The sequence below is a fragment of the Treponema sp. Marseille-Q4130 genome, from assembly GCF_014334325.1.
Taxonomy (GTDB): Bacteria; Spirochaetota; Spirochaetia; order Treponematales; family Treponemataceae; genus Treponema_D.
Genome location: NZ_JACSET010000014.1, coordinates 1 through 57,472 on the forward strand (window position 1 = coordinate 1; position 57,472 = coordinate 57,472).

Annotated in this window: 53 protein-coding genes and 3 pseudogenes (1 of these 56 cut by a window edge); 35 read left to right on the plus strand and 21 right to left on the minus strand. The window is 50.2% G+C overall.

The genetic code is table 11. The annotated features are described in order from the left end of the window. On the plus strand, nt 1-197 hold a 197-nt coding region (locus H9I36_RS11825), incomplete at its 5' end, for a transposase (RefSeq protein WP_187385553.1). Nucleotides 198-429: 232 nt separating this feature from the next. On the opposite strand, the gene H9I36_RS11830 is transcribed toward H9I36_RS11825, so the two are convergent. The 3 genes from H9I36_RS11830 to H9I36_RS11840 all read right to left on the minus strand — a co-directional run bounded on the left by H9I36_RS11830 (nt 430) and on the right by H9I36_RS11840 (nt 3,762). After that, on the minus strand, nt 430-1,287 hold the full coding sequence (locus H9I36_RS11830) for a 5'-nucleotidase, lipoprotein e(P4) family (RefSeq protein ID WP_187385554.1): 858 nt from the start codon (nt 1,285-1,287) through the stop codon (nt 430-432). A gap of 158 nt (nt 1,288-1,445) precedes the next feature. Next, nucleotides 1,446-3,017: a bifunctional metallophosphatase/5'-nucleotidase gene (locus tag H9I36_RS11835; protein ID WP_187385555.1), complete on the minus strand. Its 1,572-nt coding sequence runs from the start codon at nt 3,015-3,017 to the stop codon at nt 1,446-1,448. A gap of 58 nt (nt 3,018-3,075) precedes the next feature. Next, nucleotides 3,076-3,762: a hypothetical protein gene (locus H9I36_RS11840; protein ID WP_187385556.1), complete on the minus strand. Its 687-nt coding sequence runs from the start codon at nt 3,760-3,762 to the stop codon at nt 3,076-3,078. A gap of 96 nt (nt 3,763-3,858) precedes the next feature. Here H9I36_RS11840 and H9I36_RS11845 point away from each other — a divergent pair, with 96 nt between their 5' ends. The 3 genes from H9I36_RS11845 (at nt 3,859) to H9I36_RS11855 (ending at nt 6,025) form a co-directional block, all read left to right on the plus strand. Then, nucleotides 3,859-4,290 (plus strand): helix-turn-helix domain-containing protein, encoded by a 432-nt coding sequence (locus H9I36_RS11845; RefSeq protein ID WP_187385557.1) that lies wholly within the window; start codon nt 3,859-3,861, stop codon nt 4,288-4,290. Between the two features lie 264 nt (nt 4,291-4,554). Beyond that, on the plus strand, nt 4,555-5,400 hold the full coding sequence (locus tag H9I36_RS11850; protein WP_187385558.1) for an HAD-IIA family hydrolase: 846 nt from the start codon (nt 4,555-4,557) through the stop codon (nt 5,398-5,400). A gap of 49 nt (nt 5,401-5,449) precedes the next feature. Next, entirely contained in the window at nt 5,450-6,025 is a 576-nt protein-coding gene (locus H9I36_RS11855) for a YesL family protein (protein WP_187385559.1), read from the plus strand. Here the strand turns inward: H9I36_RS11855 and H9I36_RS11860 are convergent. Then, a complete protein-coding gene (locus H9I36_RS11860) occupies nt 5,994-7,040 on the minus strand; it encodes a LacI family DNA-binding transcriptional regulator (protein WP_187385560.1) in 1,047 nt (348 codons plus the stop codon). The genes H9I36_RS11855 and H9I36_RS11860 overlap by 32 nt on opposite strands. A gap of 146 nt (nt 7,041-7,186) precedes the next feature. On the opposite strand from H9I36_RS11860, the gene H9I36_RS11865 reads away from it, so the two are divergent. The 5 genes from H9I36_RS11865 (at nt 7,187) to H9I36_RS11885 (ending at nt 12,274) form a co-directional block, all read left to right on the plus strand. After that, on the plus strand, nt 7,187-8,494 hold the full coding sequence (locus H9I36_RS11865) for an ABC transporter substrate-binding protein (RefSeq protein ID WP_187385561.1): 1,308 nt from the start codon (nt 7,187-7,189) through the stop codon (nt 8,492-8,494). A 57-nt stretch (nt 8,495-8,551) separates the two neighbouring features. Further along, nucleotides 8,552-9,457, plus strand: coding sequence for a carbohydrate ABC transporter permease (locus tag H9I36_RS11870; RefSeq protein ID WP_187385562.1), 906 nt, complete (start codon nt 8,552-8,554; stop codon nt 9,455-9,457). A 14-nt stretch (nt 9,458-9,471) separates the two neighbouring features. Further along, nucleotides 9,472-10,344 (plus strand): carbohydrate ABC transporter permease, encoded by an 873-nt coding sequence (locus tag H9I36_RS11875; protein ID WP_187385563.1) that lies wholly within the window; start codon nt 9,472-9,474, stop codon nt 10,342-10,344. Nucleotides 10,345-10,382: 38 nt separating this feature from the next. Then, nucleotides 10,383-11,141 (plus strand): glycerophosphodiester phosphodiesterase, encoded by a 759-nt coding sequence (locus H9I36_RS11880; RefSeq protein WP_187385564.1) that lies wholly within the window; start codon nt 10,383-10,385, stop codon nt 11,139-11,141. Between the two features lie 128 nt (nt 11,142-11,269). Next, the gene (locus H9I36_RS11885; RefSeq protein ID WP_187385565.1) at nt 11,270-12,274 is read left to right on the plus strand and encodes a ComEC/Rec2 family competence protein; all 1,005 of its coding nucleotides are present in this window, start codon (nt 11,270-11,272) and stop codon (nt 12,272-12,274) included. Nucleotides 12,275-12,394: 120 nt separating this feature from the next. Here H9I36_RS11885 and H9I36_RS11890 read toward each other — a convergent pair whose 3' ends face one another. Continuing rightward, on the minus strand, nt 12,395-13,309 hold the full coding sequence (locus H9I36_RS11890; protein ID WP_187385566.1) for a ketopantoate reductase family protein: 915 nt from the start codon (nt 13,307-13,309) through the stop codon (nt 12,395-12,397). Nucleotides 13,310-13,658: 349 nt separating this feature from the next. On the opposite strand from H9I36_RS11890, the gene H9I36_RS11895 reads away from it, so the two are divergent. Further along, complete coding sequence (locus H9I36_RS11895; RefSeq protein ID WP_187385567.1) at nt 13,659-14,513, plus strand: aldo/keto reductase; 855 nt, start codon at nt 13,659-13,661, stop codon at nt 14,511-14,513. A 57-nt stretch (nt 14,514-14,570) separates the two neighbouring features. Here H9I36_RS11895 and rpiB read toward each other — a convergent pair whose 3' ends face one another. Beyond that, nucleotides 14,571-15,023, minus strand: a complete 453-nt coding sequence (rpiB, locus tag H9I36_RS11900; protein ID WP_187385568.1) for a ribose 5-phosphate isomerase B — start codon at nt 15,021-15,023, stop codon at nt 14,571-14,573. Nucleotides 15,024-15,315: 292 nt separating this feature from the next. Here rpiB and H9I36_RS11905 point away from each other — a divergent pair, with 292 nt between their 5' ends. From H9I36_RS11905 to H9I36_RS11925, 5 genes are all read left to right on the plus strand, one after another. Further along, entirely contained in the window at nt 15,316-16,440 is a 1,125-nt protein-coding gene (locus H9I36_RS11905; RefSeq protein ID WP_187385569.1) for a methyltransferase, read from the plus strand. 2 nt (nt 16,441-16,442) lie between these two features. Continuing rightward, nucleotides 16,443-17,111: a beta-ketoacyl synthase chain length factor gene (locus H9I36_RS11910; RefSeq protein WP_187385570.1), complete on the plus strand. Its 669-nt coding sequence runs from the start codon at nt 16,443-16,445 to the stop codon at nt 17,109-17,111. After that, nucleotides 17,108-17,959 carry a lysophospholipid acyltransferase family protein gene (locus H9I36_RS11915; protein WP_187385571.1) on the plus strand — a complete coding sequence of 284 codons (852 nt, stop codon included), beginning with the start codon at nt 17,108-17,110 and terminating at the stop codon, nt 17,957-17,959. The genes H9I36_RS11910 and H9I36_RS11915 overlap by 4 nt, the downstream gene beginning before the upstream one ends. 75 nt (nt 17,960-18,034) lie before the next feature. Beyond that, nucleotides 18,035-19,405: a sodium-dependent transporter gene (locus tag H9I36_RS11920; RefSeq protein WP_187385572.1), complete on the plus strand. Its 1,371-nt coding sequence runs from the start codon at nt 18,035-18,037 to the stop codon at nt 19,403-19,405. A gap of 162 nt (nt 19,406-19,567) precedes the next feature. Continuing rightward, nucleotides 19,568-20,488, plus strand: coding sequence for a ribokinase (locus H9I36_RS11925; protein ID WP_187385573.1), 921 nt, complete (start codon nt 19,568-19,570; stop codon nt 20,486-20,488). Nucleotides 20,489-20,559: 71 nt separating this feature from the next. Here the strand turns inward: H9I36_RS11925 and H9I36_RS11930 are convergent, their stop codons facing one another. The 8 genes from H9I36_RS11930 to H9I36_RS11965 form a co-directional block, all read right to left on the minus strand. Continuing rightward, entirely contained in the window at nt 20,560-22,188 is a 1,629-nt protein-coding gene (locus H9I36_RS11930; RefSeq protein WP_187385574.1) for a response regulator, read from the minus strand. Between the two features lies 1 nt (nt 22,189). Beyond that, entirely contained in the window at nt 22,190-23,644 is a 1,455-nt protein-coding gene (locus H9I36_RS11935) for a sensor histidine kinase (RefSeq protein WP_187385575.1), read from the minus strand. A 9-nt stretch (nt 23,645-23,653) separates the two neighbouring features. Further along, complete coding sequence (locus H9I36_RS11940) at nt 23,654-24,640, minus strand: ABC transporter substrate-binding protein (RefSeq protein WP_239447029.1); 987 nt, start codon at nt 24,638-24,640, stop codon at nt 23,654-23,656. Nucleotides 24,641-24,730: 90 nt separating this feature from the next. Continuing rightward, nucleotides 24,731-25,762 (minus strand): ABC transporter permease subunit, encoded by a 1,032-nt coding sequence (locus H9I36_RS11945; protein ID WP_187385577.1) that lies wholly within the window; start codon nt 25,760-25,762, stop codon nt 24,731-24,733. Then, nucleotides 25,759-26,847 carry an ABC transporter permease gene (locus H9I36_RS11950; protein ID WP_187385578.1) on the minus strand — a complete coding sequence of 363 codons (1,089 nt, stop codon included), beginning with the start codon at nt 26,845-26,847 and terminating at the stop codon, nt 25,759-25,761. Before H9I36_RS11950 ends, H9I36_RS11945 begins: the two co-directional genes overlap by 4 nt. After that, the gene (locus H9I36_RS11955) at nt 26,834-28,363 is read right to left on the minus strand and encodes a sugar ABC transporter ATP-binding protein (RefSeq protein WP_187385579.1); all 1,530 of its coding nucleotides are present in this window, start codon (nt 28,361-28,363) and stop codon (nt 26,834-26,836) included. Before H9I36_RS11955 ends, H9I36_RS11950 begins: the two co-directional genes overlap by 14 nt. Nucleotides 28,364-28,494: 131 nt before the next feature. Continuing rightward, a complete protein-coding gene (locus tag H9I36_RS11960; RefSeq protein ID WP_187385580.1) occupies nt 28,495-29,463 on the minus strand; it encodes an ABC transporter substrate-binding protein in 969 nt (322 codons plus the stop codon). Between the two features lie 184 nt (nt 29,464-29,647). After that, nucleotides 29,648-29,854, minus strand: coding sequence for a hypothetical protein (locus tag H9I36_RS11965; protein WP_187385581.1), 207 nt, complete (start codon nt 29,852-29,854; stop codon nt 29,648-29,650). A gap of 147 nt (nt 29,855-30,001) precedes the next feature. Here H9I36_RS11965 and H9I36_RS11970 point away from each other — a divergent pair, with 147 nt between their 5' ends. After that, nucleotides 30,002-31,183, plus strand: coding sequence for an iron-containing alcohol dehydrogenase (locus tag H9I36_RS11970; protein ID WP_187385582.1), 1,182 nt, complete (start codon nt 30,002-30,004; stop codon nt 31,181-31,183). Here H9I36_RS11970 and H9I36_RS11975 read toward each other — a convergent pair. The 4 genes from H9I36_RS11975 to H9I36_RS11990 form a co-directional block, all read right to left on the minus strand. Further along, complete coding sequence (locus H9I36_RS11975) at nt 31,177-31,989, minus strand: metal ABC transporter substrate-binding protein (RefSeq protein WP_255422749.1); 813 nt, start codon at nt 31,987-31,989, stop codon at nt 31,177-31,179. The genes H9I36_RS11970 and H9I36_RS11975 overlap by 7 nt on opposite strands. 124 nt (nt 31,990-32,113) lie before the next feature. Continuing rightward, nucleotides 32,114-32,698 carry a phosphodiesterase gene (yfcE, locus tag H9I36_RS11980; RefSeq protein ID WP_187385583.1) on the minus strand — a complete coding sequence of 195 codons (585 nt, stop codon included), beginning with the start codon at nt 32,696-32,698 and terminating at the stop codon, nt 32,114-32,116. A 51-nt stretch (nt 32,699-32,749) separates the two neighbouring features. Further along, nucleotides 32,750-33,577, minus strand: a complete 828-nt coding sequence (locus H9I36_RS11985; protein ID WP_187385584.1) for a TrmH family RNA methyltransferase — start codon at nt 33,575-33,577, stop codon at nt 32,750-32,752. A gap of 148 nt (nt 33,578-33,725) precedes the next feature. After that, complete coding sequence (locus H9I36_RS11990; protein ID WP_187385585.1) at nt 33,726-35,237, minus strand: L-fucose/L-arabinose isomerase family protein; 1,512 nt, start codon at nt 35,235-35,237, stop codon at nt 33,726-33,728. Nucleotides 35,238-35,670: 433 nt separating this feature from the next. Between H9I36_RS11990 and H9I36_RS11995 the strand changes: the two genes are divergently transcribed. From H9I36_RS11995 to H9I36_RS12040, 10 genes are all read left to right on the plus strand, one after another. After that, on the plus strand, nt 35,671-36,339 hold the full coding sequence (locus tag H9I36_RS11995; RefSeq protein ID WP_187385586.1) for an epoxyqueuosine reductase QueH: 669 nt from the start codon (nt 35,671-35,673) through the stop codon (nt 36,337-36,339). Between the two features lie 127 nt (nt 36,340-36,466). Continuing rightward, nucleotides 36,467-36,919, plus strand: a complete 453-nt coding sequence (locus H9I36_RS12000; protein ID WP_187385587.1) for a MerR family transcriptional regulator — start codon at nt 36,467-36,469, stop codon at nt 36,917-36,919. A gap of 355 nt (nt 36,920-37,274) precedes the next feature. After that, nucleotides 37,275-38,060: a DeoR/GlpR family DNA-binding transcription regulator gene (locus H9I36_RS12005; protein ID WP_187385588.1), complete on the plus strand. Its 786-nt coding sequence runs from the start codon at nt 37,275-37,277 to the stop codon at nt 38,058-38,060. Further along, nucleotides 38,053-39,063 (plus strand): dihydroxyacetone kinase subunit DhaK, encoded by a 1,011-nt coding sequence (locus H9I36_RS12010; protein WP_187385589.1) that lies wholly within the window; start codon nt 38,053-38,055, stop codon nt 39,061-39,063. Before H9I36_RS12005 ends, H9I36_RS12010 begins: the two co-directional genes overlap by 8 nt. 1 nt (nt 39,064) lies before the next feature. Further along, nucleotides 39,065-39,712, plus strand: coding sequence for a dihydroxyacetone kinase subunit DhaL (gene dhaL, locus H9I36_RS12015; protein ID WP_021495672.1), 648 nt, complete (start codon nt 39,065-39,067; stop codon nt 39,710-39,712). Further along, nucleotides 39,702-40,643, plus strand: coding sequence for a 1-phosphofructokinase (gene pfkB, locus H9I36_RS12020; RefSeq protein ID WP_187385590.1), 942 nt, complete (start codon nt 39,702-39,704; stop codon nt 40,641-40,643). Before dhaL ends, pfkB begins: the two co-directional genes overlap by 11 nt. Nucleotides 40,644-40,727: 84 nt before the next feature. Further along, nucleotides 40,728-41,657 carry a substrate-binding domain-containing protein gene (locus H9I36_RS12025; RefSeq protein WP_187385591.1) on the plus strand — a complete coding sequence of 310 codons (930 nt, stop codon included), beginning with the start codon at nt 40,728-40,730 and terminating at the stop codon, nt 41,655-41,657. Nucleotides 41,658-41,807: 150 nt separating this feature from the next. Next, nucleotides 41,808-43,316, plus strand: a complete 1,509-nt coding sequence (locus H9I36_RS12030) for a sugar ABC transporter ATP-binding protein (protein ID WP_187385592.1) — start codon at nt 41,808-41,810, stop codon at nt 43,314-43,316. Nucleotides 43,317-43,383: 67 nt separating this feature from the next. Further along, nucleotides 43,384-44,370 carry an ABC transporter permease gene (locus tag H9I36_RS12035; RefSeq protein ID WP_038081902.1) on the plus strand — a complete coding sequence of 329 codons (987 nt, stop codon included), beginning with the start codon at nt 43,384-43,386 and terminating at the stop codon, nt 44,368-44,370. 4 nt (nt 44,371-44,374) lie between these two features. Continuing rightward, a complete protein-coding gene (locus tag H9I36_RS12040; RefSeq protein WP_187385593.1) occupies nt 44,375-45,340 on the plus strand; it encodes an ROK family protein in 966 nt (321 codons plus the stop codon). A 158-nt stretch (nt 45,341-45,498) separates the two neighbouring features. On the opposite strand, the pseudogene H9I36_RS12045 reads toward H9I36_RS12040, so the two are convergent. The 3 pseudogenes from H9I36_RS12045 to H9I36_RS13090 form a co-directional block, all read right to left on the minus strand. After that, nucleotides 45,499-45,720, minus strand: a pseudogene (locus H9I36_RS12045) (hypothetical protein); the annotation flags it as partial. 144 nt (nt 45,721-45,864) lie between these two features. Further along, nucleotides 45,865-46,296: pseudogene (locus H9I36_RS13085) on the minus strand (hypothetical protein); the annotation flags it as partial. Nucleotides 46,297-46,456: 160 nt separating this feature from the next. Further along, nucleotides 46,457-46,693: pseudogene (locus tag H9I36_RS13090) on the minus strand (hypothetical protein); the annotation flags it as partial. Nucleotides 46,694-46,961: 268 nt separating this feature from the next. Between H9I36_RS13090 and H9I36_RS12060 the strand changes: the two are divergent. The 9 genes from H9I36_RS12060 to H9I36_RS12100 all read left to right on the plus strand — a co-directional run. After that, nucleotides 46,962-47,612 (plus strand): peroxiredoxin, encoded by a 651-nt coding sequence (locus H9I36_RS12060; protein WP_187385594.1) that lies wholly within the window; start codon nt 46,962-46,964, stop codon nt 47,610-47,612. Between the two features lie 698 nt (nt 47,613-48,310). Then, nucleotides 48,311-49,615 carry a bifunctional glutamate N-acetyltransferase/amino-acid acetyltransferase ArgJ gene (argJ, locus tag H9I36_RS12065; protein ID WP_255422750.1) on the plus strand — a complete coding sequence of 435 codons (1,305 nt, stop codon included), beginning with the start codon at nt 48,311-48,313 and terminating at the stop codon, nt 49,613-49,615. 85 nt (nt 49,616-49,700) lie between these two features. Beyond that, the gene (argB, locus tag H9I36_RS12070) at nt 49,701-50,627 is read left to right on the plus strand and encodes an acetylglutamate kinase (protein ID WP_187385595.1); all 927 of its coding nucleotides are present in this window, start codon (nt 49,701-49,703) and stop codon (nt 50,625-50,627) included. 24 nt (nt 50,628-50,651) lie between these two features. Continuing rightward, a complete protein-coding gene (locus tag H9I36_RS12075; RefSeq protein ID WP_187385596.1) occupies nt 50,652-51,821 on the plus strand; it encodes an aspartate aminotransferase family protein in 1,170 nt (389 codons plus the stop codon). A 64-nt stretch (nt 51,822-51,885) separates the two neighbouring features. After that, the gene (locus H9I36_RS12080; protein WP_187385597.1) at nt 51,886-53,109 is read left to right on the plus strand and encodes an ATP-binding protein; all 1,224 of its coding nucleotides are present in this window, start codon (nt 51,886-51,888) and stop codon (nt 53,107-53,109) included. A 73-nt stretch (nt 53,110-53,182) separates the two neighbouring features. Then, nucleotides 53,183-53,491: an Asp-tRNA(Asn)/Glu-tRNA(Gln) amidotransferase subunit GatC gene (gene gatC / locus H9I36_RS12085; protein WP_016521395.1), complete on the plus strand. Its 309-nt coding sequence runs from the start codon at nt 53,183-53,185 to the stop codon at nt 53,489-53,491. Beyond that, nucleotides 53,491-54,993, plus strand: a complete 1,503-nt coding sequence (gene gatA / locus H9I36_RS12090; RefSeq protein WP_187385598.1) for an Asp-tRNA(Asn)/Glu-tRNA(Gln) amidotransferase subunit GatA — start codon at nt 53,491-53,493, stop codon at nt 54,991-54,993. Before gatC ends, gatA begins: the two co-directional genes overlap by 1 nt. Nucleotides 54,994-55,046: 53 nt before the next feature. Then, nucleotides 55,047-56,576: an Asp-tRNA(Asn)/Glu-tRNA(Gln) amidotransferase subunit GatB gene (gatB, locus tag H9I36_RS12095; protein ID WP_187385599.1), complete on the plus strand. Its 1,530-nt coding sequence runs from the start codon at nt 55,047-55,049 to the stop codon at nt 56,574-56,576. Nucleotides 56,577-56,688: 112 nt separating this feature from the next. Then, a protein-coding gene (locus H9I36_RS12100) for a hypothetical protein (RefSeq protein WP_187385600.1) crosses the window boundary here: on the plus strand, nt 56,689-57,472 show its 5' portion. It continues 14 nt past the right edge of the window; 784 of the gene's 798 nt are visible here — the first part of the coding sequence; it begins with the start codon at nt 56,689-56,691; its stop codon lies beyond the right edge, outside the window.

The following is a 57,472-nucleotide window of genomic DNA, read 5'->3' on the forward strand; positions in this document are numbered from 1 at the left end:
AACTTCTTTCGACTGATGAATACAAACGACTTATGAAAAAACGTTCAACTGAATGTGAAACTGTGTTTGGACAGATAAAAGGCAATTTACACTTTAGGAGATTTTATCTTCGTGGGAATGAAAAAGTTGCAACTGAATGGGGATTATTGATGATTGGATATGACTTTAAGCAGCTTGCCCGAATAATGAACGCGTAAAACAAAAAAACGACGTTCAAAAAAATCGAAAATCGAACCTTTCACAAAAAAAGGCTGTCCTTACTGCTGTTGGCAATAACTTCTTGGACAGCCCCTTCTCCTCACGACTTCATAAAGCGATTGCGTTGCGATTATGCACGCGACTTGAAATGATTGCGTGTGCGCGCGAACCCGTTCGTATTATGTCAGCTTGTTGCGGTACGCGCGTACCCCTTATCGAAATGCCACAAGATTATTTTTCCCAAAGTCTTAAATTGTCGCGGCGGATTTTAAGCTTACCGGCCGCATCGCTTTTATAATAATCGGCGTTCAATCCTCCCTCCCAATTTCCGTAGAGCGGATTCGGCAACACGATGTATTTTACGCCGAAGTCGGCTTTGTATTTGTCGACGGCCGCGCGGCGCGCATCGTTGAGCTGATGATATGTTTCTCCCGTAAAGGCGAAATCGTCCAGATTGTCGCCGATAAAGACGACGATTTCGTAGCCGGCTTTTTCGACCTGTTCAAAGCGTCCCGTTTTTTTCGACTCTTTGTCTTTTAAGAGCATCGATGTCTCATCGACTCCGGTAAAGCCGAGCGCTTTTAAATTATTAACCGTCGGCTGATATTCCGCACCGACGTTTCGATTCGAAACGTAAAACATTTTGCCGCCGTGCGAATTGACATAATTTGCAAATTCCACGGCTCCGGGAATGGCGCGCGCCTGTTCGGCTTCGCACCACGTCGTCCAAGATGCGGGATTGTATCCCTTGTGTTCCAACAAACGGCTCGCGCCTTCGGCGGAATTATCGATCATCGTTTCGTCGAGATCGACTACGACCGCTTTTTTCATACCGTTTGCCGGAAGCGCCGCATCGAAGGCGGTTTTTGCCACATTGAACGCTTGATATGCGAGCGCGCGGTATTCGCCCGATTGCTGCATCCAGTTGAACGCCTGCATCCCCTGTTCCGCGAGCAATACTTCGTCCGCTTCATTTTTCGCCGCAGCTGCCTGCTTCGGTTTTTCCGCCGCCCCTAAAGCGGTCGTACATAATGCGAAAAAAATCGCACCGATAAAAATTGCCGAAATCGATTTTGTTATTCGTTTCATCATAACCTCCTGATGTATGTAATAAAATTATACGGCTTCGATGCCGAAAAACGACGCCGATGCTGTAAAGAGTTTTTAATTTTACAGCACCGGACGCAGTTTTGCAAGAAACTGAGAATGTTTTGATAAAAAAACGCGCAAACGTTTTCCGCGGTATGTCACTCGGGCAATTTTCCGCCTACAAGCGTAATGCGTCCGTCGGTCGCGGGCGTGACCGCGCCTTGCTGCCGCTGCGCGTATTCCATGACGACCGTGCTGATGAGCATCGACGTGTTGTAGGTGTCGATCGAAGTTTTCAACACCGTGTAGCCGTCGCCGCCCTTTGCCATATAATCGTTCGTTGCAATGCGATATGTGCGGTTTTTGTCGATCGGTTTTCCGCCGATTGTCACACCGCCGATCTTTCCGTTGCCGTCCGCATCATAGGTGATCGTGTAGCGGATCTCTTTTGAAACCTGCGTAAAGGCACCGGCTCCCTGTTTGATGCTTCCGATAAAATCGAAGAGCTTAACGACGTCTTCGCCTTTCAGCGTGAGCACGTACACATAGTTTTCAAAGGGCAAAACGGTGAGAATGTTTTCCCGCGTAACGTTGCCCGCAGGAAGCGGAGCGCGGATGCCGCCACCGTTCGTAATCGCACCGTCGACGGTTACGCCGGTCGTTTTCAGATAGTCGACCATCGCATCCGTCACGAGATCGCCGAGCGCCATTTCTTGGTAGCGAGTGAGGCGTTTTCCGAATTCGAAAGCGGCCGTCGTCTTCATAACGACTTCTTTCAGCGACGCGTTCGCTTTATCGACATAGGGTTTCAAAAGCGCTTCGACTTCGGGATCGGGCGGGAAGGCTTTGAGGGTGATCGGGACGGGTTTCCACGTAAAATCCGTTACTTTGCCGTTGACGATTGTCATGACACCGTCGCCGACGTATTTGCCGTATTCGTTTGCGGTGACGATCGGTACGCCGTTGACGATTTTCGGTTTTTCAAAATACGAGTGCGAGTGACCGTCGACGATCAAATCGATACCCGAAACCTGTTGAGCGATCTTTACCGATGTATTCTGCGTTTCCGTTTCCGGAACGTCGCCCAAGTGTCCGTCGATGATGACGATATCGGCTTTTTCTTTTTCACGTACGCGTTTTACCATCTGCTTTGCCGCTTCGATTTCGTCGATAAAGGTGAGACTCTTGTCGGGGCTTGCGATGACGAGCGTGCGCAGCGTCGTCAATCCGATGACCGCAACGCGGAAGCCGTCGTAATCTTTAATGATATACGGTTTGACGAGGTAGCGGCCGCCGCGCTTGATGTTCGCGGACAGCCACGGGAATTCGGCAATTTTTATCTGCCGTTCGAGCTTTGCAAGCGTTCCGTCGAATTCGTGGTTTCCGAGTACTATCGCATCGAATCCCATTTTATTGAAACTCATGATGTCCGGTTCCGCGTTGAACATATTCGAAAGCGCCGAACCCGTGTTTACGTCTCCCGCGTGAAGCACGAGCACGTTTTTATTTTGTGCGCGCACTTGCTTGATAAACGTCGCCATGGACACGAGTCCGCCGACACCGTCCTTTGTCGCCAAAACGGCGCCGTGCGTATCGTTTACGTGAAGGATGACAAGCTCGTGCGCTTTGCCGTCGCTCCGGCGAGGAGAAGGCGTAGTCGCACAGCCGCTTGAAAAAAGCGCGATCGCCGCAGCTGCCGCAGCGATAATTATTCCGAATCGTTTTTTCATAGTACCTCCATAAGTTTACGAATAATTATGTGCCGTATTTTCTAAAAAAGCAATGATTTTATTTGCACAGAGAGCTCGATGCTCCGACGCCGTATGCTGCGATAAATTTTTCAAATCGCATATCCGCCCGGCGTGACGGGATGTACACGTATTCGATGCGCGTTCCGTCTGCGTTCTCGTTCGCCGATTCGACGTATTCCCGTTTTGCCCGCACGATGCGCCGGTTTACCGTCCGCTCGTCGGCAACTTCGACGATGTAAAAATGCGCCGCCTTTGTTTCGATCACAAAATCCGGACGATACAGGCAGCGCGCGCGGGTATCGAAGTCGCGGTAAGGAATGAAAAAATCCGCCGCATCGGAAGACCGCGTTTTATCCGCAGTACCCGGCGCTTTAACGGATGTGCCATCGTTCGGCGCTTCGGACAAGCGGCTTGCCTGCATGCCCGTGTACCAGATGTGTTCGATTGAAGCATCGTAAAAAAGATTTATGTCGAAAAATAATTTTTTTATATTTGAAGAAAAAAGATATTCGGAAAGGTGAAAACTTTTTTTGTTGCCGCTCAATTGATTGTACGGTTCGTAGAGCGGATCCGTTTCGGCGGCACAGAGGTCGCTCACGGGAAAACGGATCGCCTGCCCTTGAAGGGGCGCGCCTCTTGCAGGCGGCAGCGCTTCGGGAAACAGAGGAGCAATATGTGCGCGGACAAAGACGGTGCGCTTCGCCGATCCGTCGATCCTATTCATATACCGTTCCTGCGGTTTTAAAACCTTGTAAAGTTATTATAACGCAGTAAAGTAAACAAATCTATACGGCGGAGACTTTTGTGATACACCTGTATCATGCACCTGTTTTGGAAAAACGTGTATCGGATTATCGCTTATCGGGAAATCAATTTAAAAACGCTTGCGACGCTTGCGGATGTCCCGTATTCGACGATCACGAACGGAAAAAATAAAGGAGAGGGGCAGCCGTCGGTCGGGACGGCGTATAAAATCGCTTCGGCGCTCAATGTATCTATAGAATCGCTTATGCGCGATACGATAAAAACCAAAGACGAACGCGATGTTCTGATACTGGAGAATTCGCTGCCGAAAGAAAAAACGGAACTGTACCGCAGATACGAACGCATCATCGATGCGCTTGAAACACTTCCTGTCGGAACGCGCGAATCGATCGCCGATATGATTTTGACCGTTGCTGCAGGGGGACAGGCAGCGGGAAGCGAAATAAAAAAATCGGCGGACAAACGGATATACCGCGTCCGCCACTGACGCCGCTGTCCTTCGAACGGCAGCCGTTTCCCTGCTTGTAAAATAACACAATAGCGATCGCCGTGCCGCAGTTATGCAAACCGATGCGGCAGAGGGCGCCGTTTCCGGCACTCTGTGTGTCCGGCTGCGTCTTTTTACGCCCCTCCGAATCACTCGCCTTTCGTGTCTAACCGCATGTGCGTGTTTGAGCGCGTGCGACACACACTTCCGGCGCGTTGACATATCCTCTCCGGTCGGCTAGGATTGCGGCAATGAGGTTTTGCGATGCTGAATTACAACGATCCGAAAGACGTCGAAGCGTTTAATAAAGGCATAGATCGCGCCGCGCTTGTCAATTCGTGCAAACACTTTGTGCTCGACATGGACGGCACTTTTTATCTCGGCAATACAATTTTGCCGGGCAGTCTCGATTTTTTAAAGACACTCGAAAAAACCGGACGTGATTATTTATTTTTTACGAATAATTCGTCGAAAAGCCCCGACGTGTACATCGAAAAGCTCGCGGGCATGAACTGCGTTATTTCGCGGAAGCAAATTATGACGAGCGGAGACGTAACGATCGAATATCTGAACGCCGCGTATCCGGGAAAACGCGTATACCTCGTCGGAACGGAAGCGCTTATCAAAAGTTTTCGCGAAGGAGGGATCGGCCTCGTCGAAGACGATCCGGATATCGTCGTCATCGGTTTCGACACGACGCTCACGTATGAAAAGATCGTAAAAGCGAGCGACTACGTTCGTGCCGGCGCCGTCTATCTTGCGACGCATCCCGACATCAACTGCCCCGTCGAAAACGGCTACATCACAGACGTCGGCGCGTTCTGCGCGATGATTTCGCTGTCCGCCGGCGTCGGCGAAGTAAAATCTCTCGGAAAACCGAATCCCGAAACCGTCGACATGGCGATGCTCCGCGCAGGCTGGAAAAACCGCAGCGAAATCGCCTTCGTCGGCGATCGCCTTTACACCGATATAGCAGTCGGTGTAAACAACGGCGCTCACGGATTGCTCGTGCTCACCGGAGAAGCGAATATGCGCGACGTACAAAAATCCGACACGAAACCCGATGCGATTTTCCGCGACTTGAGCGAAATCGGTTTGTTCCTGAAATAATATGCGTTGGACTCGTCTCTTCAATCCCGAAAACAAGTTTTGGATTTTCATGGATAAGATAACCGACGTGTGTATTCTCGCGTTCTGTTGGCTCGTCGCTTCCGTGCCGCTTTTTACGTCCGGAGCGGCAACCGTCGCGCTTTTTCAATTTACGCTTAAGCAAGCGGAAGACGAAGAATCCTACGCCGTCCGATCGTTTTGCGCGTCGTTTGCCCGAAATTTCAAATCTGCGACGGCCTTGTGGCTGCTGTTCGTTTTAGGCGGCGCTTTCCTTGCGATCGATTTTTATGTCCTCTTTTTTTACGCTGTGCCGAAGCCGATCCGTATCGCCGCGTTTGCCGCAGCCGCGTGTCTTACCTTTTTATATGCCGCTTCGTTTTGCTGGGCGTTTCCGCTCATCGCGTATTTTACAATACCGGTACGGAAAGCGCTGCACGATGCTTTGATTTTGGGGATACGGCATATCGGAACGACGTTGTGCGTGTTCGCCGTGTATGCATTTTTTGCATGGGCATCGTATATGCGGCCTTTCGCATCTCCCGTTTTGCTCGCGCTTTCGCTTTTCGTATCGTCGTATTTTTTCCGGCGCGTTTTCAATGCGCTTTCGTCCGAGGTTTCCCCGTAGTCATCCTGTCGATGAGTTTGTTTTTAAATTCGAGACGGGTTAAGGCGACGTGTTCGATATCGCCGTTTTCAAGTTTCGCCTGCAAAAGCGAAAACGCGCTCTGTCCGCGCTGATTGATAAAGTGGTCGATCGTCGTAAGCGACACTCCGCTGAACTTGGACGGGTAGATGTTGTCGAAACCGCATACGCTGTAGTCGTCGGGGATACGAAACCCCTCATCGATGATTTCGTCGATGACGCCGTAGGCGACCATGTCGTTAATGGCGACGATCGCGGTAACGTCGGGATACATCCGTATGCATTTTTTCGCGAGCGCACGCCCCGTGCGGTGTTCGATTTCGACGGTCGAAAGTTCCGACATCGGATCGACGTCACTCGTGATAAGCGATACGGTACCGAGTTTTTTAAAACTTTCACACAATCCCCTGTAGCGCAATACGCGCGAAGAATGATATTTGTTGAGCGTCGTCGAAACGTAGCAGACGCGCTTGTGTCCGAGCGAAATCAAATGCGCTCCCATTTGATAACCCGCGTCGAAATTATTTATTTCCGCCATATCGATCCGCATCGCATCCTGTTTGTCTCCGACCGCGACGACCGGCAGACTGTCGGCCATTTTTTCAACGAGTCCGGGCTGCTGCGGTACCATCGAAAAAATCAATCCGCGCACGGCGGGGTTTTGCGCAAAGTTGAGGATTTTCTTTTCGCGTTCGATGTTCCAATACGTGTTGTAGATGATCGTCATATAGCCGTTCTTTTCGGCGGCGAGTTCCATGCCCTGCAGCAGCGTCGCGTAGTACGGATTGATTACTGACGGACAGACAATGACGATGATGCCCGTTTTGTCGATACCGTGTTTCGGTTTATAGTTGAATTTTCGAGCGGCGGCGTAGACGGCTTCGATCGTGTCGTCGGAAAAGCGCGAGAGATTTTTTCCTGCGAGTATCATCGAAACGGCTGCCGTTGAAACGTGAACGGAGTCGGCGATATCCTGCAATGTCGGTTTTGCTTTCATTTATTAAACAAAATTTAGCACGGGTTTTAAAAAAACGCAAGAAAAATTTGACAAGTGCGCATTTTGGTCTTATGATTAGGGAAAATAAGGATGAATATCCGTCAACCATTGTTTAATTTTGTTGAATTATCAACGCAGGAGGCCTTATGAAAAAAACGGCGATTTCAGCGATTTTAGCGGCGGCGCTTGTACTGCCGTTGTTCGCGATGGGAGGATCGGAGCAGGAAGCGGGCAAAGCTTTTATCGGCGACACAACGGTAAAAGAACCGATTGAAATCGTATGGTGGCATGCGCTCGAAAATCAGTACAGCGATTTTGTCAAACAGATCGTAGACGATTTCAATAAGAGCCAAAAGATGATCACCGTAAAAGCCGAGTATATCGGCAATTATTCGGCGGTGAACCAAGCGCTCGTCGCGGCCCATGCAGCGGGAACGGGGCTCCCCGCGCTGACGGTCGCAAATACGCCCTATGTCGCGCAATACGGAGCGAGCGGGCTGTGCGAAGATTTGACACCCTATGTCAAAGCGACGAAATTCGATATCGGCGACTTCGGTGAAGGCATGATCAAAGCGTCCGCATACCAAGGCAAACAGGTATCGCTGCCGTTTTTGATCTCTACGCAAGTCGTTTACTACAATAAAAACATGGCAAAGGCAAAGGGCGTTTCCATTCCGTCGCAATTTAAAGATATGAACGAATTTCTCGCCAAAGTGTCGACGTTGAATTCCGACGGGACAACAAAGGTGTGGGGGACGATCATACCGGGCTGGGATCAGTGGTATTTCGAAACGTTTTTTATCAACAACGGCGTCAATATCATCAATAAAGACGGAACCTCTACCGATCTCGGCGGAAAAAATTCGATCAATACGACAAAGGAGATCGGCCGATGGATTAAAAACGGCTATGCGTATTTTGCGGTAGGCAAAGACGGTTCGTCGAAAATGCGCCAAAATTTTATCGAAGGCAATGCGTTTTCCGTCATCCACACGAGCAGCTTGTATAACACGTACGTGAGCAAGTGCAAAAACTTCGAAGTGGGTATGGCGTGGCTTCCCGCATCGAATACGCGGAAACAGGAAATCGGCGGTTGTGTTCTTCTGATTCCGGCAAAAAATCCGCCGGCGACGAAAATCGCGGCATGGCATTTCCTTTCATATTTGTGCAGCAAAGATACGAATATGAAATGGGCCGAAGCAACCGGTTATATGCCGACAAGAAAATCCGTCCTCGAAACGGCGGAAGGCAAAGATTTTCTAAAACGCAAGCCCGCATTCAAATGTATCTTCGACAACCTCGACAATATCTATCCGCGTATCCAAAATAAAAACTGGAACCAGTTGGCAGAAATTTGGAAAAATTACCTTTCCGAATTTTACAACAATAACACGGATATCGACAGCAATATTAAAAAAATGGCCGATGAGATAAACGAAGTTCTCGAAGACTGATTTCCTGTCGAAAAGCGCCTGCACGTTCCATCTGCAGGCGCTTCTTTTGGAGTATACATGAAACGCAGAGGCATTCACCCGAGGACATTGGATAGGCTGCAGGATTTTTCGTGCACGATTCCCGCCCTCATATTGATAATCGTCTTTACCTATTACCCGATAGCGAAACTGATACAGATCAGCTTTACGAATTGGAATTTATTAAACGATAAGTACGAATACGTCGGATTTAAAAATTGGAAATGGCTGTTTACCGGATCCGGCACGCGCTACCTCTTAAACTCGCTCCGCGTCACGTTTGAATTTTCGATCGGCTCTCTTTTTATCACGATCGTCGGCGGATTGCTGCTCGCCTTGACGTTCAATAATATGGGCAAGGGCTTTTCCGCCATGCGTGCCGTCGTCTTTATGCCGAAATACGTCGCGATGAGTTCCGCGGCCGTCGTGTTTTTGTGGATCCTCGACACCGACTACGGTATCCTCAATTATTTTCTTTCGGAAATCGGTTTGCACCGCGTCAATTGGCTCGGAGAACGCGGAAGTGCGATGATTTCCGTGTTGATGCTGACCGGTTGGCGTGACATCGGTTACGGCATGATCGTATACCTTGCGGCGATGCGGAGCATCCCGAACGATTATTACGAAGCGGCCGCGCTTGACGGAGCGACGTATTGCCAGCGCTTGTTTAGGATTACGCTTCCGATGCTCAGCCCGACGACGCTGTTTTTGTTCGTTACGCAGTTTATCGCATCGATGAAAGTTTTTCAAAGCATCGACATTATGACTGCAGGCGGACCTTTTCGGTCGACGGAAGTATTCGTCTATAAAATTTATCAATATGCGATGGAAGACTTCCGCATGGACAGGGCATCGGTCATGGCGCTCGCGTTTTTCGTTTTGCTGTTGATCATTACGGCGTCGACGCTGAAATTTTCCGATCGCCGCGTCAATTACGATATGTAAGCCAAGGAGCAATTATGGATAATCGGTTCCGCACTACGGCGTTAAAGCGTGACGATTTTCGTCGCTCTTACGGCTCGCTGCTGCAGCTACTGCTTGCGATTGTCATAACCGTCATCGCGTTTTATCCGATCTATTGGATGCTTATTTCGTCGGTAAAAAGTCAAGATGAGATACTGCAGCTGCGCCCGACCTTTTGGCCGCGCGAATTTCACTTTGAAAATTATACGGCGGTTTTACGCAAAGGTAATTTCCCGAAATATTATTTCAATACTATCGTCATGACTTTCGGTATTTTGGCAAGTCAAATCGTAACGGGTATCTTTGCGGCGTACGGTTTTTCGAAAGGTCATTTCCCATATCGCGATAAGATATTTTTGCTTGTTCTCGGTGCGCTCATGATTCCGGTGCAGGTTACGTTTATTCCGCTGTATATCATGTTCGCCCGTTTTAATTTGACCGATACTTTTACCGGCTTGATTTTACCGTCGGCTGTCAGTCCGTACTATATCTTTATGCTGCGACAGACGTTTATGTCGATCGACGACAGCTATATCGATGCCGCGAAAATAGACGGACTCGGAAAAGTCGGCATCATTACGCGGGTGTTGACACCGATGTGCCGTTCGACGCTGTTTACGGTAACGCTTGTAACTTTTACGACGGGATGGAACAGCTATTTTTGGCCGAAGATCATCGCGAAAGAGGAAAGCCATCGCGTACTTACCGTCGGTCTTGCAAAACTCCGCGACACTTTTGCGGGGCAGGGTACGATGAATAATCACGAGATCATGGCCGGAGCGGTACTCGCGATTATCCCGGTTGTGGTTTTATTTTTCATATTTCAAAAATATATGCTCTCCGGCTACAGTAAAGCCGCGATGAAATAAATAAAAACAGTTGATTATTAATTATAGTAGGAGACATTATGAACGTTGTTGCACACCGCGGATACAGCGGAGTTTATCCTGAAAATACGATGCTTGCATTCCGCAAAGCCGTTGAAGCGGGTTCGGACGGTATCGAACTCGACGTACAGCTTACAAAAGACGGAACGGTCGTTGTCATACACGATGAAAAAGTCGACCGCACTACCGACGGCTCGGGCGCCGTCCGCGATTATTCATTTGCGGAGCTTCGCAAACTCGACGCGGCGAAAACGTGGAACGGAAAATATCCGAAAGAAGCGATACCGTCGTTCGAAGAATACTGCGAATGGGCGGCGACGGTAAACATAACGACGAATATCGAACTGAAAACGGGACTCGTGTATTATGAAGACATCGAGCAAAAAACGATCGATATTATTAATAAATATAAGCTCGAAAAAAAAGTGCTGTTTTCGTCGTTCAATCACAGTTCGCTTATCACGGCAAAAAAAATCGCGCCTTCGATTCCGGCCGGAGCGCTCGTCGAAGAAGCGGGTTTGGTAAATGCGGGTTTTTACTGCAAAAAATACGGTTTTGAATTCTACCATCCGAGTTATAAAAATCTGAACGATGAAGCGGCGGCGGAATTGAAGCGGCACGGCATCGGCATCAACGTGTGGACGGTCAACTCGATGGCCGAACTTGAAAAGATGTACGCGTGGGATATTTTCGGCGTCATCACGAATTATCCGGCGGTATGCCGCGCATATTGCAACGGAATGTTAAAACGGGACGCTGAAATAGCGCGTCCCGTTTAACTGCAAGTTTGCAGGGCAAACCGTTTTCTTTTGAAAACTCGCGGATATACGTGTGCGCTTTCGCGCACTAATGCGGTATTTTCGAAAATCGATATTTTCTGCAATGCCGCATTAACAAGGATGAAAGAATGAAAATCAGAAAAAAAATTGTTTATATACTTGTGGCCGTTTTTTGTCTGTCGTTTTTTTGCCGTTGTGCATCAACGCAAAAGACGGCACATGCTGCGAAGACGAACTGTCAGCAGGCGCTACAAAAAACATCCGAACGTGCATCTGCGGCACTGACGAACGGAAAGCTCACGATGTATTTTATCGATTTGGATGTTCCGAAGGACAGCGAAGATAAAAGCGGCGACAGCACGCTCGTCGTTTCACCCGACGGCAAAACAATGCTCATCGATTGCGGGCACCCCGATGCCGGTAAAGACGTCATCAGGCTGCTGCGTTCGCTCGGCATCGATAAAATCGATATCGTCGTCATTTCGCATCCGCATATCGATCACCTCGGCGCCTTTCCGCTGATCGCGCGTACGTTTCCGATTGCGCACGTGTATCGCTCGCGTTTGGAGTACGATACGCGCTATACGCGCGCATTCGATGCGGCCGTTAAAGCGCACGATATTCCGTCGTCGTATCTCGAAGCGGGAGACTCTTTTTCATTCGGAGACAAGGTACGGGTCGATATATTCGGCCCCGCGCATGAAATCGTTTATCCGAAAAATTATCCGGCAAACGCGACACAGTTTATCAACGATTGCTCGATTTCGATGATGCTCGTCTACGGGCAATCGAAAGCGCTCTTTTGCGGAGACTTGTATCGGAGCGGCGAAACGACCGTACTTGATGCGTATGAAGCACAATTGAAATGCGACGTTGCAAAAGCCAATCATCACGGAAACGCTACGAGCAGCAGACGGCGCTGGATTAAAGCGACGAATCCGAGCGTCATCGTCGCTATGAACGATGTACTCGGCAGTATGGATGTCGTAAACGATTACGTAAAATACGGCTCAAAATTTTATCATACGCTGTACAACGGATCGATAAAAGTGGAAATAGACGATAAACATACCGTCACGGTGACGCCGGAAAAAGAAAGCTGGATAGAAAAACTCGCCGCGGATAAAAAATAAGCGGAATGCGCTGAAAACCCGAACTTCAGCGACGGACGATTGTCAGATTGAATATTGAGTTTTGAAAAAATCGAAATAGAACCTATTGATTTCGAAAAGTATGCCGGTGTTTCGAAGCGCTCAGATGCTGCGCGCGATTTCCGTGCCTTCGACGAGAGCTTCGAGCAGCGTGCATACGGGCGTCGGAATGTCGTGTGCTTTTCCGAGCTTGTTCACCGTGCCGCAAAACCACGCGTTTTCGCTTTTTCTGCCGGCTTCAAAATCCTGCAGCATGGAAGTTTTACCGTGCGCATCCAAGCCGATGATAAGCGAAAGCGTATCTTCGAATATCGCTTGCGTGAGCGGGACGCTTTCCGCCTGAGCGACGGCGATGACTTCGCTTCCGACGCTCCGCGCAAGATCGCGCATAACGGGAGAAGAAAAAGCGCCGTACGGAGCGCGGCACAAAGCGCTCAGCGTATTGAACACGACGTTGAGCAGAAATTTTTTCCACTGCTCGAGGTGAATGTTTTCCGGTACTTCGCTTTCGATTTCCGCTCTTGTAAACAATTCTTCGACAGCTTTTACACGGTCCGTTTTTTTATTGTCCTTTTCACCGAATACGATACGGCCTTCGACGGGACAGCGGATTTGATTTTTTTCGTGAATCGAACTGATGCCGATAATAAAACTCCAGAGTATGCGCTCTTCGCCGTAAACCGCCGCGGCGTCGCGTTCGCTTTGAATGCCGTTACAGAGTGCCATGATCGCCGTGTGAGTTCCGACGGAAGAGCGGATACTTTCGAGCGCTTCGCCGAGCTGAAGATTTTTCGTCGCGATGATTATTAAATCCGCAGGCACGGCATCTTCCGGCGTAACGCAGTTGAAATCCTGCCGCACTCCGTTGATGAAGATGCCGTCGCGCTCGTAGCGCGCTTTGCGTTCCGTGTCGGCTATGCACTGTACCTTTGCTTTACCCAAAAAAGAGGTGAGGCGGGACGCGACAACTGCTCCTACCGCACCCAATCCGACTATGGACACCGAAGCGATTTTCATAATTTGAGTATATCACCGAATGCGATGTCAGGGCAATGACAGAGCAAGCGCACTGGAAATGGATACTCAGAAAAGAAGCATATTAATAAAAAGGCGGAACGCGAGGCAGCAGAACTGCCGCCGAGCCGCTCAGACCGATGGCAAGCAATCTTTTGTCAAAAAGATTGCGCAGTCCAATTCCAATCACGGTCTGCCGCGGCGAACGGCAGGGCTGCTGCCGGGAGTGCAGCCTATTTTTAATGTTACATGCTATTTTTTAGAGAATATGGTTTTTGGTACGATTATTCTGTCGCACATCGCATAGACAAAGTTTCGGTAATCGCTATACAATCAATATGCGAGGTAAGCGATGAAACATACGGTAAAGTTATCGAGCGGCGCGGTTGTGCCGGCGCTCGGGCAGGGTATGTGGCATATAGGAGAAGCGGCGGAGAAACGCGTGCAGGAAATCGATGCGATACGCGCGGGCATTGGGGCGGGTATGACGCTCATCGACACGGCGGAGATGTACGGCAGCGGTTTAAGCGAAAAACTCGTCGGAGATGCGATCGCGGGCGCAGATCGGAAAAAGCTTTTTATCGTATCGAAAGTGCTGCCGTCGAATGCCGGCAAAAAAAATATGGAACACTCGTGCGATGCGACGCTCAAGCGGCTCGGCACGGATTATCTCGATCTGTATCTTTATCATTGGCGGGGAAGCGTGCCGCTTGCAGAAACGGTCGCATGTTTGGAAGATCTGAAAGCGAAGGGAAAAATCCGCGCGTGGGGCGTTTCGAATTTCGACATATCCGATATGGAAGAACTCTTTGCGCTTCCGTCGGGGAAAAATTGCGCCGTCAATCAAGTGCTCTATCACTTGGGTTCGCGCGGCATCGAATTCGATTTACTGCCGTGGATGCGGCGGCACGGCGTCGCGCTTATGGCGTATTGCCCGCTGGCTCAAGCCGGCAGTTTGCGTCGCGGCTTATTTGAAAACGAAACGGTCGCCGCCGTTGTGGAAAAGCACGGCTGTGATGCGACGCAGGTACTGCTCGCATGGTGCATCCGCGACGGCAGCACGATCGCGATTCCGCGCAGTTCGCGAAAAGAGCATACGCTTTTAAACGCGGGAGCGGACGCACTGATACTTGACGAAGAAGATTTTATTAATTTGGATAAAGCCTTTCCGCCGCCTTCACACAAAATGCCGCTCGACGTCGAATAAGCTATTCGGTGTACGAACGCATCGCCGCAAACTTGTCGTGCGACGTGAGGCGATGCGTTATTTGCAATATTTTTTTTCTATGTCCGAAATCATCCGTACGCGCTCGGCGTGACGGCCGCCTTGAAACTTCGCGTCGAAAAAAGAGTCGACAATCATTTTTGCCAATTCGGAACCCACGACGCGCGCGCCCATCGCGATGATATTCGCATCGTTGTGTTCTACCGTGAGCTTTGCCGTATAGGGTTCGCTGCACACCGCGGCTCTGATGCCCGGCACTTTGTTTGCGGCGAGCGAAATACCGACACCCGTTCCGCAGATGAGTACGCCTTTTTCGACTTCATTCGATTTGATCGCTTCGGCAACTTTCAAACCGTAGTCCGGATAATTTGCGCTGACATTCGGATCCGATGCGCCGTAATCGATGCATTCGAATCCTCGATTTTGCAGGTGTTCTATCAAGATACGTTTTAATTCGATCGCCGTGTGATCGCATCCGAAACCTACTTTCATATACGGTCTCCTTCAGACATATATTTTGTTTTTTATTAAGGTTCAATTTCGATAAAATAATTAACAATTAACAAGTTCGCCGCGGAACAGCGAGGTACATTTTCAAAGTTACCTCCAAAAATTGCAGTTCTTGAAGGCTCCAATTTATTATAACGAAATCGTATCGATCATACAATCGACCGGTATATGTTTCCGTTCCCGTCCGCACATCCTGCCGATATATGATTTCCGTATATAAATTGCCGCGACATTGACGTGTGCCGCGCCCTATGATAAAATTATTTGCGTATTTATGGATAAAGCACTCTATAATGCGGAAAAATTTAAAACGGACGATATCCGTGCCGTCGATGCGAAATTCGAAGCGCAAAAAATAGCGTTTGCGCCGCTCACATTTCAAGCGATCCGCGCCATGCTCAATTTGAATATTTTGCGAGCGATCGAAAGAGCGGGAGACGAAGGTATCACCAGGGCGGAACTCGCTGCAAAGACGGGCGTTTCGGAATACGGCGTCGGCGTGCTCTGCGAAATGGCGCTCGGCATGGGTGTCATAAAGCTCACTCAGGACAGCCGAACGGACGACGGCAAAGCCGAAAAATTTATCATCGGAAAAATCGGTTGGATGCTGCTCGAAGACGATTTGACAAAGGCGAATTTCAATTTTACAAACGATATCTGTTATATGGGCGCTTACGATTTGGATGAATCGATCCGAACGGGAAAACCGGCAGGATTGAAATACTTCGGCACACAGTGGACGACGATCTACGAAGCGCTCTCTTCGCTACCCGACCGGGCAAAGCACAGCTGGTTCGCGTTCGACCACTTTTACAGCGACATCGCGTTTCCCGAAGCGTTGCCGATCGTGTTCGGCGACAAGCCGCAGCATCTCGTCGACATCGGCGGTAACACCGCAAAGTGGGCAGTCGCATGCTGCGCGTACGACAAAGACGTACACGTGACGATCGTCGATTTACCCGGACAGACGGCCGTCGCCGAAAAAAATGCGGCAAATGCGGGATTTGCAGACAGAATCTCCGTACATCCGTGCAACGTACTCGACGAAACGACATCCCTTCCGACAGCGCCCGATGCCGTGTGGATGAGTCAATTCCTCGACTGCTTTTCGCTTCCGCAAGTGACGAAAATTTTAACGAAAGTGCACAAAACGGCGAAGCCCGAAACGAATGTGTACGTACTCGAACCTCTGTGGGATAAACAGCGCTTTGAAGCGAGCTCGTATTCGCTGCAGGCGACATCGCTTTACTTTACGTGCATGGCAAACGGTACGAGCAAAATGTACCGCTTCAGCGAACTCGTCGATGCCGTCGAAGCGGCAGGCTTTGCACTGAAGCGCGAACATCACAATCTCGGCTCGAACAGCTATTCGCTGCTCGTGTTCCGAAAGAAGGCCTAGACGTGGCACAGATCGTCGTTTCGAATACAACAGCATGGGCGCCGGGACTCGTTTCAAACGATGACTGGAAAAAATGGGCGCGCGGCGAAAAATCGATCGAAAAAACAGACGCTGCGCCGAAGCTCGAATACGTCGATGCGATTTTCCGAAGGCGATTCAGCCGGATAAGCAAAATGACGATCCAAGTCGTACACGACGTACTCGAAAAATCGCACTGCGGCAAAGATACGCCGCAGGTGTTCATCTCGCATCGGGGAGAACTTGCACGCGAATTCGCCGTGAGCAAAATGATCGTCGAAGAAAAAGAGGTGTTGCCTGCTTCTTTTTCGCTTTCCGTGTTCAATACGCCGATCGCACTCGCATCGATTGCGCTCGGTCTGCACGGCGGCTATTCGGCAGTCTTTCCGTCGAAGGGCAATTTTCGAAGCGCATTCGAAGGAGCCTGTGCATCGGTGCTTTCGGGCACGGAAACGGAAGTCGTGCTCGTCTATGCCGACGAACTTGTGCCCGAAGCGTACAAATCGCTCGGTACGGAAAACTGCGATCCGTTCGCATTTGCCGCCGTTCTTTCCCTTTCAAAAAGCGGTGTCCGTATCTCCGATGTGTCCGCCGTTTCGGAAAACGCGGCGGATTTTTTAAAGGATATTATTTTAGAGGATACGTCGTTTTGAGTGAATTAATAAATAATAAAATCGATTTCGACACATCCCGCAGCTCCGACGATTTGCCGCCGGTCAAAAATCCGCTCCTCTACGTATACGGCGCAATTATGAAATTATGTATGTATGCATTTTTCGGCATCGGCAGCGTCGTCCTCGGCCTCGTCGTTTTTCCGATAGAGCGGCTCCTGATTCATCCGAAAGTACGATTTCAAAGAGCCGCGCGCGCAACCGTTTCGTTTATGTTTCGTTTTTTTATCAATGTCATGCGCACAGTCGGTGTCGTGCGTTTTCGAACGGCGGACAAAGAAAAGTTCCGCAGCCTTTCGTCGAAGATGGTCGTTGCAAATCATCCGTCCATGCTCGACGTCGTGTTCCTCATTTCGCTTATTCCGAACGCGGACTGCATCGTGCGCGGGAGCCTTGCCAATTCGCTGTACGCGAGCGTCATCAGACAGCTGTACATCGTCAATACGCTCGGCTACGAAGAGATGTTCGACCTTTGCAAAAAATCGCTTGCGACCGGAACGAACCTCATCGTATTCCCCGAAGGAACGCGCACTCCGCGCAACGGCACAAACACTTTCAAAAAAGGAGCCGCCCGTATGGCGCTCGACACGCACTGCGATATCCTGCCCGTATACATCGGCGGCAGCGATAAATACGGACTCGGCAAGCATGACGCGTTTTTTTCATACGCGCGCTCGGGGGTATACCGATACAACATCTATATGCTGGACGAAATCAAAATCGCAGATTACGAATCGCTTGAACCGCAGATCGCCGCAAAACGCATTACCAAAAAAATACATCAAACGATTGCGGATAAAGCCATGCTCGTCGACAATCGATTGATATAAGCCTGTTGTCGATCGTAAGCCCGTATCGATTTTTATTAAATTTGAAACGACATATTATTAATTTTGGAGTTCAGTATGGAACAGCGTGAAACCCTCAGTTCAAGGCTCGGATTTATCCTCCTCTCCGCCGGATGTGCGATCGGAATCGGAAACGTATGGAAGTTTCCGTATATCACAGGCTTTCACGGAGGCAGCGCCTTCGTACTCGTGTATTTGTTTTTCCTCGTCATCATGGGTATTCCGATATTGACGATGGAATTTTCCGTCGGACGTGCGAGCAAAAAAAGTCCGATCCACGCGTTCAACGCGCTCGAAAAGCCGGGACAAAAGTGGCACTTACACGGTTATATGGCGCTCGCGGGAAATTACCTGCTTATGATGTTTTACACGACGGTTACCGGTTGGATGCTGCACTATTTTTATCTCAGCGTAACGGGCGCATTCGACGGCAAAAACGTTGAGCAGGTAAGCGCCTTTTTTCCGATGATGCTCTCCCAACCCGCCGTTATGACGTTTTGGATGATCGTCGTCGTCGCCGCGGGCTTTGCAATCTGCGCCGCAGGTTTGAAAAAAGGCGTCGAAAAAATTACCAAGGTAATGATGATCGCACTCTTTGTACTGCTGCTCGTACTTGCGATCCACAGCATATTTTTAAAAGGCGGAAGCGCCGGTTTGAAATTTTATCTCCTTCCCGACTTCGAACGGATGAAAGAAACGGGCATCGTCGCAACCGTCGTCGCTGCGATGAATCAGTCGTTTTTTACGCTGAGCCTCGGCATCGGCGCTATGGCGATTTTCGGCAGCTATATCGGAAAAGAACATTCGCTGTTCGGCGAATCGATACGCGTCGCCGCCCTCGATACCTTTATCGCATTTTTTGCCGGCCTCATCATATTTCCGGCGTGTTCGGCGTTCGGCGTCGATGCGGGAAGCGGCCCGAACCTGCTGTTTATTACGCTGCCGAATATCTTCAACAATATGGCAGGCGGACGAATTTGGGGCAGCCTCTTTTTTATCTTTATGGCCTTTGCGGCTTTTTCCACCGTCATCGCCGTCTTCGAAACGATCATTGCGTGTAATATCGATTTGACCGGCCGGTCCCGGAAAAAAATCGCGCTCACCAACACATTCATACTGATAGCTCTTTCACTTCCGTGCGTGCTCGGCTTCAATGTGCTTTCGGGCGTACAGCCGCTCGGCAAAGGTTCAGGCATCCTCGACTTGGAAGATTTTTTAGTCAGCAATATCGCGCTTCCGCTCGGCTCGCTCGTCTACCTTTTGTTCTGTGTGTCGAAGCGCGGCTGGGGATGGAAAAATTTTACCGAAGAAGCGAACGCCGGAGACGGCGCAAAGCTTCCGAATTGGCTGCGGTTTTATACGACGTATATTTTGCCCGTCATCATCGTGTCGATATTTATCATCGGCATAAAGGATAAATTTTTCTGAACGGGTTTCATTTGTCTTATTCCGCCCGTCGTACTTGAAGCGTTCGGCGGAAGGGCATCGAAAAGTACGACGTTCTCTGCTGTTTCGATCGGTACTTCCGTATTCAAACGCCGGTGTTGTAAAAACCGTAAGAACGCAGCATAATAATTTTCGGAGGATCATATGAAAATTGTCAATTTCGGTTCGCTGAACATCGATCATGTCTATACGGTGCCGCATTTCGTGCGTCCGGGAGAAACGCTTGCGGCCGTGCGGCGCGACATATTTCCCGGCGGCAAAGGATTGAATCAGACGACGGCGCTTACCCGTGCGCTCGGCAAAGCGTCCGGTATTGAAATCTGCATTGCGGGCGGGATCGGCAAAAACGACGGAGCGATTTTAAAACAGGCCATCATCGATATGAACGTCGACACGGCATTGCTCGGAGAATACGATGCGCCGTCGGGACACACGTTTATACAAGTGGACGCATCGGGGCAAAACAGCATCGTCTATTACGCCGGAACGAACAAAATGCAGACGAAAGATTTCATCGACGGCGTGCTCGCTCATTTTTCAAAAGGCGATTTTATTATCCTCCAAAACGAAATCAATATGCTCGATTACATCATTGAAAAAGCGCACGAGCGCGGACTCGTGATTTTTTTCAATCCGTCGCCGTTCGAAAAAAGCATTCTCGATCTGCCGCTGCACTACGTCGATTGTTTTCTCGTAAACGAAGTGGAAGCCGCCGATATTGCGGGGGTGCCCGTCGGAAACGGCGATGAACTCCTTCGCGCCGTGACACAAAAATTCAGCAGCGCGTCGGTCGTGCTGACGCTCGGAAAACACGGCGTCGCCTACAAAGATGCGAGCGGCACGTACCGCCACGGAGTTTACGACGTGGACGTTGTCGACACGACGGCGGCGGGAGATACGTTTACCGGCTATTTTATCGTGTGCCGCGCGCTCGGCATGCCCGTCGAAAAAGCGCTCGAATACGCATCGAAAGCGTCGTCCATTGCGGTGTCGCGAAAAGGCGCATCCCCGTCGATTCCGACATTCGACGAAGTTGAGCGCTGTACGCTCGCGCTGAAAAACTGATCCCTTCCCGGACAATATGAAATAATAATTAGCCGGGCCTTTCCTAGCATCCGACCGGGTTTTAGAAACGCTCAGCCGTTATCCGAAACCGAGCCGGATTGCCGCGGTGCGTATGTATCGTTTGCCGGATCGGCTCGGTATTCGCGCGGCGAAAGCCCGGTCACTTTTTTGAAAATAAAACTGAAGTAGTGCGGATCGTTGAAACCTGTTTTGTATGCGATGTCCGCGCTTTTCATATCGGTCGATTTTAATAATTTTTTTGCGCGGGCGATCCGTACCCCCGTTAAATATTCGATAAATGTCGTATTGCATTCCTGTGAAAATATCGTGCTGAAATGATTCGGACTGAAATGCACTGCGTCCGCAACCGAACGCAGGCAAATGTCGGGGTCTGCAAAATTCGTGTCGATATATTTTTTTGCGCGCAGGATGACGTCGGCGTAGTGTCCGCGTACGTGCTCGTTGCGGTAGCGCAGCACGGAAGCGAGCACTTTTTCGATTTCCGCGATAAAGGTTTTTTCGTTCTGCACGGCGGCATCGATAAACGCATGCGTGAGGATTTCCGGCATAACGCTTTGAATGTTTCCGCCGAACTGTTCGATTATCTTCGACACCGCCATGATCACGTCGACGAGAAGATAGGATGCGATGATCGAAAAGCGCTCCCGATTGTCGCCGAGCAGCGCTATGTATTCCCGTATGATTTGATCGATTTCGCTTTCGTCGGCATAATTGAGGCGTTCGACCAGCGGATCGTTTTCCTGCAGCACGATGGAATTGTTTTGCGATGCGTCGATATCGCCCGCACTTATTATTTTATTTTTGTCCGAAATGCGGCAGCGTTTTAAAATCGACGATGCGTCCTGAAACGAATTGACGATGTGCGATATGTGTTCGGCGACCGAACCGATCGCAGTGATAATCGTACACGCCGTGTTTTTTGCGATTTCATGCCGGATCGTGTCGGCGATGTTGAACGCCGCCTCTTCGCACGATTCTTTTGCGCCGCTTTTGATGATCGAAACGAAGGTATCGGGCGCGATAAAAAATCCGATGCTGTCGGGCATGCTTGCGCTTACCGACAGGACAATCGATTTTGCGGCGATCAACGCATCGACCGTATCGTCCGCGCTTGCGATCGTGCTGACGCTTACGATATAAAAGCGCGCGACGAGATCGATGCCGAGCGCTTCCGCTTTTTGGATGGCCGTATGCGTATCGAGTGCGCCGAGTACGATATCCGAACAAAGCTTTTCGCGAGCGAGCACGATATTCGATTCGAGTTCCGCTTTCATCCGCGAGATGTCGGTAAATTGCCGGCGCTCCAGGTCGAGCTTTTCGGCAACGCGGTTTAAGCAGCGAAGAATTTCATCGAGCGTAAACGGTTTTAAAATATAATCTTCCACACCGATCGAAATCGCTTTTTTTGCGTAATCGAATTCGTCGTGTCCGGACAGGATGACGATCGATATTTTCGGCTGCAATTTTTTTACCGCCTGCGCGAGTTCGAGCCCGTCCATAAACGGCATTTTGATATCGGTGATGAGGATGTCCGGCTTTATATCCTGTATCATCGAAAGCGCGATTTCTCCGTCGCCCGCTTCGCCTGCAAACGAAAAGCGCGACTTTTCCCAATCGATTTTTGTGCGGAGACCTTCGCGGACGATCATTTCATCGTCGACGATAAAGACGCTGTACATATTATCCCCCGCTCCCGTACGTTTCGACAGGCACCGTAAACGAAACGCGCGTCCCTTTGCCGCGTTCGCTCGTTATCGAAAGCGACACCGACGTATCGTAATACAGATTGAGGCGCTTGTTCACATTGTACAGACCGTATGTGTGCAGGTTTTCCGCAGGAGACGTTTGCAGCAACTCATCGCGGATGATTTTAAGCCGCTCTTCCGTAAATCCTATGCCGTTATCTTCGACGGTAAATCGTATGCGCGTATCGCCGCCGTCCGCTGCCGCAGTTTTTTTTGCCGTTACCGAGATAATCCCCCGCCCTCGTTTATTTTTGATGCCGTGATAGATCGCGTTTTCGACGAGCGGCTGCAAAACCAATTTAAGGACGGGGATGTCGCCGATCCCTTCGTCGGCGTCGAGCGTATAGTCGAGGATGTCGGCATAGCGGATACGCTGGATCGTCAGGTAATTCCGCACGTGATCGAGCTCCTGCGCGATCGTTATCCACTCGTGTCCCTTGCTCAGCGAAATGCGAAAAAAATCCGAAAACGCGCGCGTTATTTTTATGACGGCGTCTTTTTTTTCCGATTCGGCGAGCCAGATAATCGTATCGAATGTATTGTATAAAAAGTGCGGTGTAATCTGCGCCTGCAGCGTTTTCATTTCCGCCTTTTGCAGATTTTGCTGCTCTTTAATATTTTCATCGATGAGGTCGGTTATCTTTCCCGCCATAATGTTAAGGTTGAGCGCAAGGTTGTCGAGCTCTTCTACATAGGGCTTTTCCGCACGCGCGCTCAAGTCTCCGTTCGCGATGCGCGACGACAGTATTTCCATGTCGTGGATCGGACGCCGTATGTTTTCCGATACCGAAGTGAACGCGTACACGGAAATCATAATAATAATTATTATGATGCCGATCTGTATATACATAAGCGTGATCGACGAGTGTTTTAAACTTTCGTTCGTATTCGTCGACGATTCGATTTCCGCAACGATGTAATCCTGCAAAATGTCGTAGATGAGCGATGATACGCCGCGTATTTCATCCATCGTCTTTTCGTTTTCGGCGACCGTTGTGCCCGAGTCGATTTGCCTGCCGAGCATATCGACGTAATTTTCAAGCGTTTTTTCCGCCCGCGAAACGACGACAAGCAGCTGCCGGTTGTCATCGCGTATCGTCGAGCGCGCGATCTCGGCGATGCCCGACCGTATGCGTTCGAGTATGACGTATTGCCGTCCTTCGGCAAAATCGACTTTTCCCGCAACGATGTCCCATATTTCGTCGGAAATTTCGGTTTTGACGATTTGGCTCAGCCTGTTCGCACGACTCACGTTGGTAATGATTTTATCGTATTGCAGCGTGTACATGCGCTGCGCAATTATGGAATAAGCCGTCGGTATGATCATGAGGACGATGATGAAGATATAGGAAAAGCTCAAGTGCTTTTTTATGCTGTTCGTTTTTTGCATGATCGTATATCAATAACCTCGCGGCGGCACATCATCGAGATTGTCGTTTTCAGTAAACACCCGCTCGGGTATATCGGTACGACGCGGAATGGATTTTCCCTCCGCCAAAAGCTTGACGAGTTCCATAACACGCTCACCGCTGTCGGGATTGCATTCGACGACACAGTTGATCTCTCCCGCCTTCAGCCTATCGAGCGCTTCCTGTTCCGCATCGTAGCTTACGACGACGATGTCCTTTCCCGTTCGGATCCCGTGTTCGCGGAGCACATCCAAAAAACCGAGCGTCATCCCGTCGTTGTTGGAGACGATTATATCGATCGGCTTTCCGTCTATTGAAAGGGAGCCGTTCGCCGCTAAAATCGTCTTTGCGATCTCTTTTCCCCGCGACCGGATAAAGTCTCCGCTTTCGCTGTATACGATCGAAAAGCGGTCATCGTCCCCGAGCACTTCCCGAAAACCGCTTGAGCGGCCGTCCGATGCGGATGATCCGTCGGTACCGCGTATTTCGAGGATATTGAAGGGGCCGCTTTTGTTTCTAAATTTACCGAGCAAAAAGCGTGCGGCGGCGCGTCCTTCTTCAACGCTGTCCGTTCCGATGTATCCGGCATAGAGGTCTTCGTTCGATACGGTGAGCTTTCTGTCGCACACGATGACGGGAATTCCCGCGTCTTTCGCTTCGCGCAATACATTGTCCCAGCCGTCCTGCACGATCGGAACGAAAACGATGACATCGACTTGATAAACTATAAACGAACGGATCGCTTTGATTTGATTTTCCTGCTTTTGTTCGGCATTTTCATACAGGAGCCGGATACCTGAGCGTTCGGCGGCAAGGCGCATCGATTTTGTATTGAACGTGCGCCATGCGCTTTCCGCGCCGATCTGCGAAAATCCGAGTATGATACTGCTTTGTGCCCGCTCTTCGTTTGCTTTTTTTGTACAGCCGGAGAGCGCACACAAAAACGCGGCTCCGATACAAAGGCCTATATTACGCATAATACTTTCCGTATAGCGCATTATACACCGTAACGGCTGCAAACACAAACGATGCGGACATACCGAACGCGCCGACGCGCGCATTTACACTTACTGCCGCCTTTGATTTTTCATCATGATAAATACGCTCTGCAGCACGATGAAAAAACAGAGCAGTGCGGACAGCACGATTTTATTCCACCACGACGAAAGCGTTCCGTTGCACCGGATATAGGTTTCGATCGTCGCTTTGATGAGCACGCCGAAAAAGGTTCCGATAACGGTGCCGACGCCGCCGGTAAGCATCGTACCGCCGATAACCGCCGATGCGATGGCATCCATTTCAAAGCCGCGCGCCTGTTCGACGAAACCGCTCGTCGTGTTGAGACAAAAGACGAATCCCGCAAGAGAGGCGAGAAATCCGTTGAGCATATACGCGAGGAATTTCGTTTTGCGCACATTGATACCCATGAGCAGAGCCGACTGTTCGTTGCCGCCGACCGCAAAAAGATTGCGTCCGAATTTCGTATACTTGCAAACGTACCAGATGACGGCCATTGCGGCGAGCGCGATGATAACGCTCGGATGGATAAACGGATACATCTTTACACCGCGTCTGTTTACCGTCGCGCCGATAAGCAGATGGATATCTTTATTCGCGATGGCGAGAAAGGTTCGGTTTTCGGTGATGGCGATTTGGTTGACGCTGATGATCGCCGTCAGCCCGCGGCAAAAAAACATTCCCGCGAGCGTGATGATAAAGGGCTGCAGCTTCATATAGGCGACGAGAAATCCCTGAACCGCTCCGAATACGACACCGAACAGCAGCACGAAAAAAATCGCAGCCCACGCATTCATCCCCATGTTTTGCATGGAATACGCGAGCATCATACACACAAGGCCGACGACCGAACCGATGGAAATATCGATGCCGCCGGTGATCATGATGATCGTCATACCTGAAGCGGCGATTATCAATCCTGCATTGTCGATAAGCATATTGCAAAACGTTTGAAATTTACCGAAACCCGCATCGGCAAAGATGATGCAGCCTGCGATATACATTATGACGAACAGAACGATCGTAACGAAGAGCAAAAAATTGCTGCCGTCGAGTTTTCGTTTGAACAGCTGAGTTTTCATTGTGATGCCTCCATCGTTGCGCTGCGGGCATGTCTGCGCTTCAGCTTATACATCGCACGGATCCGTTTGAACTCCTCCGACTGCAGCGTCACGATGAGAACGACGACGATCGCTTTATATACGGGAAGCTGATCCGCCGAAACGCCCACGGCATAGAGTCCCGTCGTAAGCGCTTGAATCGTAATCGCGCCGATGACGGAACCGGCAAGATTGAATTTACCGCCGCCGAGACTGTTGCCGCCGAGGGCTACCGCGAGGATCGCATCGAGCTCCATGTAGAGTCCGATATTGTTTGCATCGCTCGAATAGATACGGCTCGACGAGATGAGGCCTGCGAGACCCGATGCGAGTCCGCAAAACACATAGCAAAAAAAGATGACGAGCGTCGAATTGATGCCGACGAGCCGACCCGCTTTCGGATTTATGCCGACCGTTTCAATATACATACCGAGCGCGGTTTTTCTGAGCAGCAGCGTCGTCGCGATGACGAAAGCGGCAGCGATAAAAACGGGCGTGGGAATGACGACGCCCGGAATAAAACCTCCGATGTATTTAAACGATTCCATACGCACATAGAGAATTTGACCGGGCACCATGACGCCGTTGATCTCCCGCGCGCTCAACAACTGCGCGATGCCGCGCCCTGCGGTAAACAGGATAAGTGTGGCGATCATCGGTTGTATACGAAGGCGAGCCACGAGAAACCCGTTGAACGCGCCGCACGCGACGCCTGCAATCAGACACATCACCGCCGCGAATGCGAAAGGGACGGCATACGCGTCATAGCTTGAACCGAGCAGGCGGACGCAGACTGCGGCAGCGACCGCTTCGACCGCACCTACGGAGATATCCGTACCGCGCGAAGAAGCGACGGCGAGCGTCATGCCGATCGACAAAATGACCAATTCGCACGCACGGTTTAAGATATCGATCGTATAGCCGTACAGCACACCGTTTTGAATGGATATTTTAAAAAACGACGGCGTGATGATTACGTTTACGCAAAGCATGATGATAAGCGCGGCGACCGGCAGCAGCAGAGGATTGCGCGCTAACGATTGCCGCAGCGATTTATTCGTTGCCATTGTTTTCTCCTCCGGCTATCGCCGCCATAACGTCGTGCTGCGTGAGGTCGTCGTTTTCAAGTTCGCCGACTTTTTTTCCGTCGCGAAGTACACACAGACGGTTCACCGTACGGAGCATTTCGTCGATTTCGGAACTGATAAACATAATAGTCATGCCTTGCCCTGCAAGCTGAACGATAAGTTTTTGAATTTCCGTTTTTGTTCCGACATCGATGCCGCGCGTCGGTTCGTCGAGAATCAAAAAATCCGGATGCGTTATAAGCCATCGCCCGATGATCACTTTTTGCTGATTTCCGCCCGACAGCTGACGAACGAGCGTTTCCGGTGACGGCGTTTTAATATTGAGCGCTTTGATGTACCGTTCGGCAAGTTCGTTTTGCTTCGCCGCCGGCAGCAGTTTGAAAACGCCGGTTTTAGCCTGCAGCGCGATTATTAAATTTTCTCGCACCGACAGATCGGCGATGATGCTTTCATCTTTGCGGTCTTCCGGCAAAAAAGCCATTCCCGCGCGCATGGAGTCGATCGGTTCCGACGCTTTCAGTTTTTCGTTTTTGAAAAACAGCGTACCGGTATCGACTTTGTCCGCACCGTACAGGGTGCGCGCAAGCTCCGAGCGGCCGGAGCCGAGCAATCCCGTCAGCCCGACGACTTCGCCCTGCTTGATTGTGATATCGAACGGCTTTATCGTACCCGTGTGAGAGAGTCCGACCGCACGAACGACTTCCGCTGCGTGATCGGAACGATCGCCGCCCTGCGTATTGCTGCGGATGGACGCGAGCTCGTCGAATTCGTGGCCGAGCATCGTCGCAACGAGTTTGACACGCGGCAGTTCGCCGATAGGAAATTCGCCTTCGAGCTCCCCGTTGCGAAGCACGGTAATTCTGTCGCACACTTCGTATACTTGTTCGAGAAAGTGCGTAACGAACACGATACCCGTTCCCTGCGATTTTAATTTTTTCATAACCGCAAAGAGATTTGCGACTTCACGGTCGTCGAGCGAACTCGTCGGCTCGTCGAGGATGAGCACTTTGCAGTTGAAGTTGACCGCGCGCGCGATGGCGATCATCTGCTGGATCGCGACGGAGTATTTGCCGAGCGCGCGCGTTACATCGATATGCGAAAGTCCGACATTACCGAGAATTTCTTTTGCCGTCTCGTTCATCTTTTTCCAATCGATGGCAAAATGTTTTTTCGGCTGATGGCCGACGAAAATATTTTCGGCAACGGAAAGATTCGGACAAAGATTTACTTCCTGATATACGGTGCTGATGCCGTTTTGCAGCGCTTCTTCGGGCGAACGATTGTCGATCTCTTTACCGTCGAGCAGTATCGTCCCCTCGTCCCGCGTATGTACTCCGGTGAGAACTTTGATAAGCGTACTTTTTCCGGCGCCGTTTTCTCCCATCAGCGCGTGTATTTCTCCGCGGCGCAGCGTGAAATCGACATGCTGAAGCGCTTTTACGCCCGGAAAAGTTATGGAGATATTTTTCATGGAAAGCAAAACGTCGCTTTTCATGGCTCCTCCGCTGTTGCAATAAGGCATCTTGAAAAACTCGCTTTTAGCGATTTTTTCGAGATTTCGACTAATTGAAAATGCCGGAAACGCACGGGTTTCCGGCGTTCCGGCAAATTTATTAATTATCGAGATCAATATTTACGGTTCGGCAATTCTTTTGCAGCATTCGCCTGATCGAATACGCCTTCGACAACGTACTGAATCTTTTCAACCTTTTCACCCTTTTCAAGTTTTTGAATGATTTCGGCGATACGCGGTCCGTGAAGCGGATTGCATTCGACCGCGCAGTTGAGCTCTCCTGCGATCATTTTATTAAACGCTTCGTGAACGGCGTCGAACGAAATGATGATGATGTCTTTGCCCGGGCGTTTGCCGGCGGCTTTGATGGCATCGATTGCACCGAACGCTTCGTTGTCGTTTTCACAGAATACGACGTCGATTTTCGGATATGCTTTTAAGAACGATTCCATCACTTCCTGTCCTTTAGCCTGCGTGAATTCGCCGGATTGTTTTGCAAGCAGATGATATTTGGGATTTTTTGCGAGTCCTTCGGTGATGCCCTGCGTGCGTCCGACTTGCGCGGAAGAACCGATCGTTCCCTGAATGAGGACGACATTCAAATCGTCTTTATCGCGACCGATTTTTTTCAAATATCCGTTGAGCCACGCGACCGCATCGTTTCCTTCTTTGACGAAATTTCCGCCGACCCAGCAGACGTACAAGCTGTTGTCGGAAACTTTCATTTGACGATCGGAAAGCAAAACGGGGATGCCTGCGCGCTTGGCTTCGTTGAGAACCGTTTCCCATCCCGTTTCAACGACGGGAGCGACGACGATGTAATCGACATCCTGTTGGATAAAATTGCGGATCGCTTTGATTTGATTTTCCTGTTTTTGCTGCGCATCGTCGAAGATCAGTTTATAGCCGTTCGCTTTGGTGAACGTGCTTTTAAAAGATTCCGTGTTCGCCGTTCGCCAATCCGATTCGGCGCCGACCTGCGCATAACCGACCGTGATGACACCCTTCGGTCCGGCTGCAAACGCACCGGCCATGCAGATGCTTGCCGCTACGATGCAGCTTATCGTTTTAATCAATTTCATAAAGTTCCTCCTTTTCTATAAGAACCGATGAATCGATTGTACGGCGGTATTTTAAAAAAGTACATAAATAATTTTATCGATTTCGGTTTAAGTTTTTTTGAACGGAAGCCGATATCCGTACGATCGCGGCGGCGCGGCGAGAAAGTTCGTTTTTTTCCGAAATAAGGTAGATAATTTAACGCTCTTACTTCCCCGTCTCCGATTCTTTTTGCAGCCCCTCGTTTGCGGCTTCCGCTTTGTCGAAATCAATCGGCGCAAAAGGCATCGCGAGTGCGTCGGTCGCTTCCTGTGCCGCTTTTTCCGAAGATTTTACGGTACACGATGCGGGAAAAAATGCGAACGCAAGCGCGCAGAGTACGGAAAGCGGCAAAACGATCTTTTTAATAATCATACCGGCCTCCTTTTTCATCATAACACAAGCGTGCAGTGCAATCAATGTACGGACAATTTTTCAAAAGCGACGAAAAAAAACTTATTGCACGTACCGCGTCGTCGATATATAATTGACATATCGAATACAAAAGAGACAGGAGTCTGTATGTTCAATTTTACATATTTTACACCGACGAAAGTCGTTTTCGGAAAAGAGACGGAAAAGCAAATCGGTGCGCTCGTCGCGGAACAAAAATGCAAAAAGGTACTCATCCATTACGGGAGCGGAAGCGTACAAAAATCGGGACTCCTCGACCGCATAAAAAAATCGCTCGATGAAATGCATATCTCATATATCGAACTCGGCGGCGTCGTACCGAACCCTCGCCTTTCGCTCGTATATAAAGGCATCGATCTTGTTAAAAAAGAAAACGTCGATTTTATCCTTGCAGTCGGCGGCGGCAGCGTTATCGATTCGGCAAAAGCAATCGGCTACGGCGTTGCAAACGAAGGCGACGTGTGGGATTTCTATGAACACACTCGCCTGCCGGAAGCGTGTATGCCGATCGGCGTTGTAGTGACGATTGCAGCGGCCGGAAGCGAAATGAGCAACAGTACGGTTATCACCAAAGAAGAAGGGCAGGTAAAGCGCGGCTGCAATACGGATTTTTGTCGTCCGAAATTTGCGATAATGAATCCCGAATTGACGATGACGCTTCCCGATTATCAAACCGCGTGCGGCTGTACCGATATCCTTATGCATACGATGGAGCGCTATTTTACGAACGGCGGCAATATGGAAATCACCGACGGCATCGCCGAAGCGCTTATGCGCACGGTTATGATAAATGCGCGGATACTGCGTGACGAGCCGCAAAATTACGATGCGCGCGCAGAGATCATGTGGGCGGGAAGCCTTTCACACAACGGGCTCACCGGCTGCGGTAACGATCGCGGCGGCGATTGGTCGTCGCACGCGCTCGAACACGAATTGAGCGGTATGTTCGACGTCGCGCACGGCGCAGGACTCGCGGCGATTTGGGGAAGCTGGGCGCGCTACGTGTATAAGGATTGTCTGCCGCGTTTCCATAAGTTTGCAGTCAACGTCATGGGGATTGCGGACGGTAATCCGGAAGAGATCGCACTGCGCGGTATTCAAGCGATGGAAAAATTTTTCCGAAAAATAAAAATGCCGACGAACCTCAAAGAACTCGGCATCAGTCTTTCCGAAGAGCAGATAAAAACGCTCGCGCACAAATGCAGCCTCGCAACGGGCGGCAAGCGCGGTTCTGCAAAAGTGTTATACGAAGCGGATATGTTCGAAATTTATAAAATGGCAAATCAATAGCATAAACCCGCATCAAGTAAATTGTTAGAGCCCTTCATCAGCGCGGCGATATTTTCCTGTACGACGTGCAGCAGCGCGTTCCGTTCGACTTTGTCGGGAAAGTTCCGCCACACGACGTATACCGCTTTCGGCGCGACTTCGGCAAGCGGGCTGCCGACGGGGTTGTGCACGTTGTCGATGATTATATCGTAGCCGCCGCTTTTCGCATCCGCGATTTGATTCGCCGTCACTCCCTCCGCTCCGAATATCGCCGCAACGGTAAACCCCAAATCGGCGGCGAGATAGCGCTGATGCGTGTGGCACAGAACTTTTGCATTCGATTTTCCTCTGCGCTCGATTTCCGCTTTCGCTTCCCGTATTGCGTTTACGTAGAGCGCGAGGCGCGCTTCGTTTTCTTTTTCCGTACCCAGCTTTTCCGCGATTTTTGCTGTTTCGCTCGTCACAGTCGCAATCGAATTGTTGTTCGCAATCCGTATCATCTGCACAGTGCCGACGGAAGTGCCGAGTGTTTTCATCATACGCTCAAAACCGGCGTAGACGAAAAAATCGCTCGCTGCGATTTTTTGAATGTCGCTCACCGTCACTTCGTATTCCGGCGGATGGCGGAGGTTTGCGGGTGCGATCGTTTCGACGCCGTCCGCTCCTGCGATATCGGCAAAGGCGGCCGTCCACGACGTCGACGCAACGACGCGCGGTTTCGTTTCGGACACACTTCGTACAGGAGAGCGCTCTCCGGTTTTTTCATTTGCAAAAAGTACCGCCCCTGCAAATGCGAGCAGTATGAAATTAATAAATTTTTTCATCATGTAAAGTCCTCCAAATATATTCAGACAAAACCGGTTTGCCGTCCCTTAAAATTACACAGGCGGCGTCCAAAAACTTCAGTTTATGGACAGTTTCCTTGATTTAATGCAATTTTTTGCGGGCCGCTTATTTGCAGCTCATCCGCTTGAGTTCTCGCCCATCCATATCGTACAGTGCGATTTCACCCTTTTCGTATACGGCAAATCCCGCAGGTGAGCCGTTTTTCGGAAGGGACGTCGAACCGGGATTGCATACAAGCACGCCTTCTTGCGTTTTATATAAATGCTGTTCGTGGATGTGACCGAACAGTTCGATATCGTTCGGCGAAAGCGGCGGAATTTTGCTTCCGGCGACGACCGCTTCGTCCGACGTTTTTTTCGCCGGAGAATAGATATGTCCGTGCGATGCGAAAATCCTCACACCGTCATCGGCGATGCAGGCGTAATCCGCAGAAATCGGAAAGGCGAGCACCATCTGATCGACTTCGGCGTCGCAGTTTCCGCGGCACGCGATTATCTTATGTGCAAGCGGATTGAGCATTTGCGCGACAAGAGCGGGCGCATAGTTTTCCGGCAGCGGATTTCTCGGTCCGTGATACAGCACGTCGCCGAGTAAAATAATTTTATTGCATTTTAGCGCATGAAAGTGTGCGAGCGCTTTTTCACAAGCCGCGGCGCTTCCGTGAATATCGGACATGATAAAGTATTTCATAATACGAATCATAACGCGCTTAGCGTCTTTTGACAATGTTTTGAAAATATCTCATTCGGGACAACAACATCGGAAATCATATTTCCCGTCCCGCATCAGCGCGGACGGCTGCGTTTTTTGCAGTTCGTACAATATGACCGATGCCGCCTGCGCGACGTTTAAACTCTGTATCGCAGGTTCGGCTCCTTCGGCAAACCCTGCAAAGGGAATAATGACGCACTCATCGCAGTTTTTACGCACGTCGTCGGAGATGCCGTCTTCTTCGTTGCCGAGCACGATGAGCAGAGGTTTTACGCCGCACATACCGGCGATTTCCGCAAGCGTTTTTTTTGCACGCAAATCGGTGCCGATCCGCATCATGCGTCCGCGTACCGCTTCCATAAAACGCGCGATGGAATTCGCCGAATAGATATCGACGAATTCCATGCCTCCCTGGGCGATGCGGTAACTGCTCGTCGTAATGGCCGACTGCGATTCATCTGCAGGGATGACGATGTTTTTCATACCGAAAAAAGCTGCGCTCCTGACGATTGCGCCGAAATTATTCGCGTTGCCGATACGGTCGAGCACGAGCACGTTTTCGCCGTTTGCGATCCACTCGTCCGAGACGTCGGAATCGAGCGGTATGATTTTCGGCATAAAGATCATCGCGACGACGCCCTGATGATGCACGGTTCCGGAAAGTTTTTCCAAATCGGCCGACTCGACCAAATTGTATATGCCGCGATTTTCCGCAAGCTTTTTACATAAGCCTCCGAAAAACGGCGCGGTTTCTTTTGTAAAATACAATCGGCGGATTTTTTTCCAATCTTTTTTTTCGAGCTTTTTTACGGCGGAAAGTCCGCACACCGCGAGTTCGTCGTTTTGTTTATTGCGCATGAATTTATTGTAGCCGATTGCGCTCCATGTGACAACGGATCTTTATTTGGATCTTTATTCGTGCGGAGGGTTTAATACCCCGGCACTCTGCGTCGGGGTTGTTGATTCAGCTTAAATGTCGAGATCGAAAGTCCCGACATTTATGTTGTCAATTTTCAAACGGATTTTCATCGCAGTACAACTGCCCGGCAGGCTTGTTGTATGAAATGTCCTGCACGCCCAGATAACTGAATACGGTGAACAGCGCTTTGCCCGCGTGTCCGAAGGCTACCGCTCCGTGATGCGGGTACCGTTTTGAAATGAGCACGTGACGGTAAAATCTGCCCATTTCGGGGATCGCAAACACGCCGATGCCGCCGAAGGAACGCGTCGCGACGGGAAGCACTTCGCCCTGCGCGATGTACGCGTGCAGCGTCGTGTCCGCAGCACTCTGCAACCGGAAAAACGTAATATCGCCGGAATCGATGTCGCCTTCGAGCGTGCCCCGCGTAAAGTCGGGCTCACTGCCGGACGGTTCGAGCAGACGGTGCTGAATGAGCTGGTATTTGACGGCGGGTTTGCTTTTCGGATTCAAACGACAGAACGGCGTATTGCCGCAGTGAAATCCCATAAACACGTCCGTCGCTTTGTAGGCGTAGGGGAATTTCCCTTTGATATCGTTTTCGTACATATCGGCCGGCACGGAATTGTTGATATCGAGCAGCGTAACCGGAGCGCCCGTCACACAGGTACCGATATATTCGCTGAGCGCGCCGTAGATATCGACTTCGCACGCGACCGGAATGCCGCGCGTCGCAAGACGACTGTTTACATAACAGGGTTCAAAACCGAATTCTTTCGGAAACGCCGGCCAGCACTTGTTTGCGAACGCGACGTATTTTTTCGCACCCTTGTTCGCTTCCGCCCAATCGAGCAGCGTGAGTTCAAACTGCGCCATACGCGGGAGCAGATCGGGAAATCGATTGCCTTCCGTACCGAGTTCGCGTTCCATATCTTTTACGACTTCGGGAATGCGGCTGTCGTCTTTGTGCGCGCGGTACGACACGAGCAGGTCGAGCTCCGAGTTTTCCTGGATTTCGACGCCGATATCGTACAACCCTTTGATCGGCGCATTGCATGCGAAAAAATCCTGAGGGCGAGGACCGAACGTAATGATTTTCAAATTTGCGATACCGATGCACGCACGTGCGACCGGAATAAAATCGTGCAACATCTTTGCAATGTCACAGGCGGTTCCGACCGGATATTCGGGAATGACAGCATCGAGTTTTCGCAGTCCGAGATTGTACGAACAGTTGAGCATACCGCAGTACGCGTCTCCTCTTCCGTCGATTAAATCACCCGAGCGCTCTTCCGCCGCAGCGGCGTACATCACGGGGCCGTCGAATTCTTTTGCGATGAGCGTTTCAGGCGTTTCGGGTCCGAAGTTTCCGAGAAATACACAGAGCGCGTTGCAGCCCGCCTGTTTTACTTCGTCGACGGCTTTCAACATATCGGCCTCGTTTTCGACCGTCGTCTTCGCTTCGTAAATCGTACCGTACTGCGAAAAGGATTCCACGATCGCTTTGCGCCTCCGCTCCGAAAGCGAGATGACAAAACAGTCGCGGCTGACCGCGATGATCCCGAGTTTTACTTCGGGGACGTTTGTGATTTTTTCCATAGCTGTGTTCTCCTGTTTACGGAATGGATATATATTATTGTATTATACTCTCTGCTCACGCAGCCTATTCCATACGCCAGTTTGATTCGTGTCGGGGTTCAATACCTCACGCTCTGCTGCGAATTGATCGACTGTTTACCGCTATTTCGATTTTATCATCGTTTATAGTTTTCGGACAACCCCTTTTTTTCTCTGCAAAGTCGTGGCGCGCCTCCTCGTCCGCTTGTTTTTATTTGTGCGGATGGTTTAATAATCCCGTGCTCTGATTCGGGGTCTTGATTCGGGACGAAACTTTTTTGCGATCCGCCCTTCCGCCGCTTGCTCACGCGCGGCGTCCTCGCTCCGCTGCGGTCGCTGCCTTCGGCACGGCTCCACGGCGGCGTAGGCGTATCGTATTGCGAACGTCTATCGGCACGCGATATAATCGAAAACGATGAAGCGGAATTATCAATCGGAACTCGACGGCATCCTCGACCGCATTACAATAAGACCGACAGCGGAAGCGCCTGCGGTAAAACCTTCGCTCCTTCTTCACGCATGCTGCGCCCCGTGTTCGTCTTACGTCATCGAATACCTCGCATCGTATTTCGATATTTCGATTTATTATTACAATCCGAATATCCATCCCCGACAAGAATACGAACGGCGTCTGCACGAACTCGAATCCTTTTTACCGCGTTTTCCCCCGGCGCTCGAAAACCGCGTTCGGCTCATACGTGCGAATTATGACGTGCGCGAATTCGAAGACGCAGTGCGCATAACGGAAAATCCCGAACTTGCATCCGAAGCCGAACGCGGAGAGCGGTGCAGACGATGCTACGAACTGCGTATAAAACACGCATACGAATACGCAAGAGAACATTCTTTCGATTGGTTTACGACAACGCTTTCGATCAGTCCGTTTAAAGACGCCGATAAAATCAACGACATCGGTGAAAAACTGGAAGCGTCCGGCGGACCCCGTTTCCTCACTGGCGATTTTAAAAAGCGAAACGGTTTTAAGCGCAGCCTCGAAATCAGCAAAGAATACGGCATGTATCGGCAGGAATACTGCGGCTGTAAATATTCACTCGTTAAAATGCAACAACTGAACAAAGTATGAACTTTGGAAGTTGTTGCATTCGTGCGCGCGCCGCGCTTGCAAAAATTATTTTTAAACGCTTTTGACTTAAAGTTCACTTTAACTTGTAGAGTAAGCGTATTACGACCGAAACAGACAGGAGAACACAATGAAATACACGATAAGTGAAGCTGCGGAATATCTGCACACGACGCCGTCCGCTCTGCGGTACTACGAAAAAGCGGGGATTTTACCTTTTGTAAAACGCACGAAGGGCGGCAAACGCGTATTCGACGAAAGCGATTTTGAATGGCTTGCGATTATCAATTGCTTAAAAAAAACGGGATTATCGATAAAACAGATACGCAATTTCGTTTTGCTCGTACGGCAAGGCGATAAAACCATTTTGAAACGCAAAGAACTCTTTTATCGTCAACGGGAAGAAGTCGAAAACCGCATCGTCGATTTGAAAAAAAATCTTGCGCTTTTGGAGTACAAGTGCTGGTTTTATGAAACGGCTGAAAAAGCGGGTACGCTCGATGCGCTTTCGCAGCTGCGGCGGGAAGACCTTCCGCCGCGTTTCCGCTCCCTTCATAAAAAACTGAAAGACGGTCGTTTATAGCGATAAGCGCGGCACGCGTCAATCTTCAGACCGGAAATGTTCAGATCGTAAATCGCGATCGTTTTTTTCACGGAATTTATAAAAGCATCGGATGAACATCGCATTTTCAAAGGTATCTGTAAAAATTTCAGTTTTTAGCGGCTCTCAATTATCATCTGCAACTTCGTTTGAATGATTTCTTAGCTTCTGCTTTCAAAAGTTTACATTTATGCCGAATATAATTTTTTGTTATATTTATGTAATTTATTATAATACAAAAATTTAGACAGTGAAAAAATTATTTGACAGATCGAAATTCTCGTGCTAGCATTCCATTAACGAAAGAAATCGAAAGTAATCGGAAAAAACTGAAACCATGCTGTACGAAGAAAGACTTACAAAGATCGTCGACTTTGTAAACAAAAAGAAATCCGCATCCGTTTCCGAAATCAAAGATTTGGTACAGGTGTCCGAAGTGACGGTGCGCAAAGAACTCGCAGCCCTCGACAAAAAAGGCGTGATCAGACGGACGCGCGGCGGCGCGGTGAGTCTTTCTTCGCTCGTTCTCGAGTATACGGAAATCGAAAAGGAGCAGCTCAACAGCGCACAAAAACGCGCGATCGCGGAGCGCGCATACGAGATGATTCAGGATTCGCAGACTGTGTTTTTGGACGCGGGTTCTACGACGTTTGAACTTGCGCGCTGTATTTGCCGGGGTACGAGGCGCGGCATCATCGTCGTGACGAATTCATTTAAAATTATCAACGAACTGCTGCGCCGTCCCGACATCGAACTCGTGTTCGCCGGCGGCTGCGTGCGCAACAAAATGATGTCGTGCGTCGGCTCCATTACGGAAGATATCATCACATCGCTGTGCTACGATATTTCGTTTATCGGAGCGAACGCGGTGAGCATCGAAGACGGAATTTCGACGCCGAATTTATTCGAAGCGACGATTAAAAAAAAGATGGTCGATTCCGCCGAACGGGCCATTTTGCTGTGCGATTCGTCGAAATTCGATTCCACGTCGATGGCGAAAATTTGTCCGCTCGGCAGATTCGAATTGCTGATCACCGACGACGGAATTTCCTCATCGTTTGCAAAACGATGCAAAGCGATCGGTTTGGACGTCGTCGTTGTCGAAACGGGGAAACATGAATAAGCTTATCAATAAGCCGGAAGATATGATTTCGGAAATGCTCGACGGATATCTCGCCGTGTATCCGGGTTTGTACGAAAAGATACCCGACAATTCCGGACGCTATTTGGGATTGACCGTAAAAGAGCGCAAAGATAAAGTTTCCGTCGTCACGGGCGGCGGCAGCGGCAACGAACCGTGGATCATCGGCTACGTCGGACCGGGTCTTGCGGACGGTGCGGCGCTCGGTCAAGTGTATACGGCTCCCGCGGCAAATGCGGTTTTGGCGGTGTCGCGCTGCGTGCCGAATGCGAAAGGTATCGTGTACGTTGCGACGAATCACGCGGGCGACGTGCTCAATTTCGAACTCGTCCGCGAACTTGCCGGCATGGAGGGCATCGATGCGAAGTGCGTGTTCGTCTGCGACGACGTGACGACGGCTCCTAAAGAAAAGCGGGATGAAAGGCGCGGCGTTGCCGGAGTCGCGTTTGCGATAAAGATCGCGGGTGCGGCTTCCGAAAGCGGCGCGCCGCTCGACGATGTGTATCGCCTCACCGAAAAAGCGGTACGCAATCTATCGACCTGCAGTTTAACGACGTCCCCGGGCTATATGCCTTCGACCGGCAAAGCGATGTGCGATTTGCCCGACGGAGAAGTCGCGTACGGCATGGGATTCAACGGGGAATCTCCCGTGCTGCAGACGCCGCTTCCGACGGCCGACGAAGCCGCTCGTACGCTGATGTCGTACCTTACGGGTGAAATCGAAGCCGGCGATGAAGTTGCGGTGATGGTCAACGGTTTCGGTTTTACGTCGCGCCTTGAATTGTGCATTGCGGCGCGGGCGATCAAGCGGCTTTTGGACGAGCACGGCGTGCGCGTATACGATATGTTCATCGACGAATTGTTTTGCCCGCAAGGGACGGGCGGTTTTTCGGTGAGTATTTTAAAACTCGACGACGAGTTGAAAGCGCTGTATGCGATGCCTGCCTGTTCGCCGTTTTATAAAGCATTTGCACGGAGCCGGTAATATGAAAAACGATTTGAACGCGGCCGATCTCAAAAAGATGTTCCTCTTTACGGCGCAAAAGATCGTGGACAGCGAACCGTATTTGACGGAAATCGATTCGGTCATCGGCGACGGCGATCACGGCACGGGCATGGCGCTCGGTTTTTCGTACGTCATCAAAGAGCTGCCGCAAAAAAAATGCGAGAGCGCGGAAGACGTCGTTTCCTCCGTCGGTTTGATTTTGATCGATACGATGGGCGGCGCGTCGGGCGTGTTGTTCGGCACGATGTTCATCAGCGGGATTGTCGATCGCGAAAAACACGAAACGCTCGATCTCTGTGGTTTTGCAGAAATTTTCAGAAAGTCGCTCGACGCGCTCAAAAAGCGAGGCAAAGCGAAGGTCGGCGACAAAACGATGATCGATGCGTTCGAACCCGCCGTCTGCGGATTGGAAGAGGCGGCGGCAAAACGGCGGAGCCTCGCCGACGGATTTGCGCTTGCGGCGCAAAAAGCGGAAGCGGGTGCCGAATACACGAAAACCGTTCGAGCGAAATTCGGCCGCGCAAAATATTACGGCGACAAATCGATAGGCTTACAGGATCCGGGCGCCGTGTCCGTTCGGATAATTTTTCAAGCGATGAGCGAGTGGATACAAAACTATGCAGCATAAACCGATTATCACAGTTACCTTAAATCCGTGCTACGACAGAACGGTGAACATCGCACGATTCGAATACGGCGGAACGAATGCGGTGCTGTCCGTTCAGCGGGATACGTCGGGCAAGGGAATCAACGTGAGTACCGTCTTAAATCACTTGGGCTACGATACTGTATGCATGGGACTCATGTATTCGAAAGGCAAAGACGATTTTAATAAATTTTTTGCCGACGAAAAACTCCGAAGCGATTTTGTCGAAGTGCCGGGCAGCGTTCGGGAAAACATAAAGATATTCGACGAAAGTGCAAAAACGATGACCGAGTTCAACGAAAAAGGAAGCGTCGCCGCCGAAGAAACCGTGCGGGCGGTTATGAAAAAAATCGAAAGCGCCGTTGCGTCGTCATCCCTTGTCGTGCTGAGCGGCAGCGTTCCGCCGGGCTTTCCGAAAACGATATACGCGGAGCTTATACGAAAGTGCGGCGATGCGGGAGTGCGCGTTATCCTCGATGCGTCGAAAGAATTTTTGCTCGAAGGGATACGCGAAAAACCCTTTTTAATAAAACCGAATATCGACGAATTGCAGACTATCGTGGCAAAAAAAATCGAAAGCGAAGACGAGGTCATCGCCGAAGCGAAAAAGATAAGCGAAGCGGGTATAGCCTATGTGTGCGTTTCACTCGGAAAAGAGGGCTGCATCCTCGTGAGCGGAAATCGCGCGTTTAAAGCTCCTGCAATGGATATCGAAGAGGCGGGGATCCAAGGCGCGGGCGACTCCCTTGTAGCGGGGCTGTGTGCGGCGATCACGGACGGAGCCGCCGAAGAGGACTATCTCCGTTATGCGACGGCTGCTGCGAGCGCTTCGATCATGCTGCCGGGTACGCAGTTGTGTTTGAAAAAAGATTTCGACGAGCTGTTTCCGCGCGCAGCGGTACAGCGGCTTTGATGAACGGTGATAAATCGGCAGCGGTGCCGAATTTATAGGCGGATAACGTATGTTATCCCCAGATTATTTTCAGGAGGAAAGAATATGAAAAACGCAGTAAAAGTTTTTTTTGTTCTTTTAGGATTAACCCTTGCCTCTTCCTCTGTCTTTGCATCAGGCGGCAGCGATAAGCAAAAGGTAGGGTTTATCGTCGGTTCTCGCCAGCACGTTTTTTATACCCTGATCGAAAAAGGTATAAAAGCCGAAGCTCAGGCGCAGGGTATCAATGCGATCGTCCTCGACGGCGAATTGGACGGAAACGTTACGTCGGATCACATCAACAATCTCGTCGCCGAAGGCTGCAAAGCGATCGCGCTTTCGTGCAACGATCCGGGCGGAACGACACCGGCGATGGAAGCGGCCGATAAAGACGGGGTGCCGGTATTTACGTTCGACTGTACGAGCCGGACGACGAAAGTCATCAAATGTTTTGTCGGTACCGACAACGTTGAAGGCGGACGGCTCGGCGGCAAAGAAACGGTGCGCCTTGCGAACAAGGGCGATAAAGTCGGCCTTATCAATTTCGACGAACCGCAGTCGTGCATCGATCGGCGAAAGGGCTGGGAAGAAATCGTCAAAGCTTCTGATAAAAATCTTAAGATCGTTGAAATCGGAAATTACGCCGGCGATGCGTCGAAAGCGGAACAGCTGATGACGGACGCTTTGACGGCGAATCCCGATTTGGCGGTCGTGTTCTGCGTCGGCGATCCTGCCGCTGCGGGCGCGCTTGCCGCAATCAAAGTCGCCGGTGCTTCGACGAAGATCATCGGGTTCGACGGAAATCCCGAAGCGAAAGACGCGATCCGCGATGCGACCAACGGAAAATTCTGGGTGTCTGAAATTGCGCAAAATCCCGAAAAAATCGGTTCCGAAATAACGAAACAGATTACGAAGTATTTGACGACCGGCAAAGTCGATCAGCCGGTTATCATGATCGCTCCGTATATCATTACCAAAGAAAATGTCGGTAAATAAGGGAACGTGTGCGTTCTCGCATATCATAACCGTATAGCGGAATATTGATTTTTTTGCAAAGCCGGGCGGATGCGTTCCGTCCGGCTTGTAAGGAAGAGGATAAAAAGCGGTGTCTGAAACAGCGCCGCTGCTTTTTATAGGGGAAAATGTATGGCGCCTTTTTTACAGGTAAAAAACATTTCGAAAGAATTTGCCGGTGTTAAAGCCCTGACCGATATTTCGATCGATTTTAATAAAGGCGAAGTTCACGCGCTGCTCGGCGAAAACGGAGCGGGAAAATCGACACTGATAAAGATAATTTCCGGCGTATACGCGCCGACCTCCGGTTCCGTTTTGCTCGACGGCAAAGCGTGCCGCTTTCACAATCCGCGCCAAGCGCTCGATCGGGGCATCGTCGTCATACATCAGGAGCTGAGCATCGCAAACGATTTAACCGTCGCCGAAAATATCTATCTCGGCTGCGAACCGCGGATACAAAACGGTTTTTTTCTCGACAGAAAAAAAATGGAAGCCGATGCGCAAGCCATCCTCGATTTTATGGAAGTCGATATCCGCTCGACGGCAGTCGCTCGGCATTTGACCGCCGCACAGCAGCAGATGGTCGAAATAGCAAAGGTCATTTCAAAAAATGCACAAGTCGTCATCATGGATGAACCGACTTCATCGCTTTCCGAACACGAAATCAACGCGCTGTTTAAGCAGATACGGATTCTGCAAAAAAACAATATCGCGATCATATATATAACGCACCGGCTGAAAGAGCTGTTTGAAATCGCCGACCGCGTAACTGTCCTGCGCGACGGCTGCAAAGTTAACACGTTTTCGATGAAAGACGTCGATGAAAAAACGCTCGTGACGAGTATGGTCGGGCGCGAAATGAAAGATTACTACAACCGGCAAAAGCATACGCCGGGAAAAGAACTTTTGCGGATCGAACACTTGTCGCGCGACGGAGAGTTTTCCGATATTTCGTTTGCCGTGCATGCCGGAGAGATACTCGGCATTTCGGGGCTTATCGGCGCGGGGCGTACTGAAGTGATGGAAACGATTTTCGGCGCGCGAAAACCCGCATCGGGGAAAATATTCGTCGAAGGAAAAGAGTGCGCATTTAGTTCGCCGAAACAGGCGATCGATGCGAAGATCGGCATGGTTACCGAAGACCGCCGCAGGACGGGTTTGATGCTCAACGCGATGATAAAGGACAACACGGTGCTGCCGAGTTTACCCGCGCACCACAAAAAATTCGGCATCCTCGACTTAAAGTGGGAAACGGAATCGAGCAAAAAATACGTCGACAAACTTGCGGTCAAAACACCCGGCATTTATACGGTCATATCGACGCTCTCCGGCGGCAATCAGCAAAAAGTCATTTTAGCAAAATGGCTGCTTGCCAATTCGAAAATTCTTATTCTCGACGAACCGACGCGCGGCATCGACGTAAACGCGAAGTCGGAATTCTACGGCTTGATGAACGAATTCGTTGCGCAGGGCGGCGCGATCATCATGGTTTCTTCAGAGCTGCCGGAGATCATCGGCATCAGCGACAGAATTTTGGTGATGTGCGAGGGGCATGTGAGCGGCGAACTCGATTATACGGAAGCGACGGAAGAAAAGATCATGGCTTTTGCGAGCGTAAAAGGCGGTATGCAAACCGCATAAAAAATTGTGCGGCATGAAAAGTCGTACGGATCGGCTGCAATACAAAGTTTTTAATAAGGGGCAAAAGATGGATAAGGTCAAAGTGCAATCGTGGATAAAAAAGAATATCGTTTTTATATTTTTGATTTTTATGTGTACGGTGTTCGGTCTGTTGAATAAAACGTTTTTGACGTCGAAAAACATATTTAACTTAACGTCGCAGATGTCCATCAACGCGCTGCTTGCGACGGGTCTAACCTATGTCATCATTTTAGGCGGTATCGATATTTCCGTCGGTTCCGTCGCCGCTCTCGCCGGCGTATGCGCTGCGATGATAGGTTTGCGGATTCCGAACTTGAACACCGCTTCGGGCGTCATCGTTCTGCTCGGTTCGGCGATCGTTATCGGCGGTGTTTGCGGCACATTCAACGGCATCATGATAACGAGATTCAAAGTCGTGCCGATGATCGCAACCCTTGCGATGATGACGATTGCGCGCGGTATTACATACATCATCACCGGAGGAGTCGCTGTGTTCGGTTTGCCAGCGTCTTTTTCGTGGCTCGGTGCAGGGCGGCTGTTTAAATCGGTCGGCAACCCGAACGGCATCATCCCCATCGTTTCGATCTTTACGATTGTCGTAGTCGTCATCTTTCACTTGCTGTTGTCGAAAACCGTTTTCGGCCGCCACGTCTATGCCGTCGGCTCGAATGTGAACGTCGCGCATTTGAGCGGCATCAATATCGCGCGGGTAACGCTGACAGGCTATATCCTGTGTTCCGTTACGGCGGCGCTCGGCGGTGTACTCGTCGCCTCCAAACTGCAAAACGGTCAACCGGCCGCGTGCGAAGGCTACGAAATGTATGCGATCGCATCGACCGTGTTGGGCGGTACGAGTCTAACCGGAGGCAGCGGTTCCGTCGGACGCGCCATGTTCGGAGTTGCCATCATCGCCGTCATCAACAACGGCATGAACCTCTTGCACATTTCGTCGTATTGGCAAAAAGTCGTTATCGGCTCGATCATCCTGCTCGCCGTCATCCTCGATATGGCGCAGAAGAAAAAGAACGCGTAAGCTTATGAGCGCGTATTTTCTTGCACTCGATATCGGCGGTACGAAAACGTCGGGCGCGCTGTTTACCGAAAACTGCGAACTCGTAGACGACTATGTATACACCGCTCCGTCCCAAACGTTTAAGGGCGAAGAAGCCGTCTATCAAAATACGAAAAACGTTTTGGAAACGGTGCTCGAACATTTTTCGCTGTCCGTAAACGACGTCCGCGGCATCGGCGTCGGAAGTCCCGGTCCGCTCGATTCGAAGCGCGGTATCATTATCCATGCGCCGCTGATGGGTTGGAAAAATTTTCCGATCGTCGCTCGATTAAAAAACGATTTTCATACGGATGTCCTGATCGATAACGACGGCAACTTGGGCGCATTCGCCGAACAGCGCTGCGGCGTCGCAAAGGGACTGCAAAACGTCGCCTATATGACCGTGAGCACCGGCTGCGGCGGCGGGCTTGTTATCGGAGGAAAAATCCATCACGGCAAACACGACGGTGCCGGAGAAGTGGGGCACGTTTCTATCGACAAGAACGGCCTGCCCTGTCCCTGCGGCAGCAGAGGATGCTTTGAACTGTATGCGTCGGGGAGCGCGATGAATCGGATCATGAGAGAAGATATGCGCAAGGGTATACGGAGCCGCGTTTTCGAATTTGCCGAATACGATGAAAATGCAGTCAACGGAAAAATTCTCGACCGGGCTGCAGCCGAAAACGACGAGTATGCGCTGTCGCTGTTCGAAAAAGAAGGAGAACTGCTCGGTTTCGGTATGGCGCACATCTTCAACCTTTTCGATCCCGACGTTTTCGTTTTGGGCGGCGGCGTCACGAAATCAAAACGCTATTTTCACGAAGCTCTGATGCGGACTTTGCGCGCGTATTCCATCCAGCCGATAGACGACGAGTCGGTACGCTATTCGATTATGAACGACCGCGTCGTTTTGTTCGGTGCCTGTTATATGATACGGGAAGCGCTCGGTTGACGACCGCCGGCTGCGGCAGGCGTAAGTGTTTGAAAAACGTGCCGTCTTATTTAGGGTATCTCGGAAAACTCACCTTTAGCGATTTTTTCGGGTGTCAATAGTATTGCGTAATGAAATGCTGCGCTCATGGAAGCATAAATGTTGCAGTGCGCATCGGCTTACAGCTTTTCGACTTCTTCTTTTGAGAGACCGGTAGCTTCCGTGATAATACTTACGGAAACACCGAGCCGCTTGAGGTTCCGTGCATCTTCGAGCGCTTTTTGATGCGCACCGGCGGAAAATCCTTGTGCTTCGCCTTCTTTCAATGCGATTTCCCGCTCTTCTTCCCGCTGTACGGCGATGTCCACGTCGTAATCATATTCGGCAATTAACATATTCATTCCTTGCAAAAAACTTTTGCAGGAAGTTGCAACTTCCGAAAAAGTTTTTTCTGTGCGCAAGAGTGCACACGTTCAATAGTCGAGTTTGCGTTGCAAACTCGAGATAACAAGCAGAGGCGCAATTTCAGCCGATGCTTGTTATCGTACCTCCTTTGACTTCCGCTGTAAGTACTCCCGCAGAATGTCGTTTCGTATGCATTCTTTGATCGCGTTCTTAAAACCGTTTTCGCTGTCGAGCTTCGTATGTTTCCGCACGGTTTCTACGAACAGCGTGTACTCTTTCAGTGGTTTACAGGCACTCAGCAATTTACTGCTTTTATTATAATTGATATTTATCACGCTGACAACGAGTTCGAGGCTCGGTTCGAGGCTCGGTTTTGCAGGCTGCACGATAAAAGCATCTGACAGTTTTAATGTCACCCGTTCGGGATACTCTTCTTCGCCGTTGTAGAACACGTAAAACTCAGGTGTCGGAATCTTTTTCAGACGCCTCAGATAGCGGTCGCGCGGGTTTTGGATGCGCTCGTAGAGGCGTACAACGTACTGTAAAAATCGCAGCGGCATATTGGCGTTGACTTCATTGAAATTAATCGGCGAGTAATTTTTCAAAATTACGAGTTGATTAATTATGCTGTTTCGTAATGTAATGAGAAACAGCAATGGATATGCGACGTTTGTCTGAAAGACAAACTCGACGTTACTCATATCCGGCACTATTTGGACGGGTATGAGTAACGGTGGATTGGTGCTCCGCAAGTATGATGATTTTACCGTCGACGAGGCAGGCGACATCGTTGCAAAATGCCATGTACATGACCTGTTCGAGGCGAAGCGGTTCGAGTTTTGTAGCCGCATCAAACGTTGTGCCGTGAAGCGCATTGTAGAGAGAAAGGAACTTTTCTTTCGCATTTTTGTCTTCTCCGAAGAGATCGACAAAGACCGAGTCTTTATACCGGCGATTGTGTTTTGGCATGAAATACCTCCGTATATATATCGCGGAAATGTTGCAATTTCGGAGTTTTTATTTTGTGCGACCGGTACCGCCCTTAGTTATAATGCAATGATAATTATTTTTATGACAAAATCCGACACTGCGCCCATTCAGTGCTGTCGTATTCTTTTCCATTTTTTTCGTTTTTCCCTCTTGACAAAGCTCAATTTATAGCCTATATTTCATTTATGTAATTATTACAATTATATAATTACTTTAATTTTTATTACCACATTTTATAGGAGATTTTATGGAACAAACGACAATGCACATGCCCCTCTTGGGCGATGATTTTCCCGAATTGAGCGTAACGACGACGCTGGGCAAAATGAATATTCCCGGCGATTTGAAAGGCAGCTGGTTTGTGCTGTTCAGCCACCCCGCCGATTTTACACCCGTCTGCACGACCGAATTTGCCGCGTTTCAAAAGCTCGTTCCCGAGTTTGAAAAGCTCGGCGTCAAATTGATCGGCCTTTCAATCGATCAGCTGCAAAGCCATCTGAAGTGGATCGAATGGATCAAAGAAAAACTCGGAATCGAAATCACCTTCCCCGTCATCGCGGCGAACGATACGGTTGCGAATAAACTCGGACTTCTGCATCCCGGAAAAGGCACGAACACCGTGCGTGCGGTCTTTATCGGCGATCCGAACGGCAAAGTGCGCCTCGTCCTCTATTATCCGCAGGAAGTCGGCCGCAATATGAAAGAAGTTTTACGCGCCGTCAAAGTACTCCAGATTTCCGATGCGAACGGCGTCGCGATGCCCGCCGATTGGCCTGAAAACGGTTTGATCGGCGACAGCGTCATCATCCCGCCGCCGGGAAGCAAAGCCGAAGCCGACAAGCGCCTTTCCGAATACGACGGTTACGACTTTTGGTTTTGCCACAAAAAACTTCATTAAAATCGTACGGCGAGTAAATCTTCGGATTTAGGAGCTGTACGATCAGTGGGCGAAAGCGCATACGTATATCCGCGAGTTTTCGAAAGAAAACTCGAAGTTAAACGGGACACGCTATTTCAGTGTCCCGTTTAAACTTTCATTAAAATCGTACAGCCAGTAAATTTTCGGATTTAGGAGCTGTACGATCAGTGCGCGAAAGCGCACACGTATATCTGTGAGTTTTCGAAAGAAAACTCGAAATTAAACGGGACACGCTATTTCAGTGTCCCGTTTAAACTTTCATTAAAATCGTACGGCGAGTAAATCTTCGGATTAAAAAACGCTATGCAGAAGGGGCGCCGGCAGCCGAAAGGTAGGTCGGCGCTCTTTTTATTATGATAAATACATTCTTTTTTCGGACGGCGCGGATCGGAAGAACCCGCCTTCCGCACTTCGGTAACCCTCATCCGCGCGCGGGCGCGGACGCTTCGCGGTGCTCCACGCGGGCGTAAGCGGGTCGCGTACAATAAACATATTTTTTAATAATTTTTCACAATGCATAATGTGTTTTCCCCCTACTCACAAGTATACTTTTCATCGGCCGCTGAAAGCTGCACATTTGCCTGTAAAACGTAAAATAAATGTAAAAAAAAGCGCTTGCTCTAATCGCTGCGCGGTGCTATACTGATTGTATATTTATGTACTAGGAGTGTATAAATATGCAATCAAACCATCCGAGCGATATGCGCTTTGTCGACGGCGGAGTGACCGCTCCGCAGGGCTTTACGGCAAACGGCGTTTTGTGCGGCATAAAAGCGAGCCGCAAAACTCCCGATACGGCGCTCATCTTTTCCGAAACCCGCTGCACTGCCGCCGCCGTCTTTACGCAAAACCGCGTGCAGGCAGAATGCGTAAAATTAACAAAAGAACATATCGCTTCGGGATTTTCGCAGGCGGTGATCGCAAACAGCGGAAACGCGAACGCGTGTACGGGCGATCAGGGTGCGAAAGCCGCACGGCGTATGGCTTCAGCCGCCGCAAATGCGCTCGGCATCGAGGTGCGCGACGTGATCGTGTGTTCGACCGGCGTTATCGGTCAACAACTTCCCGTCGAAAAAATCGAAGCGAAAATCGATGAGCTGAAAAACGGCCTCTCGAAAAAAAATCACGAAAAGGCGCGCGAAGCGATTATGACGACCGACACGCAGTATAAAGAATGTGCCGTACAATTTACGCTCGGCGGAAAAACGGTGACGATCGGCGCCATGTGTAAAGGCAGCGGCATGATTCACATCAATATGGGAACGATGCTCGGCTTTATCACGACCGACTGTGCCGTCTCTCAAGCGATGCTTCATAAAGCGCTTTTCGAAAGCGCACGCGCGACGTATAATTGCGTGTCCGTCGACGGAGACACGAGTACGAACGACACGCTCGCGATTTTGGCAAACGGCATGGCGGGCAACGCTACGATCGAGCGGGAGGGCGGCGATTACGACATATTTTATTCGGCGCTCACCGCATTGAACACGGTTATGGCAAAAAAAATCGCAGCCGACGGCGAAGGGGCGAGCCGGCTCATCGAATGCACGGTCACGGGCGCAAAAGATATCGATACGGCGCGCACGCTCGCAAAAAGCGTGATTTCATCGAATCTCGTAAAAGCTGCAATGTTCGGCCGCGATGCGAATTGGGGGCGGGTTTTGTGCGCGCTCGGCTATTCGGGTGCGGAATTTACGGCGGAAAAAACGTCGGTATATTTTTCGAGTGCGCCCGGCGCAAAATCCTCATCGGATCCGCGCGAATGTGATGCGGCGGGCGGCGAAGCGGAGGGCAGCCGAAAGATCGCCGTATTTGAAAACGGCGTTCCCTTAAACTTCGACGAAGCGCTCGCAAAAAAAATACTCGGTGAAAAAGAAGTCAAAATCCTCGTCAAACTGCAGGACGGAAAAGCCGAAGGCCGCGCGTGGGGATGCGACTTAACTTACGATTATGTTAAAATAAACGGCGATTATCGGACATGAGCGAAAATGTGCGGTGCAATCCAAGCCCGCAAACGAAAGCGCGGTGCAACCGACGTTGCGCACGCGAGGTGAAAGAGAGGAAGCTATGACGACTGATACGGCAAACAATTCGGCAGATGAACGGCAGCGCTGCGAAAATCGCGACCGCCCGCTCGACAATGCGCACTGGGCGGATGTGCTTGTGCAGGCGATGCCGTATTTTAAAAAGTGGGTCGGCAAAGTCGTCGTCGTAAAGTACGGCGGCAACGCGATGCTCAACGACGAACTGAAAGCGGCGGTTATGAAAGACCTCGTGCTGCTCAATACGATCGGCGTACACGTCGTACTCGTACACGGCGGCGGTCCCGAAATCAACAAAATGCTCGATCGCGTCGGAAAAGAAAGCAAATTCGTTGACGGCTTGCGCTGTACCGACGCCGACACGATGGAAATCGTCGAAATGGTTCTGTCCGGAAAACTCAACAAAGAGATCGTCGGTATGCTGCTGCGCGAAGGCGGTAAAGCCGTCGGTTTGAGCGGCGTCGACGGCGGTTTGATCCGCGCAAAAAAAATCAATAACGATAAAATCGATTACGGCTATACGGGCGAAGTGACGGAAGTGCGTCCCGACATCGCCGCTTCCCTTTTGTCTCAAGGATTTATCCCCGTCATTTCGACCGTCGCAGTCGGAGAAGACGGGGACACGAATCGATACAATATCAACGCGGATACCGCCGCCGCCAAAATCGCCGTTGCGCTGCATGCGGAAAAATTCGTACAGCTTACGAACGTGCCCGGCATTTTGCGCGACACCGGCGACTCGTCTTCTCTCATCGCCCGCGTATCGAAAGCGGAACTCGAAGCACTTGTAAATGACGGCATCGTCGCCGGCGGCATGATCCCGAAAGTGGAGTGCTGCATAACGGCGCTTGCGGGAGGAGTTGAACGGACGCATATCATCGACGGACGGGTGCCGCATTCGCTCCTCATCGAAATGTTCAGCGACCGCGGTATCGGTACAATGATTTATTGATAATAGTAAAACAAGGAGCTGATTATGGATAAAAAAATTGTTAATAATTACGGAAGCTTCGATGTCGTTTTTGTAAAAGGCGAGGGTGCCGTTCTCTTCGACGCGGAAGGAAAGCGGTATATCGACTTTATCGCAGGCATCGGCGTAAACTCTCTCGGGCACAACTATGCGCCGCTCGTCGAAGCCGTGCAAAAACAGGCTGCGCGTGAAATCCATATTTCGAATTATTATCTGTCGGATGCGGGTATCGCATTTGCGGACGAACTGCTTTCGGCGACGGGATTTTCCGGAGGCTTTTTCGGCAACAGCGGTGCGGAAGCGAACGAAGCTGCGATCAAGCTTGCGCGGAAATACGGCTATATGAACGGCGGAGAAAAGCGCCGCACGATCTATACGCTTGAACAATCGTTTCACGGCAGAACGCTTGCGACGCTCACCGCAACGGGACAGGAAAAATTTCATCCGCCGTATTTTGCTCCCTATGTCGCCGATTTTAAAACGATCAAAGCGAACGATTGGAGCGCGGTCGAAACGGCGTTCGACGATACGACAGCCGCGCTGCTCATAGAATGTGTGCAGGGCGAAGGCGGCGTAAATCTCGTCGATGCCGAATGGGCGTGCGCAGCATCCGATGCCGTGCGCAAAGCGGGAGCGATCGTTATGGCCGACGAAGTGCAAACCGGCATGGGGCGCTGCGGTACGCTTTTGGCAAGCGAACGGCTCGGCTTTTGTCCCGACGTCGTCACGCTTGCAAAGGGAATCGCAGGCGGTATTCCTATGGGTGCCTGTCTTTTCCGCGGTAAAGCCGACAAAGTGTTTTCCTCAGGCGACCATCAATCGACCTTTGCGGGAAATCCGCTTGCGTGCAGCGCAGGCCGCGTCGTGCTCAAAACGCTTTCCGCTCCCGGATTTTTGGACGACGTAAATCGGAAAGGCGATTATATCAGAAACAGTATTTCCGGCTGGAAGATTCCGATCGTCACCGACGTGCGCGGGCTCGGCCTCATGATCGGCACGGAAATTGCGGGAAAGATAAAACCCTTCGATGTGGAAAAGCGCTGCCTTGAAAAAGGATTGTGTGTATCGATCGCGGGTACGAACGTGATCCGCTTTTTGCCGCCGCTTACGATCACGGACGAAGAGATGGACGCAGGGCTTGCAATATTCCGGAGCGTGCTCGAAGAGTATGTTTGAAAGTTTTAGGAATAAAATCCGATAATTTATTGTATTTTGTGAGTTTTTGGAATATAATAAAGATATGGAAGCGGAATGTAAATTTGATGTAGAAAGAGTAAATCGCAGAGAATATCTTGAGCGATTGAATAATTTAAGGCATAAAAAACTTATAAAAATCGTTACCGGAATCAGGCGTTGCGGAAAGTCTACGATTCTGGAGATGTTTCGTGACCGGCTTTTGCAGGACGGAGTTGAAGAAAAGCAAATCATCTTTATCAATTTTGAAGATTATGAAAATAAAGAACTACGGGATCCCGATAACTTATACAAGTACATAAAAAAACGCTTAACGTCAAAAATGAATTACATCATCCTTGATGAAATTCAGAGGGTTCAAGATTTTCCGGATGTTGTGGACAGTCTTTACATCAAGAAAAATACGGATTTGTATCTTACAGGTTCTAACTCTTCTTTGCTTTCGAGTGAGATTGCAACTCTCATAAGCGGTCGTTATGTCGAAATAAAGATGCTGCCTTTTTCGTTCAAAGAATTTGTGGATGCAACAAAACAAGGCGATAATCTTGCAAAAGCCTACAGACAATATGTGACTACCAGTTCTTTTCCGTATGTGCTGGAACTTTTAGAGACTTCGCAGGAAATAAATCCGTATCTTGAAGGAATCTATAATACAATTTTGGTAAAAGATATCATCGACAGAAAAAAGATTTCCGACACGACGGTACTAACGAGCGTAACTCAATTTTTGTTTGACAATATCGGGCTGGAGTTTTCTTCCAAAAAGATTGCAGATACCCTCATATCAAATAACAGAAAATCGGATCCTAAAACAATTGAAAAATATGTGAATGCACTTGAAGAAAGTTTTATTGTTTACTGTGCAGGCCGCTACAATATCAAAGGTAAAGAATATCTCAAGAGTCTTGAAAAATACTATGTTCCAGACATCGGTCTTCGTAATTTTATGCTCGGAAAAAAGGCGATGGATGTGGGACATATCTTAGAAAATATAATCTATTTTGAACTTTTACGACGAGGTTATGATGTTTATATCGGTAAAATCGATACATCTGAAGTTGATTTTGTCGCACAGACGCAAGACGGCAACACCTATATACAGGTTGCTTCAAGCGTTCGTGATGAACAGGTACTGGAAAGAGAATTAAGACCGCTGAAATTAATAAAAGACAACTATCCGAAAATGATTTTGACATTAGACGACGACCCCATCGGAGACTATGACGGAATAATACGGAAAAACGCTTTGGATTGGCTGATGGAAAATTGAAAATCAGAAGAAAATAAATTTTTGCATTGCGCATTGTTGTTCATTTTCACAAAATCCGCTAAAATGACCCATCATGGCTACACATACGACGATCGATGAAGATACGCTCGAAAAGCTGCTGTATCTTTCCAGGCTTTCGCCCGAAAGCACCAATTTAACGATATTAAAAAAGCAGGTCGATGAAATCATCGGCTATTTCGAACTGCTGTCGAAGTACGACGACAGCGAAAATCCCTACGATGCCTATCCTTCGACGGAAGCGGATAAGCTGCGCAAAGACGAAGTTGTGGCGGGCTTGGCTATGAGCGACGTAAAAAAGATTTCGAAAGATTTTATGGACGGCTATTTTCAAGTGCCGAAAGTGCTGGGTGAGGGCGCGTGATGAATTGTACGATACGTGATATGCGCGCGGCGCTGAAAGAAGGATCTGCGACGAGCGCGGACATTATTAAAAAATCGGCGGCGGCTTTCGAAGCGGATAAAAAATCGGCCGCTCCTCTCAACGCATTTCTTGAAATATATGAAGATGCGCTTACAAAAGCCGAAGCGGCGGACGCGGAAATCGCGAGTGCGCGCAGTTCCGGCACGCTCGACGCGCTTTTTTCGGAAAAGCCGCTTTTGGGTTTGCCGTTTGCGAACAAAGACAATATTTCGGCGAAAGGCAAGCGCTTAACCTGCGCGAGTAAAATCCTCGAAGGCTATGTCGCTCCCTACGATGCGACGGTGATCGCGCGCCTCGAAAAAGCGGGCGCCGTTCCGCTCGGCCGCTGCAATCAGGACGAATTTGCGATGGGTTCTTCGACCGAGTATTCGATCTACGGGGCGACGAGAAATCCCGTAAACCGCGATTATGTTTCAGGCGGTTCGTCGGGCGGTTCGACCGCCGCCGTCGCCGCGAATCAGGCGGTTTTCGGACTCGGTACCGAAACGGGCGGCTCGGTGCGCTTGCCGGCGAGTTATTGCGGCGTGTACGGGTTAAAGCCGACGTACGGCGTTTTGAGCAGGTGGGGTGTCGTTGCATACGGCAGCTCTCTCGATCAAGTCGGCATCCTCGCGCATACGCCGTCGGATATCGCCGAAGCGCTTTACGCGATGTGCGGCGCCGATATGTACGACGATACGAGCGCGGATTTGCCTGAAAAAGAAAAATTATTAAATCTCAAACCCTGCGGAGATGCGCCGTTTTCGTCTTTGAAAATTGCGCTCATCCGTCAATTCCTCGAAAACAAGGGGCTCGATGCGGACGTCGGAAAAGTCTTCGACGAAACGCGTAAGTGGTTTGAAAGCAGGGGCGCGAAAATCGAAGTCGTCGATATGCCGGTCATGGATGCCTCCGTCGCAAGTTATTACGTACTCGCGCTTGCCGAAGCCGCGTCGAATTTGAGCCGCTTTGACGGCATCCGTTACGGCCGCCGCGTCGATACGGGAGAAGGCTACGACGAGCTGTACGTGCATACGAGAAGCGAAGGCTTCGGGGCGGAAGTAAAGCGCAGAATCGTCATCGGCAATTACGTTTTATCCGAGCAGTTTTCGGGCGACACGTATAAAAAAGGCATGACGGTGCGCGCACGCATTCAGCGCGAAATGGCCGCTCTCTTTAAAACGTACGATGCGGTGCTCTGTCCCGTCTGTCCGACACCGGCGTTTAAGCTCGGTCAAAAAACGGACAATCCGCTCGAAATGTATTTGAGCGATCTCTTCGTCAACTTCGTAAACCTCGCGCGCATCACCTCTCTTTCGGTACCGGCCGGTATCACAAAGGGGGGACTGCCCGTCGGTATTCAATTCGTCGGGCCGATGTTCGGTGAAGCGAAGATACTTGAGATAGCCGAGGCGTGGGAAGCCGATCATCCCGGCTGCGGCGTACCGCTCGGTACTAAGTGAAATTATTAATTATATCGGCAGATCGCCCGAGTGCGGTTTTTTAGGAATGATGTATGGCAATCGATAAATACGAAATCGTAATAGGCTGCGAAATACATACGCAGCTTTTAACAAAGACAAAAGCGTTTTGCGCGTGCGAAAACCGCTACGGCGGCATGCCCGATACGCGCGTTTGTCCCGTGTGTCTCGGACTTCCCGGTGCGATGCCACGCGTAAGTGAAGGCTACGTCGAACTCGGCGCCGTTGCGGGGCAGGCGCTCAACTGCCGCATCGCGCGCTTTACGAAATTCGACCGTAAGCATTATTTTTATCCGGATTTGGCAAAGGGCTATCAGATTACGCAGTACGATATTCCGCTGTGCGCCGACGGGTACGTCGATTTGCCGTTTATCCATTATCCGGAAGACGAACGCCCCGGCGGAGCGAAGTGCCGTACGGTGAATTTCAAAGGCGAAAACTGCATCGTCGACAACCGATACCGCCGCGTGCGGATCGAGCGCATTCACCTCGAAGAAGACGTCGGTAAATCGCTGCACCTCGAAGGTGCGCATTCGTATATCGACTACAACCGATGCGGTACTCCGCTTATCGAAATCGTAACGAAGCCCGATATCACCGGTCCCGAAGAAGCGGCTCTCTTTATGCAGACCGTGCAGGAGATCCTCCGCTATGTTAAAGTGACGAAGGGAAATCTCGAAGAAGGCAATATGCGCTGCGACGCGAATATCAATTTGAACGTGTGGGAAAACGGCACGCTGTATCATACGCCCATTTCCGAAATCAAAAACCTGAATTCGTTCCGCGCGATAAAAGACGCGTGTACCTATGAGGCGAAACGCCAGCTCAAAGAATTCGAAACCGATCGGCAGCCCTTTAACGCGGGTTTTAAAGTGACGATGGGCTGGGACGAAGCGAAAGGCGAAACGGTCGTTCAGCGTACGAAGAATTCATTCGTCGATTACCGCTTTGTCGTCGAACCGGACATCAAACCTTTCAGCGTCAGCGAAGCGCTTATCGCTCGGGCAAAAGAAGCGGTCGGCGAGCTGCCCGAAACGAAGCGCGTGCGTTTTATGAAAGAATACTCTCTTTCTTCGTTCGATGCGGAAACGCTGACTGCGACGCGTGAGCTTGCACTGTGGTTCGAAGAAGCCGCAAAAAAATCGAAGAGCCCGAAGCGCGTCGCAAACCTCATCCTCACCGAACTGCTCGCAGTTTTAAACGAAAAGCAGGAAACGATAGATTCCGTTTCGATTACGCCGCTGCACATTGCAGAACTTGCGGACGCGCTTGAAGCCGATAAGATCACGAGCAAGCAGGGAAAGGTCGTTTTCGAAAAGATGCTTGCAACGAAAAAGCTGCCGTCTGAAATTATTAAAGAAGAAGGCATGGAGCAGGTAAACGATACCGGCGCGATCGAAAAGATCGTCGAAAGCGTGCTTGCCGCGAATCCGCAGGCTGTCGCCGATTTTAAAAACGGCAAGACGAATGCGCTCGGCTGGCTTATGGGGCAAGTGATGAAAGAGTCGCACGGAAAAGCGAACCCGAAACAGGCGACGGAACTGCTCAAGGAAAGACTTTCGTAAAAGGCGGGATCAACGCGCAGCGTCAGCGTGCGTGCGGCGGTTTTGTCGAAGCGTGTATATACTGTAAAGGACGCTGTGGCGGAGCCGGTCTTTTTTCGCTATACTGTTTATAATGGCATCGATCGATTTTTTGGCATCGGAAATAACAAAGCGCTGCGGCACCGTGCAGCGCGCTCGCGGCTGCTTTTTATATACGCGGAAAGGCGTGCGCCTCACCGACCTCTATCGGGAAGGAGGGCGGGCGATACTCGGCTGGAAGGGAGGCGCGGCGCTGAAAGTTTTTAAAAATACGCTCGACCGCGGACTTGTCGGAAGTTTCGATACGGATTATGAGGGGCGCATTGCAAGAGCGGTGAGTTCGCTTATCGGGGATGAGCGCATCGTCTACGTATATACCGACCGTACTTCAGCGCTGAAAACGGCGTTGATGTTTTCGGAGAGCAGTACCGCTTTTTGGAAGCCGTGGAATCCGAATGTTTTCGACTATCGAAAAATCGACTGTGTTATCGTAACGCCGCCGTTTCCGTGGGCGTCCGCGCTGTATTTTGTCGCAGTCCGTCCGTCCGTCCGTCAGGAGCGTATCGATGCGGGCATTATTCCGGCGGCATGCGAGCGCATTCCGGCAGCCCTTGCGGCAGCTGCGGTGAGGGCGATCTATGATTGTATCGCTTCGGAAAATCGCTTCGGAGAAAAAGATTGGTTTATCTACGATACGGTTTTAACAAAATACTGGACGCGTGAAGGACCCTACCTCTATCCGAAAATCGCGGAAGCGTGCTATGCCGATTTTTTGCTGCACTGCCTTGACTGCGAGGTAGTCGTAAGCTGCGACTATAATGTGCCCTCGATCGTTCCGTTCGGTGCGGACAGGGGCGTATTTACGAAGCTGAAAAATA

What these genes read in the sequence shown, in the direction of transcription:
- H9I36_RS11855 (WP_187385559.1), top strand. Translation starts at nt 5,450, where the DNA reads ATGGATAAGATAACCGACGTGTGTATTCTCGCGTTCTGTTGGCTCGTC.
- argJ (WP_255422750.1), top strand. Translation starts at nt 48,311, where the DNA reads ATGCAATCAAACCATCCGAGCGATATGCGCTTTGTCGACGGCGGAGTG.
- H9I36_RS11850 (WP_187385558.1), top strand. Translation starts at nt 4,555, where the DNA reads ATGCTGAATTACAACGATCCGAAAGACGTCGAAGCGTTTAATAAAGGC.
- H9I36_RS11885 (WP_187385565.1), top strand. Translation starts at nt 11,270, where the DNA reads ATGAAAATCAGAAAAAAAATTGTTTATATACTTGTGGCCGTTTTTTGT.
- H9I36_RS11925 (WP_187385573.1), top strand. Translation starts at nt 19,568, where the DNA reads ATGAAAATTGTCAATTTCGGTTCGCTGAACATCGATCATGTCTATACG.
- H9I36_RS11955 (WP_187385579.1), bottom strand. Translation starts at nt 28,363, where the DNA reads ATGAAAAGCGACGTTTTGCTTTCCATGAAAAATATCTCCATAACTTTT.
- H9I36_RS12060 (WP_187385594.1), top strand. Translation starts at nt 46,962, where the DNA reads ATGGAACAAACGACAATGCACATGCCCCTCTTGGGCGATGATTTTCCC.
- H9I36_RS12080 (WP_187385597.1), top strand. Translation starts at nt 51,886, where the DNA reads ATGGAAGCGGAATGTAAATTTGATGTAGAAAGAGTAAATCGCAGAGAA.
- H9I36_RS12075 (WP_187385596.1), top strand. Translation starts at nt 50,652, where the DNA reads ATGGATAAAAAAATTGTTAATAATTACGGAAGCTTCGATGTCGTTTTT.
- gatA (WP_187385598.1), top strand. Translation starts at nt 53,491, where the DNA reads ATGAATTGTACGATACGTGATATGCGCGCGGCGCTGAAAGAAGGATCT.
- H9I36_RS11875 (WP_187385563.1), top strand. Translation starts at nt 9,472, where the DNA reads ATGGATAATCGGTTCCGCACTACGGCGTTAAAGCGTGACGATTTTCGT.
- H9I36_RS11970 (WP_187385582.1), top strand. Translation starts at nt 30,002, where the DNA reads ATGTTCAATTTTACATATTTTACACCGACGAAAGTCGTTTTCGGAAAA.
- yfcE (WP_187385583.1), bottom strand. Translation starts at nt 32,698, where the DNA reads ATGAAATACTTTATCATGTCCGATATTCACGGAAGCGCCGCGGCTTGT.
- H9I36_RS11890 (WP_187385566.1), bottom strand. Translation starts at nt 13,309, where the DNA reads ATGAAAATCGCTTCGGTGTCCATAGTCGGATTGGGTGCGGTAGGAGCA.
- H9I36_RS11965 (WP_187385581.1), bottom strand. Translation starts at nt 29,854, where the DNA reads ATGATTATTAAAAAGATCGTTTTGCCGCTTTCCGTACTCTGCGCGCTT.
- H9I36_RS11960 (WP_187385580.1), bottom strand. Translation starts at nt 29,463, where the DNA reads ATGAAATTGATTAAAACGATAAGCTGCATCGTAGCGGCAAGCATCTGC.
- H9I36_RS12025 (WP_187385591.1), top strand. Translation starts at nt 40,728, where the DNA reads ATGAAAAACGCAGTAAAAGTTTTTTTTGTTCTTTTAGGATTAACCCTT.
- H9I36_RS12040 (WP_187385593.1), top strand. Translation starts at nt 44,375, where the DNA reads ATGAGCGCGTATTTTCTTGCACTCGATATCGGCGGTACGAAAACGTCG.
- H9I36_RS11935 (WP_187385575.1), bottom strand. Translation starts at nt 23,644, where the DNA reads ATGCAAAAAACGAACAGCATAAAAAAGCACTTGAGCTTTTCCTATATC.
- H9I36_RS11880 (WP_187385564.1), top strand. Translation starts at nt 10,383, where the DNA reads ATGAACGTTGTTGCACACCGCGGATACAGCGGAGTTTATCCTGAAAAT.
- gatC (WP_016521395.1), top strand. Translation starts at nt 53,183, where the DNA reads ATGGCTACACATACGACGATCGATGAAGATACGCTCGAAAAGCTGCTG.
- rpiB (WP_187385568.1), bottom strand. Translation starts at nt 15,023, where the DNA reads ATGAAAGTAGGTTTCGGATGCGATCACACGGCGATCGAATTAAAACGT.
- H9I36_RS11845 (WP_187385557.1), top strand. Translation starts at nt 3,859, where the DNA reads ATGCACCTGTTTTGGAAAAACGTGTATCGGATTATCGCTTATCGGGAA.
- H9I36_RS11995 (WP_187385586.1), top strand. Translation starts at nt 35,671, where the DNA reads ATGAAGCGGAATTATCAATCGGAACTCGACGGCATCCTCGACCGCATT.
- H9I36_RS11975 (WP_255422749.1), bottom strand. Translation starts at nt 31,989, where the DNA reads ATGATGAAAAAATTTATTAATTTCATACTGCTCGCATTTGCAGGGGCG.
- H9I36_RS12035 (WP_038081902.1), top strand. Translation starts at nt 43,384, where the DNA reads ATGGATAAGGTCAAAGTGCAATCGTGGATAAAAAAGAATATCGTTTTT.
- H9I36_RS11835 (WP_187385555.1), bottom strand. Translation starts at nt 3,017, where the DNA reads ATGAAAAAACGATTCGGAATAATTATCGCTGCGGCAGCTGCGGCGATC.
- H9I36_RS12000 (WP_187385587.1), top strand. Translation starts at nt 36,467, where the DNA reads ATGAAATACACGATAAGTGAAGCTGCGGAATATCTGCACACGACGCCG.
- H9I36_RS12005 (WP_187385588.1), top strand. Translation starts at nt 37,275, where the DNA reads ATGCTGTACGAAGAAAGACTTACAAAGATCGTCGACTTTGTAAACAAA.
- H9I36_RS11865 (WP_187385561.1), top strand. Translation starts at nt 7,187, where the DNA reads ATGAAAAAAACGGCGATTTCAGCGATTTTAGCGGCGGCGCTTGTACTG.
- H9I36_RS11860 (WP_187385560.1), bottom strand. Translation starts at nt 7,040, where the DNA reads ATGAAAGCAAAACCGACATTGCAGGATATCGCCGACTCCGTTCACGTT.
- H9I36_RS11905 (WP_187385569.1), top strand. Translation starts at nt 15,316, where the DNA reads ATGGATAAAGCACTCTATAATGCGGAAAAATTTAAAACGGACGATATC.
- H9I36_RS11985 (WP_187385584.1), bottom strand. Translation starts at nt 33,577, where the DNA reads ATGCGCAATAAACAAAACGACGAACTCGCGGTGTGCGGACTTTCCGCC.
- H9I36_RS11830 (WP_187385554.1), bottom strand. Translation starts at nt 1,287, where the DNA reads ATGAAACGAATAACAAAATCGATTTCGGCAATTTTTATCGGTGCGATT.
- H9I36_RS11895 (WP_187385567.1), top strand. Translation starts at nt 13,659, where the DNA reads ATGAAACATACGGTAAAGTTATCGAGCGGCGCGGTTGTGCCGGCGCTC.
- H9I36_RS11990 (WP_187385585.1), bottom strand. Translation starts at nt 35,237, where the DNA reads ATGGAAAAAATCACAAACGTCCCCGAAGTAAAACTCGGGATCATCGCG.
- H9I36_RS11840 (WP_187385556.1), bottom strand. Translation starts at nt 3,762, where the DNA reads ATGAATAGGATCGACGGATCGGCGAAGCGCACCGTCTTTGTCCGCGCA.
- pfkB (WP_187385590.1), top strand. Translation starts at nt 39,702, where the DNA reads ATGCAGCATAAACCGATTATCACAGTTACCTTAAATCCGTGCTACGAC.
- H9I36_RS11920 (WP_187385572.1), top strand. Translation starts at nt 18,035, where the DNA reads ATGGAACAGCGTGAAACCCTCAGTTCAAGGCTCGGATTTATCCTCCTC.
- H9I36_RS11870 (WP_187385562.1), top strand. Translation starts at nt 8,552, where the DNA reads ATGAAACGCAGAGGCATTCACCCGAGGACATTGGATAGGCTGCAGGAT.
- dhaL (WP_021495672.1), top strand. Translation starts at nt 39,065, where the DNA reads ATGAAAAACGATTTGAACGCGGCCGATCTCAAAAAGATGTTCCTCTTT.
- H9I36_RS11945 (WP_187385577.1), bottom strand. Translation starts at nt 25,762, where the DNA reads ATGAAAACTCAGCTGTTCAAACGAAAACTCGACGGCAGCAATTTTTTG.
- H9I36_RS11950 (WP_187385578.1), bottom strand. Translation starts at nt 26,847, where the DNA reads ATGGCAACGAATAAATCGCTGCGGCAATCGTTAGCGCGCAATCCTCTG.
- H9I36_RS12010 (WP_187385589.1), top strand. Translation starts at nt 38,053, where the DNA reads ATGAATAAGCTTATCAATAAGCCGGAAGATATGATTTCGGAAATGCTC.
- H9I36_RS12030 (WP_187385592.1), top strand. Translation starts at nt 41,808, where the DNA reads ATGGCGCCTTTTTTACAGGTAAAAAACATTTCGAAAGAATTTGCCGGT.
- H9I36_RS11930 (WP_187385574.1), bottom strand. Translation starts at nt 22,188, where the DNA reads ATGTACAGCGTCTTTATCGTCGACGATGAAATGATCGTCCGCGAAGGT.
- gatB (WP_187385599.1), top strand. Translation starts at nt 55,047, where the DNA reads ATGGCAATCGATAAATACGAAATCGTAATAGGCTGCGAAATACATACG.
- H9I36_RS11940 (WP_239447029.1), bottom strand. Translation starts at nt 24,640, where the DNA reads ATGCGTAATATAGGCCTTTGTATCGGAGCCGCGTTTTTGTGTGCGCTC.
- argB (WP_187385595.1), top strand. Translation starts at nt 49,701, where the DNA reads ATGACGACTGATACGGCAAACAATTCGGCAGATGAACGGCAGCGCTGC.